The 55,458-nt window shown below is 51.6% G+C and carries 65 protein-coding genes and 1 tRNA gene (2 of these 66 running past the window's edge); 49 read left to right on the forward strand and 17 right to left on the reverse strand.

Annotated features, from left to right (window positions below):
• Positions 1-1,432, forward strand: partial view of a transglycosylase domain-containing protein gene (locus BUB27_RS09755; RefSeq protein ID WP_143183612.1) — the 3' portion only. Its footprint begins 881 nt before the window's first position; only the last 1,432 of its 2,313 coding nucleotides appear in the window; its start codon lies off the left edge, out of view; the stop codon is at positions 1,430-1,432.
• Here BUB27_RS09755 and fdhD read toward each other — a convergent pair.
• Genes fdhD through moaA form a run of 3 tightly spaced genes read right to left on the reverse strand, consistent with a single transcriptional unit; the run spans position 1,429 to position 3,712 of the window.
• Positions 1,429-2,202, reverse strand: a complete 774-nt coding sequence (gene fdhD / locus BUB27_RS09760) for a formate dehydrogenase accessory sulfurtransferase FdhD (protein ID WP_143183613.1) — start codon at positions 2,200-2,202, stop codon at positions 1,429-1,431. The two genes, BUB27_RS09755 and fdhD, sit on opposite strands and share 4 nt — an antisense overlap.
• Positions 2,195-2,689: an MOSC domain-containing protein gene (locus BUB27_RS09765; protein WP_143183614.1), complete on the reverse strand. Its 495-nt coding sequence runs from the start codon at positions 2,687-2,689 to the stop codon at positions 2,195-2,197. Before BUB27_RS09765 ends, fdhD begins: the two co-directional genes overlap by 8 nt.
• A gap of 12 nt (positions 2,690-2,701) precedes the next feature.
• Positions 2,702-3,712, reverse strand: a complete 1,011-nt coding sequence (gene moaA, locus BUB27_RS09770; protein WP_143183615.1) for a GTP 3',8-cyclase MoaA — start codon at positions 3,710-3,712, stop codon at positions 2,702-2,704.
• Positions 3,713-3,771: 59 nt separating this feature from the next.
• On the opposite strand from moaA, the gene BUB27_RS09775 reads away from it, so the two are divergent.
• The 3 genes from BUB27_RS09775 to BUB27_RS09785 are packed head-to-tail and all read left to right on the forward strand — an operon-like array spanning position 3,772 to position 6,314.
• Complete coding sequence (locus tag BUB27_RS09775) at positions 3,772-5,007, forward strand: molybdopterin molybdotransferase MoeA (RefSeq protein ID WP_143183616.1); 1,236 nt, start codon at positions 3,772-3,774, stop codon at positions 5,005-5,007.
• An 18-nt stretch (positions 5,008-5,025) separates the two neighbouring features.
• The gene (gene moaC, locus BUB27_RS09780) at positions 5,026-5,502 is read left to right on the forward strand and encodes a cyclic pyranopterin monophosphate synthase MoaC (RefSeq protein ID WP_143183617.1); all 477 of its coding nucleotides are present in this window, start codon (positions 5,026-5,028) and stop codon (positions 5,500-5,502) included.
• A complete protein-coding gene (locus BUB27_RS09785; RefSeq protein ID WP_143183618.1) occupies positions 5,499-6,314 on the forward strand; it encodes an NTP transferase domain-containing protein in 816 nt (271 codons plus the stop codon). Before moaC ends, BUB27_RS09785 begins: the two co-directional genes overlap by 4 nt.
• Positions 6,315-6,319: 5 nt before the next feature.
• Here the strand turns inward: BUB27_RS09785 and BUB27_RS09790 are convergent, their stop codons facing one another.
• Entirely contained in the window at positions 6,320-7,147 is an 828-nt protein-coding gene (locus BUB27_RS09790) for an HAD family hydrolase (protein ID WP_143183619.1), read from the reverse strand.
• An 84-nt stretch (positions 7,148-7,231) separates the two neighbouring features.
• Positions 7,232-7,858, reverse strand: a complete 627-nt coding sequence (locus BUB27_RS09795) for a hypothetical protein (protein WP_143183620.1) — start codon at positions 7,856-7,858, stop codon at positions 7,232-7,234.
• 613 nt (positions 7,859-8,471) lie between these two features.
• Between BUB27_RS09795 and BUB27_RS09800 the strand changes: the two genes are divergently transcribed.
• From BUB27_RS09800 to BUB27_RS09810, 3 genes are read left to right on the forward strand one after another with little or no spacing between them, the layout of a single operon-like run.
• Positions 8,472-9,014, forward strand: coding sequence for a sigma-70 family RNA polymerase sigma factor (locus BUB27_RS09800; RefSeq protein WP_143183621.1), 543 nt, complete (start codon positions 8,472-8,474; stop codon positions 9,012-9,014).
• Positions 9,011-10,576: a LamG-like jellyroll fold domain-containing protein gene (locus BUB27_RS09805; RefSeq protein ID WP_143183622.1), complete on the forward strand. Its 1,566-nt coding sequence runs from the start codon at positions 9,011-9,013 to the stop codon at positions 10,574-10,576. The genes BUB27_RS09800 and BUB27_RS09805 overlap by 4 nt, the downstream gene beginning before the upstream one ends.
• 47 nt (positions 10,577-10,623) lie before the next feature.
• Positions 10,624-11,205, forward strand: a complete 582-nt coding sequence (locus tag BUB27_RS09810) for a PEP-CTERM sorting domain-containing protein (RefSeq protein ID WP_234991725.1) — start codon at positions 10,624-10,626, stop codon at positions 11,203-11,205.
• Between the two features lie 145 nt (positions 11,206-11,350).
• Here BUB27_RS09810 and BUB27_RS09815 read toward each other — a convergent pair whose 3' ends face one another.
• Positions 11,351-12,619 carry an OmpA family protein gene (locus BUB27_RS09815; protein WP_143183624.1) on the reverse strand — a complete coding sequence of 423 codons (1,269 nt, stop codon included), beginning with the start codon at positions 12,617-12,619 and terminating at the stop codon, positions 11,351-11,353.
• A 233-nt stretch (positions 12,620-12,852) separates the two neighbouring features.
• On the opposite strand from BUB27_RS09815, the gene nagB reads away from it, so the two are divergent.
• Positions 12,853-13,611 carry a glucosamine-6-phosphate deaminase gene (gene nagB / locus BUB27_RS09820; protein ID WP_143183625.1) on the forward strand — a complete coding sequence of 253 codons (759 nt, stop codon included), beginning with the start codon at positions 12,853-12,855 and terminating at the stop codon, positions 13,609-13,611.
• A gap of 233 nt (positions 13,612-13,844) precedes the next feature.
• Positions 13,845-14,612, forward strand: a complete 768-nt coding sequence (locus BUB27_RS09825; RefSeq protein ID WP_143183626.1) for a PEP-CTERM sorting domain-containing protein — start codon at positions 13,845-13,847, stop codon at positions 14,610-14,612.
• A 94-nt stretch (positions 14,613-14,706) separates the two neighbouring features.
• Here the strand turns inward: BUB27_RS09825 and BUB27_RS09830 are convergent, their stop codons facing one another.
• Both BUB27_RS09830 and rsmA read right to left on the reverse strand, forming a co-directional pair.
• Positions 14,707-16,125 (reverse strand): sulfatase, encoded by a 1,419-nt coding sequence (locus BUB27_RS09830; RefSeq protein WP_143183627.1) that lies wholly within the window; start codon positions 16,123-16,125, stop codon positions 14,707-14,709.
• Positions 16,126-16,218: 93 nt separating this feature from the next.
• A complete protein-coding gene (gene rsmA, locus BUB27_RS09835; protein WP_143183628.1) occupies positions 16,219-17,571 on the reverse strand; it encodes a 16S rRNA (adenine(1518)-N(6)/adenine(1519)-N(6))-dimethyltransferase RsmA in 1,353 nt (450 codons plus the stop codon).
• 114 nt (positions 17,572-17,685) lie between these two features.
• Here rsmA and BUB27_RS09840 point away from each other — a divergent pair, with 114 nt between their 5' ends.
• Positions 17,686-18,432, forward strand: a complete 747-nt coding sequence (locus BUB27_RS09840; protein WP_143183629.1) for a dioxygenase family protein — start codon at positions 17,686-17,688, stop codon at positions 18,430-18,432.
• Positions 18,433-18,443: 11 nt separating this feature from the next.
• Here the strand turns inward: BUB27_RS09840 and BUB27_RS09845 are convergent, their stop codons facing one another.
• Together BUB27_RS09845 and BUB27_RS09850 are read right to left on the reverse strand one after the other, a co-directional pair.
• On the reverse strand, positions 18,444-18,920 hold the full coding sequence (locus BUB27_RS09845; RefSeq protein WP_143183630.1) for a peroxiredoxin: 477 nt from the start codon (positions 18,918-18,920) through the stop codon (positions 18,444-18,446).
• 133 nt (positions 18,921-19,053) lie between these two features.
• Complete coding sequence (locus tag BUB27_RS09850; protein ID WP_143183631.1) at positions 19,054-20,592, reverse strand: arylsulfatase; 1,539 nt, start codon at positions 20,590-20,592, stop codon at positions 19,054-19,056.
• Between the two features lie 335 nt (positions 20,593-20,927).
• Between BUB27_RS09850 and BUB27_RS09855 the strand changes: the two genes are divergently transcribed.
• Complete coding sequence (locus BUB27_RS09855) at positions 20,928-21,941, forward strand: alpha/beta hydrolase (protein ID WP_143183632.1); 1,014 nt, start codon at positions 20,928-20,930, stop codon at positions 21,939-21,941.
• A 2-nt stretch (positions 21,942-21,943) separates the two neighbouring features.
• Here BUB27_RS09855 and BUB27_RS09860 read toward each other — a convergent pair whose 3' ends face one another.
• On the reverse strand, positions 21,944-23,080 hold the full coding sequence (locus BUB27_RS09860) for a metallophosphoesterase (RefSeq protein WP_159434898.1): 1,137 nt from the start codon (positions 23,078-23,080) through the stop codon (positions 21,944-21,946).
• 143 nt (positions 23,081-23,223) lie between these two features.
• On the opposite strand from BUB27_RS09860, the gene pgsA reads away from it, so the two are divergent.
• From pgsA to thiD, 9 genes are all read left to right on the forward strand, one after another.
• Positions 23,224-23,805 (forward strand): CDP-diacylglycerol--glycerol-3-phosphate 3-phosphatidyltransferase, encoded by a 582-nt coding sequence (gene pgsA, locus BUB27_RS09865; RefSeq protein WP_143183634.1) that lies wholly within the window; start codon positions 23,224-23,226, stop codon positions 23,803-23,805.
• A 22-nt stretch (positions 23,806-23,827) separates the two neighbouring features.
• Positions 23,828-24,373, forward strand: coding sequence for a hypothetical protein (locus BUB27_RS09870; protein WP_143183635.1), 546 nt, complete (start codon positions 23,828-23,830; stop codon positions 24,371-24,373).
• 133 nt (positions 24,374-24,506) lie between these two features.
• On the forward strand, positions 24,507-25,925 hold the full coding sequence (der, locus tag BUB27_RS09875; RefSeq protein ID WP_143183636.1) for a ribosome biogenesis GTPase Der: 1,419 nt from the start codon (positions 24,507-24,509) through the stop codon (positions 25,923-25,925).
• Between the two features lie 120 nt (positions 25,926-26,045).
• Entirely contained in the window at positions 26,046-26,750 is a 705-nt protein-coding gene (locus tag BUB27_RS09880) for a TlpA family protein disulfide reductase (RefSeq protein ID WP_159434899.1), read from the forward strand.
• Positions 26,751-26,955: 205 nt separating this feature from the next.
• Positions 26,956-27,951 carry an ABC transporter ATP-binding protein gene (locus BUB27_RS09885; RefSeq protein WP_143183638.1) on the forward strand — a complete coding sequence of 332 codons (996 nt, stop codon included), beginning with the start codon at positions 26,956-26,958 and terminating at the stop codon, positions 27,949-27,951.
• Between the two features lie 6 nt (positions 27,952-27,957).
• A complete protein-coding gene (locus BUB27_RS09890) occupies positions 27,958-28,293 on the forward strand; it encodes a DnaJ family domain-containing protein (protein ID WP_143183639.1) in 336 nt (111 codons plus the stop codon).
• Positions 28,294-28,362: 69 nt separating this feature from the next.
• Positions 28,363-29,841, forward strand: a complete 1,479-nt coding sequence (locus BUB27_RS09895) for a sialate O-acetylesterase (protein ID WP_143183640.1) — start codon at positions 28,363-28,365, stop codon at positions 29,839-29,841.
• A 17-nt stretch (positions 29,842-29,858) separates the two neighbouring features.
• Positions 29,859-30,557, forward strand: coding sequence for an alpha/beta fold hydrolase (locus tag BUB27_RS09900; protein WP_143183641.1), 699 nt, complete (start codon positions 29,859-29,861; stop codon positions 30,555-30,557).
• An 18-nt stretch (positions 30,558-30,575) separates the two neighbouring features.
• Positions 30,576-31,385, forward strand: a complete 810-nt coding sequence (gene thiD, locus BUB27_RS09905) for a bifunctional hydroxymethylpyrimidine kinase/phosphomethylpyrimidine kinase (protein ID WP_143183642.1) — start codon at positions 30,576-30,578, stop codon at positions 31,383-31,385.
• A gap of 114 nt (positions 31,386-31,499) precedes the next feature.
• Here the strand turns inward: thiD and BUB27_RS09910 are convergent, their stop codons facing one another.
• Positions 31,500-31,724, reverse strand: coding sequence for a hypothetical protein (locus tag BUB27_RS09910; protein ID WP_143183643.1), 225 nt, complete (start codon positions 31,722-31,724; stop codon positions 31,500-31,502).
• A 1,375-nt stretch (positions 31,725-33,099) separates the two neighbouring features.
• Here BUB27_RS09910 and BUB27_RS09920 point away from each other — a divergent pair.
• The 14 genes from BUB27_RS09920 (at position 33,100) to BUB27_RS09985 (ending at position 40,724) form a co-directional block, all read left to right on the forward strand.
• Positions 33,100-33,669 carry a hypothetical protein gene (locus tag BUB27_RS09920; protein WP_159434900.1) on the forward strand — a complete coding sequence of 190 codons (570 nt, stop codon included), beginning with the start codon at positions 33,100-33,102 and terminating at the stop codon, positions 33,667-33,669.
• 34 nt (positions 33,670-33,703) lie between these two features.
• Complete coding sequence (locus tag BUB27_RS09925) at positions 33,704-34,099, forward strand: pentapeptide repeat-containing protein (protein WP_143183646.1); 396 nt, start codon at positions 33,704-33,706, stop codon at positions 34,097-34,099.
• A 172-nt stretch (positions 34,100-34,271) separates the two neighbouring features.
• A complete protein-coding gene (locus BUB27_RS09930) occupies positions 34,272-34,637 on the forward strand; it encodes a hypothetical protein (protein WP_143183647.1) in 366 nt (121 codons plus the stop codon).
• 58 nt (positions 34,638-34,695) lie between these two features.
• The gene (locus tag BUB27_RS09935) at positions 34,696-35,094 is read left to right on the forward strand and encodes a hypothetical protein (protein ID WP_143183648.1); all 399 of its coding nucleotides are present in this window, start codon (positions 34,696-34,698) and stop codon (positions 35,092-35,094) included.
• Positions 35,095-35,706: 612 nt separating this feature from the next.
• Positions 35,707-36,474 carry a PEP-CTERM sorting domain-containing protein gene (locus tag BUB27_RS09940; protein WP_143183649.1) on the forward strand — a complete coding sequence of 256 codons (768 nt, stop codon included), beginning with the start codon at positions 35,707-35,709 and terminating at the stop codon, positions 36,472-36,474.
• 167 nt (positions 36,475-36,641) lie between these two features.
• Positions 36,642-37,094 carry a YiiD C-terminal domain-containing protein gene (locus BUB27_RS09945; protein WP_143183650.1) on the forward strand — a complete coding sequence of 151 codons (453 nt, stop codon included), beginning with the start codon at positions 36,642-36,644 and terminating at the stop codon, positions 37,092-37,094.
• Between the two features lie 6 nt (positions 37,095-37,100).
• Complete coding sequence (locus BUB27_RS09950) at positions 37,101-37,478, forward strand: hypothetical protein (RefSeq protein ID WP_143183651.1); 378 nt, start codon at positions 37,101-37,103, stop codon at positions 37,476-37,478.
• A 9-nt stretch (positions 37,479-37,487) separates the two neighbouring features.
• Complete coding sequence (locus tag BUB27_RS09955) at positions 37,488-37,676, forward strand: hypothetical protein (RefSeq protein ID WP_143183652.1); 189 nt, start codon at positions 37,488-37,490, stop codon at positions 37,674-37,676.
• A gap of 123 nt (positions 37,677-37,799) precedes the next feature.
• Complete coding sequence (locus tag BUB27_RS09960) at positions 37,800-38,171, forward strand: hypothetical protein (protein WP_143183653.1); 372 nt, start codon at positions 37,800-37,802, stop codon at positions 38,169-38,171.
• Positions 38,172-38,225: 54 nt separating this feature from the next.
• Positions 38,226-38,564: a hypothetical protein gene (locus BUB27_RS09965; protein ID WP_143183654.1), complete on the forward strand. Its 339-nt coding sequence runs from the start codon at positions 38,226-38,228 to the stop codon at positions 38,562-38,564.
• Between the two features lie 49 nt (positions 38,565-38,613).
• The gene (locus BUB27_RS09970) at positions 38,614-39,369 is read left to right on the forward strand and encodes a hypothetical protein (protein ID WP_143183655.1); all 756 of its coding nucleotides are present in this window, start codon (positions 38,614-38,616) and stop codon (positions 39,367-39,369) included.
• 166 nt (positions 39,370-39,535) lie between these two features.
• On the forward strand, positions 39,536-39,841 hold the full coding sequence (locus BUB27_RS09975; RefSeq protein WP_143183656.1) for a hypothetical protein: 306 nt from the start codon (positions 39,536-39,538) through the stop codon (positions 39,839-39,841).
• An 11-nt stretch (positions 39,842-39,852) separates the two neighbouring features.
• Complete coding sequence (locus BUB27_RS09980) at positions 39,853-40,353, forward strand: MlaD family protein (RefSeq protein ID WP_143183657.1); 501 nt, start codon at positions 39,853-39,855, stop codon at positions 40,351-40,353.
• Positions 40,354-40,370: 17 nt separating this feature from the next.
• A complete protein-coding gene (locus tag BUB27_RS09985; protein WP_143183658.1) occupies positions 40,371-40,724 on the forward strand; it encodes a hypothetical protein in 354 nt (117 codons plus the stop codon).
• A gap of 183 nt (positions 40,725-40,907) precedes the next feature.
• On the opposite strand, the gene BUB27_RS09990 is transcribed toward BUB27_RS09985, so the two are convergent.
• Positions 40,908-41,621, reverse strand: coding sequence for a PEP-CTERM sorting domain-containing protein (locus BUB27_RS09990; protein ID WP_143183659.1), 714 nt, complete (start codon positions 41,619-41,621; stop codon positions 40,908-40,910).
• 230 nt (positions 41,622-41,851) lie between these two features.
• Between BUB27_RS09990 and BUB27_RS09995 the strand changes: the two genes are divergently transcribed.
• The 10 genes from BUB27_RS09995 (at position 41,852) to BUB27_RS10040 (ending at position 48,538) form a co-directional block, all read left to right on the forward strand.
• Positions 41,852-42,283 (forward strand): SHOCT domain-containing protein, encoded by a 432-nt coding sequence (locus tag BUB27_RS09995; protein WP_143183660.1) that lies wholly within the window; start codon positions 41,852-41,854, stop codon positions 42,281-42,283.
• A gap of 198 nt (positions 42,284-42,481) precedes the next feature.
• Entirely contained in the window at positions 42,482-42,814 is a 333-nt protein-coding gene (locus tag BUB27_RS10000) for a hypothetical protein (protein WP_143183661.1), read from the forward strand.
• A 112-nt stretch (positions 42,815-42,926) separates the two neighbouring features.
• On the forward strand, positions 42,927-44,096 hold the full coding sequence (locus BUB27_RS10005) for a right-handed parallel beta-helix repeat-containing protein (protein ID WP_143183662.1): 1,170 nt from the start codon (positions 42,927-42,929) through the stop codon (positions 44,094-44,096).
• Positions 44,097-44,309: 213 nt separating this feature from the next.
• Positions 44,310-44,669, forward strand: a complete 360-nt coding sequence (locus BUB27_RS10010; RefSeq protein WP_143183663.1) for a hypothetical protein — start codon at positions 44,310-44,312, stop codon at positions 44,667-44,669.
• A gap of 73 nt (positions 44,670-44,742) precedes the next feature.
• Positions 44,743-45,246, forward strand: a complete 504-nt coding sequence (locus tag BUB27_RS10015; RefSeq protein WP_143183664.1) for a YcxB family protein — start codon at positions 44,743-44,745, stop codon at positions 45,244-45,246.
• Positions 45,247-45,350: 104 nt separating this feature from the next.
• A complete protein-coding gene (locus BUB27_RS10020; protein WP_143183665.1) occupies positions 45,351-45,866 on the forward strand; it encodes a flavodoxin family protein in 516 nt (171 codons plus the stop codon).
• Between the two features lie 52 nt (positions 45,867-45,918).
• The gene (locus BUB27_RS10025; RefSeq protein ID WP_143183666.1) at positions 45,919-46,413 is read left to right on the forward strand and encodes a hypothetical protein; all 495 of its coding nucleotides are present in this window, start codon (positions 45,919-45,921) and stop codon (positions 46,411-46,413) included.
• A 2-nt stretch (positions 46,414-46,415) separates the two neighbouring features.
• A complete protein-coding gene (locus BUB27_RS10030; RefSeq protein WP_143183667.1) occupies positions 46,416-46,736 on the forward strand; it encodes a hypothetical protein in 321 nt (106 codons plus the stop codon).
• A 233-nt stretch (positions 46,737-46,969) separates the two neighbouring features.
• Entirely contained in the window at positions 46,970-48,016 is a 1,047-nt protein-coding gene (locus tag BUB27_RS10035) for a phosphatidylinositol-specific phospholipase C (RefSeq protein WP_143183668.1), read from the forward strand.
• A gap of 144 nt (positions 48,017-48,160) precedes the next feature.
• On the forward strand, positions 48,161-48,538 hold the full coding sequence (locus BUB27_RS10040) for a hypothetical protein (RefSeq protein WP_143183669.1): 378 nt from the start codon (positions 48,161-48,163) through the stop codon (positions 48,536-48,538).
• Between the two features lie 218 nt (positions 48,539-48,756).
• On the opposite strand, the gene BUB27_RS10045 is transcribed toward BUB27_RS10040, so the two are convergent.
• Positions 48,757-48,833 (reverse strand) — tRNA-Pro (locus BUB27_RS10045).
• 78 nt (positions 48,834-48,911) lie between these two features.
• Here BUB27_RS10045 and argC point away from each other — a divergent pair.
• The 4 genes from argC (at position 48,912) to BUB27_RS10065 (ending at position 52,355) form a co-directional block, all read left to right on the forward strand.
• Positions 48,912-49,955, forward strand: a complete 1,044-nt coding sequence (gene argC, locus BUB27_RS10050) for an N-acetyl-gamma-glutamyl-phosphate reductase (protein WP_143183670.1) — start codon at positions 48,912-48,914, stop codon at positions 49,953-49,955.
• Positions 49,956-50,009: 54 nt separating this feature from the next.
• A complete protein-coding gene (gene argJ / locus BUB27_RS10055) occupies positions 50,010-51,269 on the forward strand; it encodes a bifunctional glutamate N-acetyltransferase/amino-acid acetyltransferase ArgJ (RefSeq protein ID WP_143183671.1) in 1,260 nt (419 codons plus the stop codon).
• 82 nt (positions 51,270-51,351) lie between these two features.
• Positions 51,352-51,924 carry a LysM peptidoglycan-binding domain-containing protein gene (locus BUB27_RS10060; RefSeq protein WP_143183672.1) on the forward strand — a complete coding sequence of 191 codons (573 nt, stop codon included), beginning with the start codon at positions 51,352-51,354 and terminating at the stop codon, positions 51,922-51,924.
• Entirely contained in the window at positions 51,924-52,355 is a 432-nt protein-coding gene (locus tag BUB27_RS10065) for a molybdenum cofactor biosynthesis protein MoaE (protein WP_143183673.1), read from the forward strand. Before BUB27_RS10060 ends, BUB27_RS10065 begins: the two co-directional genes overlap by 1 nt.
• 164 nt (positions 52,356-52,519) lie before the next feature.
• On the opposite strand, the gene BUB27_RS10070 is transcribed toward BUB27_RS10065, so the two are convergent.
• Positions 52,520-53,368 (reverse strand): ion transporter, encoded by an 849-nt coding sequence (locus tag BUB27_RS10070; protein WP_143183674.1) that lies wholly within the window; start codon positions 53,366-53,368, stop codon positions 52,520-52,522.
• 153 nt (positions 53,369-53,521) lie between these two features.
• Here BUB27_RS10070 and BUB27_RS10075 point away from each other — a divergent pair, with 153 nt between their 5' ends.
• Positions 53,522-54,298, forward strand: coding sequence for an ion transporter (locus tag BUB27_RS10075; RefSeq protein ID WP_143183675.1), 777 nt, complete (start codon positions 53,522-53,524; stop codon positions 54,296-54,298).
• A 5-nt stretch (positions 54,299-54,303) separates the two neighbouring features.
• Here BUB27_RS10075 and BUB27_RS10080 read toward each other — a convergent pair whose 3' ends face one another.
• A complete protein-coding gene (locus BUB27_RS10080) occupies positions 54,304-55,092 on the reverse strand; it encodes a glycoside hydrolase family 16 protein (protein WP_159434901.1) in 789 nt (262 codons plus the stop codon).
• A gap of 62 nt (positions 55,093-55,154) precedes the next feature.
• Positions 55,155-55,458: the final stretch of an MBL fold metallo-hydrolase gene (locus BUB27_RS10085; protein WP_143183677.1), read on the reverse strand. 1,145 nt of this gene lie beyond the right edge of the window; only the last 304 of its 1,449 coding nucleotides appear in the window; the start codon falls outside the window, past its right edge; its stop codon occupies positions 55,155-55,157.

The following is a 55,458-nucleotide window of genomic DNA, read 5'->3' on the forward strand; positions in this document are numbered from 1 at the left end:
GCATATCCAGACGACGATCAAACTGGAGCATCAAGAAACCGCCCGCCAGTTGCTCCAGCAGGAACTTGGATTACTCAAAGACAAGGAGGTACACCATGGCGCCGCCGTCATTATCCATAATGAGACCGGAGAAATACTAGCGCTGGTAGGCACGAAGGATTTCTCACTCTCGCAGATCAATGCGGCACTCACCCCCAGATCACCGGGTTCAGCACTGAAGCCATTCACCTACCTGCTTGCCTTTGAAAATGCCGGCATGTCTCCCGCCACGATTGTTCCTGATATCCCTACCAGCTATGCTGGGATCCGAGGACCTGAGGAAGTGGTCAACTATGACCGCCAACATCATGGCCCAGTCACCATCTACAAAGCTCTGGGGAACTCGTTGAACGTGCCAGCAGTCAGGGTGCTGAATGATATCGGTGGTCCAGAGCGACTACTCACACTCCTCACTTCGCTAGGTATCACCACACTCGATCAACCCGCAAGCACCTATGGTTTAGGCCTGACCCTAGGCTCTGGTGAAGTGACTCTACTGGAAGCCACCAATGCCTTTGCCACCATTGCCAGACTGGGCCTCTATACGGATACCCATATCACCCCTGCAAATTCAGTAACGCACTACAAACGATTATTCTCTCCTGAATCCGCCTATCTGGTCGCTTCAGTCATGGCAGACAATAACGCTCGCTTGGAAGGGTTCGGCATGCATTCCAATCTACACCTCCCCTTTCCCTGCGCAGTCAAAACGGGCACATCATCCGATTTCAGGGACAACTTCTGCATCGGCTTCACGGCCGATTTCACGGTAGGCGTCTGGGTAGGCAACTTGGACAACCGCCCCATGAAAGGCATCTCTGGGGTGACTGGGGCCGGCCCCGTCTTTAAAAAACTCATGCTGGCTATCCATGAGAAAACTGAACCCAGCTGGCTCACAAAGCCAGCCAGAGTCAGCCCCGTCTCCGTTGATCCAGCCACTGGAAAGAGGCTTTCAAAAGGACACCCTCGCTACCCACTCGCTATCCACACCTTCTCCCACATACAATATCTCCCCCAACAAGCCGGCTTGTCAGACTACTCTGAGAACGGCGACGTCTATCTAGATTCCCGTTACCATGAATGGATGCAGGAACGCCCTGAGGGCCCTTACACAGCATCCCATACTCGAGAAATCCAAGAAGCCTTTCGTGTTCTCTCCCCAGCACGTGATGCGACGTATCTTCTCGATCCGGATCTTCCCGATCATGGCGCTTACCTACCACTCATCTCAAACATCCCCGAAAACACCGTCTGGTTCTCAAACACGCTTCGCATCATTAACCATGAAGGCAAGCTCACCGCCCTTCTTACCGAAGGCATGCATAGCCTCACTGCCACCAACTCAAAGACTGGCGAAACTCAGACTCTCACCTTCCAGGTGGACTCTCTCTAGACAACCTCTCCCGAGTACACGTTGTAACTCGGAGGCCGTAAAAATCCAATAAGGGTCTGTCCACTCTCTTGGGCAAAATCCACAGCCAGGCTGGTAGGCGCCGAAATCGCGCTGATCACCGGAATACCTACAGCGTGAGATTTCTGCATCACTTCAAAGGAGACACGTCCACTCACCTGCAGGATAAGATGGGAAAAATCGATTTCCTCAGCAGCTGCCCAGCCAATCACCTTGTCGATCGCATTGTGCCGGCCCACATCTTCCCTCAAAACCACGAGCTCACCATCCTGAGTAAATAAAGCCGCCGCATGCAAACCACCAGTCTTCTCAAATGTCTCCTGGGTCTCACGCATCTTGTCTGGAAGAGATAACAAAACCTCTTTCCTGACAGCAAAACCACTCTCCAGCCTGGGCAATTCCTGACGGATCGATTCTATGCTCGCCTTTCCACAGATCCCGCAGCTTGAGGCACTGTAGAGATTGCGCTGCTGCTTTTCATAGTCCACTTCGGCATCGTCTTTCAGAAACACCAAGGCATGGTTTTGCTTTTGCTCCAGATCGATTCGACTCACAAGGCTAAGGCTCCTCAGAACGCCTTCGGTTAGTAGAAAGCCCCTCACGAGGTCTTCATCATGCCCGGGCGTACGCATCACCACGGCAATGGGACATCCGTCGACAGTGATCTGCATTGGCTCCTCTACGGCCAGCCTGTCACTGACCAACTTACCAGCTCTCTGCACCTGATACTCAGCCGACCGCTCTTCACTCATTGTCGCCTAACACCCTGAGTTCATATTCTCCGGCAAACAATTCCCCGTCGGTCAGGATTCGTGCGCGCAGACCACCTCTACCTTTCAGAAACTCCTCGGTCCCCTCGGCACAAGCCTCGTCCATCCAGAAGCATGGAGAGCATTCACCAGACCCAGTGAATTCCACCCCATCGATTTCAAAACGTTTGCCAATCAGCTCGTTTAAATCGACGCCACTTACCATCACATTGCGGCGAAACGCTGAAGGATCGAGTTCTCCCTTCACCACTTTCTCTTTGACCTGCTCATAGACCGCCCAATCAAAGAAGGTGATCTGCCCTTTGTAATCCTCCTTGTAGTCGAAGAACCGATCTCCGACCACACCCTTACCGGCCACGACTTCAATCTTCTCTTTTTCTTGGATCTCATGATCCAAAGAGCCTTTGCCGTAGCGTCCGTAGTAATTGTGTCCTGGCGAAATGTAGATGTGCTTGATCTGTATCTTCATGGAATTGTCTGTCTAACCGCCAAGATAGCTCATCTCGGCCTTTTTCGGAATCTCTTTCATGCCAGCCCTTTCTTCAGAATAGCGGTCCACCCTGACTGACCATATGGCAGCCAGCTGCGTGGCCAGAGCCTCATCATCAAATCCACCCCGCACCAGCGCCTTCACATCATGCCCCACTGAGGCAAAAAGGCAGGTAAACAAATGTCCATCAGCAGAGAGACGTGCACGGTTACAATCACGGCAGAACGGTCGAGTTACCGAGCTGATAAACCCGACTTCGAAACCATCGACTCCCGGCAAATGGAACCTCTCGGAGGTTTCACCCAGTTTAGGGTCGCAGACCGCCTGCAGCGGATAGACTTGTTTCAACTGAGCCAACAAATCAGCCGTAGGCATCACTTCATCCAGCTTCCAGCGGTTGGCATTGCCTGTATCCATGTACTCAATAAAACGTACCGGAATTTGACGCTCACGGGCAAAGGCTGCCAGCTTGGGTACTTCCCCCTCATTGACACCTTTCTTCACTACCGCGTTTATCTTCACCCCAAGCCCCACAGCGAGCGCAGCATCGATTCCCTCGACCACACGCTCCACCTTGGCCCCTACGCCATTCATGGCTCCGAAAATATCCTGATCCATCGCATCGAGAGAGACGGTCACTCTCTGCAATCCAGCCTTCTTCATCTCCTCCGCCTTGGCTGCCAGCAAGACACCATTGGTCGTCATGGCGAGATCTTCCACGCCTTCAATCTCCGCAAGCTTCCTCACCAACACATGAAGGTCTCTCCTAAGCAGCGGTTCACCGCCAGTCAGACGCAACTTTCTCACGCCCATACTTACAAAGACCTTGGCCAGCCGCTCGACTTCCCCAAAGCGAAGAATCTCATCCTTCGGCAGAAACTCGTACCCGGCTCCAAAGACCTCAGCCGGCATGCAATAGCGACAGCGGAAATTACAACGGTCCGTCACGGAGATCCTCAAATCCCGTAATTGCCGTCCCAGCTTGTCCTGTACTTCCTGCACTTCATGTCAATTAACCACCCCATCCCCAACAAGCAAACCCATATCTAGACACCAACTGCATGCCTGCTTTGGCACTTGAAACTTCCCCTCTCTGGCAGGAAGCTAAAGGAGTGCTGCCACTGATCTCCATGGAGGAGGCTGAAAGCCTCATACTTAGCTCGCTCGAACACCTTCCAGCCGAACACATTAACGCGGATCAGGCGTATCAGCGCGTGTTGCGGCACCCCATTTTCGCTGACCGCCCGGCTCCCCCCTTCGACCGTGTCATGATGGACGGCATCGCCATCCATTCATCATCCACATCGAAAAGTTTCATCATCTCCGGCACCCAGGCTGCGGGCGCTCCAGCCCTCCACCTGATCCAGCCCGATCATTGCCTTGAAGTCATGACAGGAGCCCCGCTGCCGAGTGGCACCGATACCGTCATCCCCGTGGAGCAAATCGAAGTCTCAGGACAACAAGCCACACTTCTACCAACCACCACTTTCGAACCAGGCCAGTTCATCCACCGCACAGGAAGCGACTGCGCAGCAGACGCCACAGCCCTGCCTGAAGGCATCAAGCTTAGCCCAATGGAACTCGCCATCGCAGCCAGCGTAGGAGCCATGGAAATGAGTGTCTCCAAACTTCCCAGCATCCATCTCCTTACCACGGGTGACGAAGTCATCGATCCGACAGAAACTCCCACAGACTTCCAGATCCGCCGCTCACACCCCTCGGCGCTCATCCCTCTCATCGAGGGCAATAAGCTAGGCAAGGTCAAACATGTGCACTTGGCGGACGACCCGGATGCCATCGACCAGGCTCTCGCACCCTCTCTGGAACAAGCAGATGTACTTATCCTAACAGGAGGCATCTCCATGGGAAAATTTGACTGGGTCGCACCACTTCTGAGAAAGCATCTGGGCGAACCGCATTTCCATGGCGTGGCTCAGCGTCCGGGCAAACCCTTTGCCTATTGGAAAAGCCACGGTTCACCATCAGTCTTTGCTCTACCTGGCAATCCGGTCTCCGTAACAGCCACAGCCACCCGATATCTGCTGCCCGCCCTCATGACCATGCTAGGCATGAAGCCCACTGCACGGCGTGCACCTTTGGCCGGCGATTTTCTCTGGTCTGCACCGCTCACGGGTATCCTTCCCTACACCATGCAGGATGGTTGCATCACACTGCACCCGCCACGAAACTCAGGCGACTACCTGACTCTCGCCGGAAAGCAGGGCTTTGCTGTCGTCTCCGAGCCGAAAAAGCAATATACTGCAGGAACGCTGCTCGACATCTATCCCTTTTTCTAACTTCATCCTCTCCCTCTCATGCTTTCCCATATTGACCCAGAAAACAACCAGCCAGGCATGGTAGATGTCTCCAGCAAGGCAATCACCCAACGCGAAGCTACTGCCGAATCTATTGTCATTCTTGGTGAGGAGATCATGGCTGAACTCGTGGGCGATGACATCCAGACGAAGAAAGGTCCGGTCTTCCAGACCGCCATCATCGCCGGCACCATGGCGGTGAAAAAAACTTCGGACCTCATCCCGCTCTGCCATCCGCTTCCTCTGGAGAAATGCAAGTTCTCGATCGCGCCGCTCCCAGAGCAGCAGGCAGTACGCATCACCTGTACTTGCCTAGTTTCCGGCAAGACAGGCGTGGAAATGGAAGCTCTCACAGGAGCTTCCGTGGCAGCCCTCACCATCTACGACATGTGCAAAGCCATGTCCCACGACATCACCATCAACCAAACCAGGCTCGTCAAAAAGACTGGCGGAAAATCAGATTACGCAGCCCAATGAAAATCGAAACTTCCATCCTTCTGGTCGGTGGCAAGTCCACCCGCATGGGACAGGACAAGGCCTTCCTGACATACCGTAACAACACGCCGGAATACCTCAGGCTTTACGAGATCCTGCACAAGCTCTCCGACCACGTATACCTGTCTCACCCCGGAACTATAGACTACGGTCTCCCATTCATCGCTGATCCAGCCAACGGCCCTTTAGCGGCAATCAATGCAGCTGCAGAGGAAAACGAGGAATCACCATTACTCGTTGTCGCCTGTGACCTTCCACTCTTGGAATGGGAAACTCTGGAGCATCTCATTCGCGAACGTGATCCAAGTGCCGACGCCACAGCCTACCGCAGCAGCATTGACGGACGCCCAGAACCACTCTGCGCCATCTACGAACCTTCCATTTTTCCAAAAATCAAAGCGGCCATTGAGGACAAACACTTCTGCCCTCGCAATCTGCTAGAGGAGTGCAATACCAAGCTTGTGGATCTCATCCGACCACACGCCTTGATGAATGCCAACTCCCCGGCAGACACCTTGGAGATCCGCAGCTTTCTCGAGGACGCTCGCACTTCGAAATCCATTGAGCTTCGCTACTTCGCCCAGCTCAAGGAAATCACTGGCACCGATTCTGAACCCTACCAAACCGAATCAGTCACTCCTTCCGGACTCTACGAAGAGCTGAAAGCCAAGTACCATTTCCCACACAAGCAAAAGCAGCTCATGCTTGCCATTAACGGAGACTTTGCCGACTGGGCGACACCTCTTCAAGAAGGCGACGAAGTCGTCTTCATTCCTCCCGTGGCTGGCGGCTAAGGTTGTTAACTTAAGAAATGCTCAAGAGCCTCGATAGTCCCGAGGCTCCCAATTCCCTCGGCTACATAGCCGCCTTGCTCGCGCACGTGCTCTTTCACCACCTCGTCTGCATTGCCCACGCAGGCAATCATTCCAGCTACATCCGGGTGCAATTTATCGAGGTCATTATGCCCGTCCCCGATCACGAAGACATGCTGCTTGTCCACACCAGCCAGTCGAGCCACCTCCTGTAGAGCTGTCCCCTTGTGATAGTCCACATGACTGAAACGCAGATAGATCGTATTACGCAAGTATCCTAACATCTCATACTTGCCTCGGTGCTTCTCAATATAGTCTACGATCCTCTGCATTTCCTCAATGGTCGTAGAGATCACCCCAGTGTCACCGTTCTCCTCCTCGATCCATTCGGCATCAGTCTCGTAATCAACGAACTCTTCCACCTCCTTCAGGAACTTCTTAGTCTGCCGGTAAAACCTCTTGTGATCTTTGGCACTTTTCTTTTTCCAAGCCTCCACGGGAACCCAGCGACCAAATTGCCCCGGCGTAAAAATCTCCCGCTCCCGTGCCACCAGAAAGTCTGGATAAAACGGAAACTTACCAAAACCAAAGCCATCGATCATCTGCGGCAGTGAGCGGCCCGTATTGATTCCCCAGATCCAGCCCTCCTCACGCAGCTGCTGGACCTTTTCAAAAAAGGCCGGACTCAGCGGCGGATTCTCTGTCGGCACATGCAGCGTCCCGTCAAAATCAAACGAAAGAACTCCTCGAACTTCTTGGGGGTATTCCAAAGCTTCCACAGCCCTAATTGAGACCAGATCTTCGACGGATGCCACATCTTTCTATGTTCGACATAAAAGACACCTAGCCAGGACGGCATGGCAAAGGGGTTCATTTTCAGAAATTTCTGGGTACTACCTTTAATTCCCTAACGCAAGACCCTGTAAGTAGCAGGATTCATCACCTGATATACTTAGCAAAAAGTTATAAAAGTCCTCAGAGCAATACGATTTTGAACCATCAAAACTGAAATCTACAGTCGAACAAACCTCGACACAATAAAGATTCCAATCGTTTGTTCTATCAACTTCAGGAAAATAGTTTTCATACAAATAGTCATATGGGTCTCCAGTCGGAGGATATACTCTAGGCTCAGAGGTATTCGGCCAAGATTCCCATGGTATTTTTTTTTGCACAATTTTTGTTATCTGTGAAAAAATTATGCTGGGGTAATTTTCTCGAATTTTTTGATATAGCTCTTTATTTACGATCAAACTGCCTCTAGACACCAAAATTTTAGGAGTATCTGAACGTGCAACAATTAAAAATCTAGAGTTCGAGTCTCTATTCAATAAACCATGAATCAGGACTGTTCCATAATCTCCCCAAGTACTGTAGCGCCCAAGTGATGACCATAGTATACGATCAATCTTTTTCACCTCATCAGATTCAGATCTTAAATATTCATTTTTTTTGTAAGAGCATCCACTGACTAAAATAGTGAAAGACGTAACTATAGCTAATATGGTCAATAATGATATCTTCATGCTTCTCATCGCGGGAGTATGGTAATAAGCGGTGTCCTCCGTAGTAAGATTCGGCTGCCAACGCCATCGAAGGTATGTTGCGGACGTCGGCGTTGTTCGTGTAGTGATTACCGGAAACAACCTGACCTATGGCTCATGGACAAATTCTAGTTCACCGGTGTAGCACCACACCCACCAGTATCTAACACACCTCAACCACCCCGTCTACCCTCGGTTCCTAATTGGGTATGGTGTATTGGTTCCTCAGATCCAACCATCCTCACGCAGCTGCTGGACCTTTTCAAGAACGGCCAGACTCAGAGGCGGATGCCACATTTTCTAAGTTCACTTAAAGAAGTGCTCCCGGGTGGGACTCGAACCCACAAAACAACCGTAGCTGCCATACGCACGTAACCCCTGCGTCTTCAGTCTGCTCATACAGACCCGGCTGACCATTCGCCTTCCGGGAGTCTTTTTCATTACATCATTCATAAACTAATGGGAATGAATAAGCTCTATACACGCTTCCTCTTTTCGCTTCTCCAGCTCACTACATCCTGCTAAAAAAGATATTTTCTCACGATTTGTCGTCACGTTTGCCGTCCTTAACTGATTTGAAAGATAGAAACCGCGCATGAGTAGCCCCGAAAACCAGATTACCTCAGACTTTATCAGGCTGATCACTGATCATCAGAATGCTCTGAGGGGGCTGATTGTAGCCATGCTACCTGGCTCCCAAGATATCAATGACATTCTCCAAGACACCAATGTCATCCTCTGGGAAAAGCGACAGAGCTACAAAGCAGGCTCAGACTTCAAAGCATGGGCCTATGCCATCGCTAGGATCAAAGTGATGCAGCACTGGGACCAGCGCAAGAGACTCGGCAAAATCCTGCTCAACGAAGAAATCGTCAATGCCGCAGCAGAAATGCGTAGCACTGAGCCCAGCGGTGCAGATGAGATCAAACTCAACGCGCTCAGAAAATGCCTCTCTGCTCTCACCGCTCAAGAACAAGACCTTATCAATGCGCGCTACACGAGTCACGGCGGACTCACGAATTACGCGGAACGCACTCAAAAGTCCGCTGAATCGCTCAGAGCCATTCTCTATCGCACCCGCAAGAAGCTCCGCAAGTGCATCGATAAACGCCTGGACATGAGAGGAGGCCTGGCATGACAACAGAGTGCTTAGTCAATCTGATACAGGATCTCACTGAGGGCATCATTACGCCAGCAGATCTTCAGAGGCTTGAAGCTGAGCTGATGCAGAATCCGGAGGCCATGCAGGTTTATCTGGCTTGGATGGACTTGGATAACTTGCTGCAAATAGAAACTTCGGTCCGTAAACACGCTAGGACTCAAGTCATCCCGATGGAGCGCATCATTCACCGTCAGCGAAGAAAGATGCTCCGTACAGCGTCCCTTGCTGCCGCAGCACTCGTCATCATCGGCCTCGCCATCCTTGCTCTCTTTCATATCCCAGAGAACCCTGATAGCTCGCTGACTTTTAGAACCTCACCAGGTACTCACTTCACGCTCACACACGACGCCTCTGACGAAACTACTCCTGCAGGCATGGTCATGAAAGAAGGATCCCGCCTCAGCCTCAGTCAAGGCACCGTAGAGCTCACCTTCGAATCAGGAGTTAGTTCCATCGTCATGGCTCCGGCGGAAATGACACTACAGTCTGGTAACAAGCTGAAGCTGAACCATGGCTCCGCTTGGTTCCATGTCCCTGAGGGAGCTGAAGGCTTTCAGGTCTCAACTCAAGATCTCGAAATCATCGATCTTGGAACCGAGTTCGGTGTCCATGCTGATCCAGACAATTACGATGAAGTCCACGTGCTCAAAGGCAAAGTCAAAGTCACAACCAAGCGCGTACGCAAAGAATCCGCCATCTTAAGCCTTGGAGAGTCTCGACGTATCGACAGCATAGGACGCCTCAAGGAGATTCCCCCTGCTCCTGAGACATTCCTCACCTCTCTTCCCGATACTCTTCCCTACATCCACTGGAGTTTCGACAAGGTGGAAAACGATGCCTTCCAAGCACAGGGCAACCACCCTGACTTGGAATTGTCCTCCGCGCGCCCCAAACAGGCTGATCTTCAGCCGCTCATTTCAAAAGGCCGTTTTGGTTCAGCCGTGCACTTCACGGGCGTTAAAGGGCAACAGCTACAAACTCAGCTACCCGGTATTGCAGGAGCCGAACCCCGTTCTGTAGCGTGCTGGATACGTACAGATTATGCGCCGGATAAAGGCACCGACATCGCTAGCCTCATCGGTTGGGGCTACTGCCAAAGCGACAGTAAAGACACGCCTGAAAATACCATCTGGACCCTGAAGATCGGACTTGGCGGATATCCGCTCATCGTCGGAGGTCCACATTATGTCGGCACTACGAATCTAGCTGATGGTCAGTGGCACCACCTTGCTTGTGTGATGCATCCACCTGAAACCAAAGACGGCCCCACACGACACACTCTCTACATCGACGGTAAAATCGAGTCTACCAGTACCACCTTCAACACTGAGCGAACTAGGACACTAACAGACCATCCTCTATCTACACGCGTACGAATTGGCGCCAGCATACACCGCCCCGATACCCCCCCGATCGTGTTCAGAGGGGATATTGATGAGGTTTATCTGTTCTACGGAGCTCTCGATGAAGCGACTATTTTAAATCTCTATCAAAGCAACCGCCCTCTTGTTGCACCAAATCCCCTTTCCACCAAGTGACAACTAGTGTGCCACTTGTGATGAAAAACACCAAAAACGCATATACAATGAAACTAACACAAACACTACTCGCATTAACTGCCACACTCAGTGCTGCTAACGCGGCCATCGTATTCACAGATTCTTTTGATTACACCGTTGATAATGCCTTCCTCGCTGAAGGTGGCTGGACTACAGTCATTGATACAGGCAGTGGCTTAGGAGCAAATTCTTCAACTGGTGTCATGTGGGGCAACCCAGGTGCTACTGGTGAGTCAGCACTGGAATACAATTACACCACCACACTGGCGGCAGGTGATGTTATTAGTATGGACGCCACAATCGTTCGCAACACATCTGGTTATATCTATGGCAAGGAAATCATTCTCTGGGATGGTGCTGATTCCGGAACCCGCGTATCCAAAGTGGACGACTCTCAAGCTGGTAACATCGTCACTACAACAAGCTACACGGTGACTCAGGACGACATCAATGCCGGCTTGACCCAAGTCATCTTCAAGTACAGCCACGATGGCAACTGGGGTGAGACCGCTGACGTCACTTTTGACATCGTCTCAGTCCCAGAACCGACCAGCACAGCTTTACTCGGACTCGGAGGTCTAGCTCTCATTTTGCGCCGACGCAGATAAACCTCTAGGAATAGTGTGCATCTTCTGGTGCTCTTAGCGGGAGGGCTTCGTCCTTCCCGCTACTTTTTTATAAGTCACCTGCTTACCACGAGTCGCGGATAGATGATCTTCCTATCCAAACATTGACTCGCACATAGAGCGGCCACTATTCAACCGGCACAGCACGTGGTGTCTCAGGCTCGATGACAGCGCGACCAGGCTCCACTGGAATAGCCTTGCCCGGATCAGGCTCCGCGGGAATAGCTTTGGCTGGTGGCTTGATATTAGGTGGCCCATTGGGCTTTACCAGAATGGCCTTGGGAGGGTTCTCTTTAGGTGCTTCCTCCTCTACTTTCGGTTTGGGTTCCTGCTCTACCGCCTTCTTGACTACTTGGGATTCTCCATCTTGCGGAAGCCCTCTGCGCATCTTGATCTCAACACGGCGATTCAGAGCCTGGGCATTCTCATCCCCTTCAGAGACTAATGGCTGATTCTCACCATAGCCTATCACGATCAAGCGCTCAGGCTCGATACGCATGGCGGTCACCAGCCAGTCTTTCACCGCTTGAGCACGCTTGACGGAAAGTTCATAGTTAAAGTCGTCACCACCTATCAGATCCGTGTGTCCACCAATCCAACAGTTCAGCTTAGGATTCTTATCAATCAGCAGCGCCACTTTTAGCAGACTGTTGCGGGCACTCTCACGTAGGGTAGCTTTGTTGTAATCAAACAAAAGGTCTGAGCCGATCATACCGGTGGCATTCTCCAAGGCGTTTCCGCTCATGTTTGCCATTGTGCTGAGTGGAGTAAATTTATCCAAAGCACCCTTGTCAGCTAGACCGTTGGCGCCTTTCTTCTCCATTTCTTCGTTAAACTTGTCCGGATCATAGATGTCCGCGGACATCTCACCTGGATCGACCACGACCTGACCAACAGCAGCAGGCTGGATAATGTCATCCATTCTGCCAAGATCGCTCATGCTCTCATCAAACTTGGGTCCAGCTATAGGATCCAGACTTTCAGCTAGGTCCGAGCCCTTCATAGCCGGAATTTCCATCTTCACGGTCAAATCAGGCTCCTGAATCGCCGGACTCATATCGATCTCGGTATTCTCCGGAAGGGCCTCCAAGGCCTCGATCTCCTCCAAAAGCTCCCCCGTCACCTCAGGTGTTTCCACGGTCTCCATCTTCGCTTCGGGTATCATCTTCGAGTCGTCAACATTGACTACCCTAACTGGCTCGGTCTGGATTTCCAGCATCTCACCAATGCTGTCCATCACGATCGTCATATTCTTCAGGCCGAAAAACAGGAGAACATGAAGAAGAATCGCCAAGACAATAGCCACACCTACCCATCTCCCGAAGTTTTCTGACTTCGGCAGACTGAATGAAGATCCATGCTTCACATTCCTCCAACTGTATCCGTGGTTTGCCATAGAGCTGTTAACCTAAAAGCGTCACAGGGAGCCGTGTCCGTCTCGCTCTGCTGATGCCTACAAGCTACACCATCCTTTACCCCGATAAAGCCCGAATTCTATCACAAATGCTATTTCTTTCGCACTTAGCTCCCTTGATGGTTAAAAATAGACACCAATGGGCGCAAATTGATGCCATACATGGCTAGATTCACACTTGCGGATGGAAGCTGATCCACTATCACCAAGCCATCATGAAAAAGATTCCTGTAGAAGTTTTCCCAAGCAAAGCAGAAGCTACTAGAAAGCTTGCCGCTGAAACAGCAGAACTCATCCGCTCCAATGACGCCGCTGGCAAGAAAACCGTTCTTGGTCTAGCCACAGGCTCTACCCCGATTGCCTTCTACCAGGAACTGATTCGTCTTCACAAAGAAGAAGGCCTTTCTTTCGCTAACGTGATTTCCTTCAACCTGGATGAATACGCAGGTCTACCTAAGGAGCACAAGGAGTCCTACTGGTACTTCATGCACCAGAACCTTTTCGACCACATCGATATCAAGCCTGAGAACATCAATCTCCCATCAGGTACTGTAGCCGAAGCCGACATTCCAGCTCACTGTGCTGAGTACGAACAAAAGATCAAAGATGCAGGTGGCATCGATCTTCAGATTCTCGGCATTGGCCGCACCGGTCACATCGGCTTCAACGAGCCAGGTTCTCCAAAAAACTCACTCACTCGTGCCATCGAGCTGGATCCAATCACTCGTGAAGATGCAGCTCCTGCATTTGACGGTCTTGAGAATGTTCCTACAGCCGCCATCACCATGGGCTGCGGAACTATCCTCGCTGCTCGCCGAATCGTCCTCATGGCATGGGGTAAGAACAAAGCTCCTATCGTCAACGAAGCCGTGACAGGCCCGGTCAACGACATTGTCTCTGCCTCCTACTTGCAGGAGCACGACAACGCCGTCTTCTACATCGACGAAGAGGCCTCCACAGAGCTTCCTGCTTAAACTCTGTAGCTACAAGATTCTTCTAAAGGCCACGTTGCTCAAGGCAGCGTGGCTTTTTTGCATGCCCGCCACGCACACTGGTTTCATTTACCAACCTTAAATTACAAGGCTACGAACGAATTGTCCCCCATCCACATCCTATAATCAGGTATCCTCCTCATGACTGGCAGATTATCAAAACCAGTTCAATTCATTTCCCAAGACAACACTGCAAGGCTTATTTTCAGGATGTTATGAAAAAACACAACATCCTCCTACCGGCTCTATTCCTTGCTGCCACACCAGCATTTGGAGCCATTACACTTACCAAAGCCGTAGAAGACTTTGATTACATCTACACCATGGATGTAGCTCCTAACAATCAGGATCTCGACAGCAATGGTACAGACGACTGGTGGGACACCGGAGTACCTACAGTCTCCGGCGGCTACGCCACGAACACAGCTGCCGACCAGATTTTCCGTGGTGACTTCACTGACTCTATCTGGAGAAGTGTTGTCTCCGACAATACTGGCACAGTCGCTTGGACCATGGAAATCACCGTTGGTAAAGTTGGCGGCACACAAGGCACCAATGGGTGGTTCGGTATCGCTACAGATGTAGAAGGTCCATCCAGCGCCATCTACATCAAAGATGACCGCATCAGTATCGAACAAGGTGCAGTTGACTTGGACTTCCTCGTCGGTACTGACTTCACCACAGGTTACCACACCGTTCGTATCGCTCACGATGCTGAGGCTGGTGGCTACTACTACTGGGTCAACGGTACTCTACTCAACGACGACACTTCCACTCCGATCGCTCCTGGAAACGGAAGCTTTTCAGGTAGCCAGTCCACCTTCATTGGTGACTATGGTGGAGCAATTAGCGGAGATTACTCCATCGATTCCCTCAGTCTGACCAGTGGCGCCTACGCTGCAGTTGCTGTTCCAGAGCCAAGCACCTCACTACTTGGTGTCATTGGTGTCGGAGCTTTGCTACTGCGCCGCCGCAGAGCCTAATTTCCATCAACTCATCACACTGTTTACATGGATAAGCCACGTTGCCTATAGCAACGTGGCTTTTTCATTACTTAAGATAGTAGCCGGGTAAAAGCTACTGATGAGCACTTGGAGCATGATCTGCTGGTTGCTTGGCAGCCTCACTTTTCTCATAAGCTTTGGCTTGGATCTTAGCCCAGTTATCGCCCTCCCAATAGAGAGGATGTGGTACTTCCAGTACCCAGTCACCGAGTTTCCTTTTCAGCGAATCAGCTTCCTCCAAACGTGCTTTGAAAAGATCATTTTGCTCACCAGGATCTTTGGATAGATCAAATACCCAAGGCAAAGCATTGGCCCGATCAATAATCTTCAGATCCCCTGAGCGCATCATATTCACTCCATGGAATCGCCAGTACAGGTCACGAGGCGCTGGCTCTTTTACCTTGCCTGAGAGCACACCCGCCAGGTCCAGACCGTCTAAGCCATCTTTCTCACTCACACTACCTCCAGCTGCATGGATGAATGTCGGCATCCAATCCAAGGCCGACACAGGGCTATCAACGATTGTTCCTGGAGTAATCACCCCCGGCCAACTGACAAGGAATGGTGTACGTACACCACCTTCAAGTAGAGTCCCCTTAGCAGCCCTCAGTGGAGCATTGCAGGATGAATTACTGCTCGCTCCACCATTGTCACTCATGAACACAACCAGCGTATTCTGATCTACGCCGTTCTCTTTTAAAGACTCTAACAATCGCCCCACACCACGATCAAGCCCATGCACCATAGCACAATAGGTACGGCGTTTTTTATTCTCTATGTGTTCGTAGAGAGCTAGATCTTCCTTGGTTGCCTGCATTGGCGTATGCGGGGCATTATAGCTCATAAAAAGGAAGAATGGCTCGTCCTTGCATTGCTCAATGATCTTGATGCCTGCATCCGTCAAATCATCAGTCAGGTAAGTCACTTCCGGTACTTCACCAAGAGTGGACTGAATCTCTCTAGCCCCACCATTGCCCTTATTTTGCGCGAAATAGTCTCTGCCACCACTCAAGAATCCATGAAATATGTCAAAGCCACGCTGGGCTGGCTGGAACTGCTCTTTTTCCCCCAAATGCCATTTGCCTACCACTGCCGTGGTATAGCCCAAGGCCTTCAAGCGGTCAGCCATAGTCTTTTCCTTCACATTCAAACCATGAAACTCAGGATCCATACCATCCAAGTTCGGACCGAGGTTCATGTCGTTACCGATCATAGCTGGCGACTTCCCAGTCATCAGACCGCAGCGGGAAGGTGCACACACAGGTGCTGCGGTATACCCTTGGGTACAAAGAGCCCCTCCGGCAGCGATGCTATCAATATGCGGTGTCTTGATCTGGGTGCTCCCTGTACAGGAGAGATCGCCTGACCCTAGATCGTCGGCGAGAATAATCAGGAAGTTCGGCTTCTTCGACTCAGCAGTGGCACTGCCCAGATTCAAAGAGATCACAGCCGCCATCGTTGGCAGCGAGAATAAGATGGTTATTAGCTTCATAAAATGGTCACCCTAAGATGACCATTTCGATAGAGTATTACTCAGAGAACTTTATGAAGCTCCGTAACAAGAGGCTACTCCTGTTCTGTCCCCTTACTCTTGGGCTTCTTTCATCTTGCTCTGGAATATTTCCCAGCACTCCAAGAATCCAGGCGCGAAGTCTTCAGGACGAGCAGCTATCCATTCCTCTACTTGCTCCATGCTGAACCACTGGGCTGCATCCACTTCACTACATGGGAAGCGCAAGGCTCCATCATAGCGAGCAAGGTAAAGGCCGATAAATTCCCAACCAGTATTTGCACTGGCCGGCACTTTGGCAAACTGCTGGACCTCGGCCCCCGTGATGCCCATTTCTTCCTCCAGCTCGCGGATCACGCAGGACTCGTAGTCCTCCCCGGCATCCAGATGACCAGCGGCGCTGCTATCCCATACGCCGGGAAAATTATCTTTCAAGCGGGAGCGCTTCTGCAAAAGCAGTTCCTTCTTCTTGTTGAAGACGAGTACGTGCACTGCACGGTGCAACAAATTCTCCGCATGTACCACGGCGCGCTGCTCTTGGCGAATCACCTCATCATTCTCATCCACCACATCGAACATCTCATCGTCCTTCTGAGGAATATCCTTAAGCGGGTGATCATCATACTCACGTGTGATCTCCACCCAGTCTTCTAGGGAGATTTCCTCAGCTCTCGCTGTTTCCAACAGGCCAAGCTTCTCGCCCACTTCCTTCCACTCGCGGTTCTTTGGCAGCTGCCCTTTGATCTGCTTACGGCGCTGGGCAAAGCCACGACGAATCAGTTCATCGAAGAGGCGCGCATCATAGACGGGCAGGTCGCCTTCCGGCTTCAGCTCACAAGTCATCACAGTCGAATCTATCAAAGGCATCGGATGGAATGCCTCTGGCGGGACTGTTTTCACTGGCTTGCTCACCCACTCACTCTGCATGCGTAGAGTCAGAACCCCATAGGCTTTGGTACGCGGCTTAGCCACGATGCGGTCAATAAATTCCTTCTGCAGCATCAGTACCGCCTTCACCACAGGAGTAGGACACTTCATGAAGTTACGCATGATCGCACCTCCTGCGGAATACGGCAGGTTTCCTAAAAACTTGATCGGAGCATCCTTGAAAAGTTGGCGGACGTCGAACTTAGCCCCATCCGCGTGGTTCACTTCCACATCATCACGGTCGGCAAAGCGTTCGCGTAAATACTCGGCCAAGCGGGCATCAAACTCCACCAGAATCACCTTCTTCACTCTTCCCACCAGATGCTCAGTCAGCGCACCAGTACCAGGGCCTACCTCCACGACGGTATCATGCGGTTGTGGATCAAGTTGCTCCACAATCCAGCGGGCCACATTTTGATCACACAAAAAGTTCTGCCCCAGTTTTTTAGAAGGAATCACTCCCTTCTGCTGTAAAACCGATTTAATATCGCCGCCTGTCATGGCTTCATCAAGTACACCAGACCCCAGAAATGCAAATCCCAAAAAAGACTTCCTTGCAACTATTTGAAGCAAGTAGAGTTTAAGTTATTACCATAACACCTATTCCTTTAGCTCATGTCCAACTCAGATCCATTCATTGATCCTACTACTATTTCTCGACGCCGCTTCCTCCAGCACATGGGAATCGCTGGTGCGGCCACTTTCTTCGGACTCTACAACACGGCCAGCTTTGCTGAAATGCTCGCCGCCACTCCCCGCCTCACCGAAGGCCCTTTCTACCCGAACAAACTCCCGCTGGATACGGACAACGATCTACTTGTCATCAATGACTCCATTACTCCTGCCCTAGGAGAGGTCACCCACCTCAGCGGACGTATCCTTACGCAGGCTGGCACTCCTGTCCGTAATGCCCTGATCGAGATCTGGCAGGTGGACAACAGCGGCTGCTATATCCACACTGGCGATACCAACAACCGCGCAAAGCAGGACAAAAACTTCCAAGGCTACGGCCGCTTCATCACAGACAGCTCCGGCGCCTACTATTTCCGCACCATCAAGCCTGTCTCCTACCCGGGTCGCACCCCACACATTCACGTGGGTGTCAGCGTCAATGGCAAGCGCGTGCTCACCACCCAAATCCTCGTCAAAGGTGAGGCTCAGAACGAGCGCGACGGCGTCTTCAGAAGCATTCGCGACGCTCAACTCAGGGACACTTTAGTGGCTGAATTTAAACCACTCAAAGACTCCAAGATAGGCGAACTCACCGCTGAGTTCAATATCACCCTTGGGGTCACGGTCCCCGACAAAGTCGAAAAGATCAAAGGCGGCATCGGCCCCTCCGAGTGGGGCAAACGCCGCTAAAACCCTAGCTATTAAGCATCCAAAACAGCCAGCAGATCGTCCAAGTGCGCTGCTGGCTTTACTTTTTCCAGCACGGCTTCGATTTTACCATCAATACCGATCACGAAGGTACTGCGCTCCGTGCCCATGTATTTCTTACCATACATCTGCTTCTCCACCCACACGCCGTAAGCTTCCACGATTGCCTTCTCCTCATCACTGATCAGCGCGTAAGGAAGGCTCTGCTTATCGATAAACTTCACGTGGCTCTTGATCGGATCGATGCTGACGCCAAAGATGCGGGCCTTGCCCTTGAGCTTGTTCCAGTCGTCTCGCATGGAGCATCCCTGTGTCGTGCAGCCCGGCGTATTATCCTTCGGGTAAAAGACGAGCACTACACGCTCACCTTTCAGCTCAGAAAGCTTCACAGAGCTCTCCTCTTCCCCATACTCACCACCAATCACTGGTGCTTCAAAATCCGGCGCAACTTGTCCAACTTCAGGTTTCATGGGGAAAGCAGTAAACCAGATCTGCTAGGTGTAAAGGGAAAGTGATGACACTCGCCTACATCTATTGAGATAAAAAAGAAGGGAGCAGTTAGCCCCCTCCTGGTAAGTCATTAGTCGAGTATTTAGTGATCTCCTATTGCTTGCCACTCATCAGCTGATCCATGATGGCACTGAAGTCGAACGAGGCTGCTTTCTGCACTGGTGGATACTCTGAAAGCGATTTTATGTGCTCGCCCAGCAAATGCTGGACGGGCTCATTGAGCCATTGCTTAGCCTGCACGATATCCGAGCGGTCAGTCACGCCATCAAAACTTTCGAACGGATCCATGCGAAGGTTATACATGACCGGAAACTTCTGCTTCTTGTAGTTATCATAATAGTTCTCACTGGTCTCAAAATTAAGTTTCCACTGCTTGTAGCGTATCGCTTTGATGCTGGACTCATAGTAGTAGAGGTAATGGTCTCGTGCACTTTTGTCAGTCTTGCCCATCCAATAGTCTAAGTTGTTCACCCCATCGATAGGCTGCTTGTGCTCCTCAAGCACCTTCTTGGCAATATCTGGTTCTCCAGCAGCAGCAGCTAATGTGGTGTAGATGTCCATATGGGACTGGATCCCACTGAGTACCTTGCCTGCTGGGATCTTGCCGGGCCAGCGCACAATCATAGGGACTCGCACGCCTCCTTCATAGGTCGTCATCTTTTCACCTCTGAATGGTGTAGTACCACCATGTAAACGAGCACTGTGCTCTGGTCCATTGTCCGTGGAATAGATCACGATGGTATTTTCAAGCGCTCCCATTTTTTCGAGTGTCGCTAGAAATTCACCGATCTGGCGGTCGTGCTCAATCAGACCACTTCCGTAAAAGTCATGTTCCGTAGTGTGTTCTGCTGCCAAGTAGCGGCTCTTATCACTCAAGCGCGTATACATATGCATGCGGCATGGATTGAACCACACAAAGTAAGGCTTATCAGCTTCCTGAGCTTTCTTGATAAAATTGACACTAGCATCTATAAATTCTTGGTCAGCTGTAGTCATGCGTTCACGAGACAACTGTCCAGTATCTTCGATCTTCTGTTTACCAACCTTTCCGAATCTTGGATCCACCGTCTCATCATCCACATCTGTCGCCCAGGTATGAAGAACGCCTCTGGTACCATATTTTTTGAAGTACTCTGGATCCTTGGGGTAATCCACCTGTTCGAACTCTTCTTGAGTATTCAGGTGGTAGAGATTGCCAAAGAATTCATCAAAACCGTGCATCGTAGGAAGATGCTCATTGCGGTCACCTAAGTGGTTCTTGCCAAATTGCCCAGTAGCATAGCCGAGACCTTTAAGAACCTCTGCTAGAGTATGCGACTGTGGTTTAAGACCAAGTTCTCCACCTGGGCGACCTACTGTCGTCATACCACTTCGAATAGGATATTGCCCTGTAATCAGTGCTGCACGCCCAGCAGTACATGATGGCTGTGCATAGTGGTCGGTGAACATGATTCCCTCACGCGCCAAGCGGTCAATATTCGGGGTTCTATAGCCCATGGTACCTAATCCATAGACACTCACGTTTTGCCAGCCCACATCATCGGGGAATAATATGAGAATGTTAGGCTTCTCAGCAGCATGAGACACCAATGTCATTAAGCCACATAGGATGGAGGTTATTTTTAACTTCATTTTTTCATTGGGATTTTGGTTTCAGTTCCTCAGAGAGTGAGGAAGACGACAAGTCGAATGCAAAGCTCAGCTATATTCCAGAAAATCAATCACACACGACACTCACTAACACACATAACTAACTTTATCTGTGCAGTCAACATCATCCGAAAGCCCACACAGAAAACCACCCACTTCGTAGCGACTTGGATCTAACTCTAAGTCTTTCTCCCCCCCTGAACCACATCTACGCCGTTCGCTCGGTGATGCGGAGTGCCTAGTGCTGAAAAAAACCGGAAATACTCATCTCGACTACAGCAGGATAGATCACACCAGTCTTAGACGTAAGCAAGGGTGTGTCGTTTCTCCATTCTCTAAAAAAGAAAAAGCTATGGAAGCTGCTTGGGCTAAGCGCAGCTCTCATCTCATTCAGTTTAGCCCTGCTCGTCTGGTATCTAGCAGGTGAAGTCGTATGCCCGAAACGGAGAGTGATCCAGGATTACCATCACGTGTACTTGGAGCACCGCGAGCAACACTCAATCACGATCACTCAAACTACTGTGCTGGACGGAGAGGCTCCTGTGCTCATCGTAGAACCAAAGAAGTATGAAACCACTCTCTCGAAGCGTGCAAGCATCCTCCGGAATCAACTTCAGGAAATGGATGTCGCTCTGCCATACTTCGGACGGACCAAAGCCAATCTCGTGCTGCTACACGGTCGCAAAGGCCGCAAGGAAGACATGCTCCCCATTGCTGAGAGATTCTGCGCCGTAGGTTTCCGCTGTATTCTGCCAGACATGCCAGCTCACGGTGAGTCTCCGAGGAAGTTCACCAATTATGGCACCACAGATTTCGAGCGAGACTTCCCCTCGGCCGTCCTGCGCGAAGTATGCGTGCAACAGGGATACCCAGAAGATCTCCCCGCCGCTCTCTGGGGCATGTCCATGGGCGGCTCTTATGCCATCCACAATACATCTCATGACAACGCCCCTTGGAAATGCCTGATCATCGTCTGCTCCTTCGATTCACTGGACAGAGTCATCCTCGATAACTCCCAGGACTACACAGGCCCTTTCGCATCTCCTCTATCCGCTTTGGTCAATAGGTGCTGTCAATGGAGGGCTGGATTAAACCCAGCCAGTGTCCGTCCAGTGGATTTCGCAGCAAACATTCACATTCCCACCCTCGTACTCCACGGCACCGCCGACAAGATGGTCGCTTATGATCGTGGCAAGTCTCTCCACGCAGCCCTTGGATCAGAGAACAAACAGTGGATCGACGTCACCGACGCCGACCACCAAAATATCCTCATCACTCCTCAGCCTATTTATGCACCAATGGCCAAATTCTTGTTAGAAAATACCTTATGAGCTCAGACACTCACCACAAAGTCGTGGTCATCTCCAGTGTTCCACATGTCTTTACCAAGCTTCTGCCTCAGTGGAGAGAAGGTGCGGACACTAAGTTCTTTTCCGTTCGGCTCGAAGGTTAGGATTCTAAGCCAGCCATCACCGCCATTTCCCCTTTCGTCGCTGCCTCCCCCCAAGCCTTGAGCATTGAATACCATCTGATGCACTTTATGACCTCCGTCTGCAGCATCTTTCCGGTAGCCCACATGACGCCCCATGATATGGCCATTCAGCACCAACTTAAGTTGCGGAGACACCTTGACCAATTTCTCCCAGAGTTCGGTACCGTCATTGGTCGTCTGTCCGTTTTTCCCCGTTGGGTAGGTGTGCGGATTTCCAGATTGGTGGCCTTTCGTGCCATCACGTAGATTATCTCCATTTAAGTAAGCATGCGTGAGAAGGATCCCAAAATGATCCTGGTACTCCTGCTTGGCTAGGACACTTTTCGCCCACTCCACCACCTCATCTCGCGCACCCCACTCCAAGGACAGCACTAGCATCTTCCTCCCATCGGGAGCATCAAAGGTATACAGAGCATTCTCCAGTGTCACCGCACCAAAGCTATTGGGAAATCCTTCACGCCAGATTCCCCCACCTTTGCCATCGCACACCAAGGGATTATCAGTCAGGCCGAAGTGATTGTTGAACTGCGTCTCGCGCGTCTCCGCGTTGCGTATCCCATAGTCGTGGTTTCCTGTAGTAAGAATTGTCGGCACGTGTCCATACAGAGTCGACATACTCCTCTGGGCAGACCGCCACTGGGATGCGGAGTTCTGCTCGCCCCAGCCACGCCCACCTCCCTCTTTGATATCATTCTGCTCCACAAAATCTCCCTCATGCAACACCGCCTTGATATTCCAAGCCCCAATGTGATCCCTGATCCACTCCGTCATCAAATCGAAGTGCTGCTGATTCTTGGCAAACTTCGCGTAGTTCTGAGTATCTGGAAGAACCACCATACTCCAGCCCTTGCCCTCAATTCCTCTATCCGGATCCAACACGGAAGGTTTTTTCAATCCCTTGATTCCAGCAAAGCCCTCGACTTGACTGGCAAACAAACTTCCTACGATTCCCTTGGTAAAATGTCGGCGTGTGAGCATATTAAGTGTTCTACAGGAAAGAATAGCATAGTCTATCATAAGCCAGACCTCGAATGGATTCTGCCAGGACCTTTTCGACTCTGAAAGGGACTGGTCATCCCATCCATTTCAGCCTAACATAGTCTCCAGACTATTCCGCCCGTGTGAACGCCGCCAACGCCATAACGCTACTCCGCCTCATCCTGATTCCTATTTTTGGGATGTTTGCAGTCATGTATGGACGATCCATCGTAGCAGGCGCTCCCGAAGAGATGTATCGATACGCGGCCCTCATCAGCTTTACCGTAGCCGCTCTCAGTGACGGCATCGATGGCTATATTGCCCGCAAGTATCATATGGAATCCCGGCTGGGATCCATCCTGGACCCCTTGGCCGACAAACTTCTTATGCTCACGGGCTTAGTGACCCTATCTATCGTCCCTTGGGGGGAGAATGACTGGATATTGCCCTTTTGGTACATCTACATGGTGCTCGCGAGGGACGTATCTATAGGAATTGGCTGCGCTATGATTATTTCATTGGGTCAGAAACTTGAGGTTCATCCACACTGGACGGGAAAGGCCACGACTGTGGCTCAATTATTTACAATCGGCTGGCTTATGCTAAAAGTTATTCCCTTTTCGCCAATTTACCCTACACTGCTGGCAGCTATTCTCACACTATGGTCCTCATGGGCCTATGTGCTCAATGCAATCAGGCAGCTAAACCCAAAACCAGCAGCCTAAAAAACAACCTGAACCGAATCCTATGAAACTACTCTCAGTAATACTACTCACAGCCTTGACTACTCCCATGGTCGGCTATGCCGAAGAGCCAGTATTCACCACCCAGGATCTATACAACCACCTGGGTATTAGAGGATTCAAATGGAATCACGATGTCGACAGCCCCTTCAACAAGGCTACTGTCAACCTCATCCAATACACTCGCAACGAGTACGGCAATTTTGAGAAAACACTCATTTCCAGTCAGACTATCACAAATTCGGCTTTCTGGGGCGCAGGCTCTCACTCAGTCACCGCCATGTTTGATAAATCCAAATGCAGCCTCTCCTTCCTCACTCTCAACATGTCCTGCGCCGAGTCCGAAGACATGATCTGGGCCGATGAAGAAGTCAGCTACTGCGAGGAATATCCTATGTATCTCGACGGCGAATACATTTTCATGATCAAGTGGAGAGACAACAGCGTCTCTACCAACAAAGACGACATGAATTCCTATCTTTGTATGACGATCGATACCTCTCTTGTCAGCGCTCCCAGCCAGCTGACTCAGCCTGCAGAGTTCCACTAAATCTCCTTGTACCCCTTTACCGCGGCATCCTGCCGGGCACTCGTGCAATGGCTACCCCATTGTGGAATTGCTGTTGCATCCCCCTTGATGGTGAGGTAGTGCGGGGGAAACGATCAACTTTCTAAACACCAGCATGCCAACCATCGCCATCGTAGGGCGCCCCAACGTAGGAAAATCCGCCCTCTTCAATAGACTAGCTCAGCGTCGCATCGCGATCGTTCACGATCAGCCTGGTGTTACCCGTGACCGTATTGCCGCACCGTGTGTGGCCACAGAACACCCGTGTACCATCATTGATACCGGTGGTATTGGTGCCACACTGGATGACGGTTTTGCAGACCAAGTCACCATCGAGGCGGACATCGCCATGGAAACTGCGGACGCGATCCTCTTTGTAGTCGACGCCCGTGACGGCCTCACCCCGATCGATGAAGCCCTGGCACAGAAACTTCGCCGTGCGAAACCTCCCGTTCACCTGGTCCTCAACAAGGCTGACCACACCGAGCAAGAGCTCATGGTTGGCGACTTCGCTAAACTCGGATTTGGTGCCGGGCTTCCTGTCTCCGCCGCACACGGCCGCGGTATCAGTGAACTGACCGAACTTATCGACTCAATCGTGGGCCCACTCCTTGAGCGCGAAGCCGAAGAGAAAAAAGAAGCTGAGGAGATTATCACCCGTGATGGCCTCAAGATTGCGATCGTTGGAAAACCAAACGCTGGAAAATCCTCTCTGATCAATGCCATTCTCAAGGATGAGCGCACCATCGTCTCCGAGATCGCTGGCACCACACGTGATGCCATTGATATCCCCTATGAATATGCTGGCGAGCGCCACACCCTGATTGACACCGCAGGTCTACGCCCCCGCCAGAAAATGGACACCTCAGTGGAAGTCTTCTCAGCTCAGCGTACGGAAAAATCCATCCGCCGTGCTGATATCTGCCTTCTCGTAGTCGACCTCGCAGCTGGTATCTCCGCTATGGACCGCAAGATCGCCCAGCTCATCAAAGAGGAGCGCAAGCCCTGCCTCATCATTCTGAACAAGTGGGATTTGTACCACCCTGGCGGCAACCGTAAAGACAGACTCGAAGAAGCAGAGGAGCAGATTCGCACCGATCTATTCTTCCTCGCCTACGCTCCCTTTGCAGCTGTCTCCGCCAAAGAAGGTCAGCACATTTCCCAGATTTTCAGCCAGATTTCTAAAATCCGTGAGGCTGCACGCAACCCGGTCACCACAGGAAGACTGAACAAGCTGCTGCAGGACGCCTTCACCATCAAACCTCCCGGTCAGCATAAAAAATACAAAAAACGTGTGAAACTTCTCTACGCAACTGCCGTAGTGAATGACAAATACACGGCAATTCCGGTCCCACAGTTTATCCTCTTCGTGAACGATAAGCGACTGATGCACGAGCATTACGAGCAGTATCTCGCGAATAGAATCAGAGAAAAACATCACATTCCGGGAATTCCTGTGGTATTTTCCATACGTTCCAGAAACAAATCCAAAACTGGCTCACGAACCCTTGGCGATTTGACCGAGGAACAATAACCACTCCATCTGAGAATTTAGCAGGCTCAAATCCGTTCAGGATTTGGGCCTATTTTATTACTTTATGAAGTTATGTCCTGTAGCTCTAATTTTTTCTGCCGGTGTTTCGTTAGAAATGAGATGAACTCACGCATACTTCGCTCTCTAATATCTATCCTGTCCTGCTTTTGCCTCGTTACAGCCTCTACGCTCACTGCAGCCCCTCACACGCTCTCTGAATGGAGTTTTGGCGAAGTAGTTCATGGGGAAACATTCACCAAAGAAAGCCTCAAAGGTAAAGTAGTCGTAGTCGATTACTGGGGTACACATTGCCCGCCGTGCCTGGCCTTGATTCCTCACTTGGTCAAACTGGATGACAAATACCGGGACAAGGGTCTTAAGATCATTGCTCCTGAATCCCAAGGTTCGAGCAAAGACGCCATCACTAGATTGATGAAGAAGCATCAGGCCCAGTACACAGTTACGGCAGGATGCAGTGGACCACTCCAGCTGAGGGGTCTTCCTCACGCTGTCGTATTTAACGCCCAGGGACAAATCGTTTTTAGCGGCCATCCTGCCGATTCAGCTTTTGATCGATCAATTAAAAACGCGCTCAAAGAGAGTCGCTCAGCGAATTATTCTAGGGACGCCATCTCCTCAAACCAGCCACTGATCGGCCATCGTACTTGGACCAACCAAGATGGCCAGAAGATCAAAGCTACTTTACTTGCAGTTGAAAATGGTAAAGCCAAATTCCGCCTCACCAATGGTAGTGTCACTCTCTATGACATTACTAAGCTCAGCCTGTTTGATAAAGAATTAATCCAAGACGCTTTAAAGGATTAAGCACACAAATCCCCCAATTCCTAAATCGCATTCTCTGACCAAGAGCTGGCTGTAAAGCCAGCTCTTCTTGCCGCACTCCCACCCCAGATCAACAAAAGTGCGCATTTTTAGAAAAGAAGCATGGCAAAATGATCTACCATTCCTATCCTCTTGCTGGAAGCCATGGCGATAGCTTCACCGATTCACTACATACAAGAACCCAACCATGCTCAAAGTCAGTAATCTTTCCACACGATTTCATACCAGAAACGGCATCGTTCATGCCGTCGAGGACGTATCCTTCTCCGTCGAAAAAGGTCAGACTCTCGGTATTGTTGGTGAATCCGGATCAGGCAAGTCAGTGACCTGCTATTCCCTGCTCGGACTGATACCTCAGCCTCCCGGAAAAATTCACTCTGGTTCGGCTATTTTCGATGGCAAGACTGACCTCCTGAAAGCCTCCGAAAAAGAACTTCGTAAGATCCGAGGCAAGAGAATCTCCATGATTTTCCAGGATCCTATGACCTCGCTCAATCCTTTCCTGAAGATTTCCACCCAGCTCACCGAGCCGTTGGAAATTCACGAGGGCATCAAAGGGAAAGCAGCCCTCCACCGTGCGATCGATGCACTCGCAGAGGTCGGCATCCCTGATCCGGAGAAACGCATCCAGTCCTACCCACACGAATTCTCAGGCGGCATGCGTCAGCGCGTGATGATCGCCATGGCCCTCATTACTCGCCCAGAGCTGTTGATCTGTGATGAACCGACTACCGCTCTGGATGTAACCGTTCAGAAACAAGTACTGGACCTCATCAAGGAACGCCAGCGTGAGCTAGGTACAGCCGTCATCATGATTACCCACGATTTGGGCGTCGTTTACCAAGTCTGTGACCACGTTAATGTGATGTACGCTGGTCGCCTCGTCGAGAGTGCCAGCGCCGCCACTTTGTTCTCCAACCCGATGCACGCCTATACACGTGCCCTTCTCAAATCGATTCCCGCCACGCACTCTAAAGGAGAGACTCTCTACACCATTCCCGGCTTACCACCATCACTGACCAACCCGCCAAAGGGATGCGCCTTTCAGGCCCGCAACACCCTGGGTGACGCATCACTCTGTGTCACGGATCACCACCCGGCTCTCGTGGAAAAAGCTCCGGGCCATCTCGTCCAGGATTGCCCTGGTTGTTTGGCCAAGGGCTCTCCCGCTCTCGCGGAATAAGCTCGTATGAATCTGGAGCAAATAGCCGAAGAGAAAATCGAAGAGGCCATTGCGAATGGTCTCTTTGACAATTTGGCTGGTAGAGGCAAAGCCTTAGATCTCGACGACTACTTTGCCACTCCAGAGCACCTCCGCTCCACCCACGCCATGCTGAAGACCCATGGCTATGTCCCCCCTGAAGTTGAGCTGATGAAAGAAATCCATGAGCTTGAGCAGGAACTTTGCTCCGCCGATGAACCCCGCTCAAAAGTCATTGAGCGACAGCTCATGCATAAGCGCACGGATTTAGCGATGGCGATGGACCGCATTCGCCACCAGATGAGGCACAGCGCCTCACCATGACATCTTCCCCGCTATCTGATAACAAATCACTTCCCCGTTCGTATTAGGACGTGATACTATCAGATCATCATGTCCAAATCCTACGCATTGTACACTCTAGCCAGCATCGGTCTGGCCCTCAGTTCCCAAGCAGCATTGAAGCTGCCTCATATTTTCTCAGACCACGCCGTACTGCAGCGTGATTTGCCAGTCACGATCTGGGGCTGGGAGGATCCCGGCGCCAAGGTAAACATCTCCTTTGCCGGCCAGTCAAAAGCCGGCACCACTGACAAGGACGGTAAATGGAGCATTGTCTTAGATCCACTCAAGACTAACAAACAAGGCTCCGAACTTACCATCACGAGCTCCACTGGAGACAAACAGATTCTCAAAGATATTCTGGTGGGAGAAGTCTGGCTCGCAGGCGGCCAGTCAAACATGCAATGGACTATCAAGCAGGCGCGCAAGGAAGACCAAGCTGTAGCCCAAGAAAAGACCCGCCCTCTCATCCGCATCGCGACTATCCCAAAGATTGCCAAGTACGAACCGCAGGATGACGTGAAAACCAAGTGGGAAATCAGCACCCCGGAAGTAGCCATGCGCTCCACCGCTGTGGGTTGGTTTTTTGCCAAAAATCTCGTCGATGAATTGGATATCCCAGTCGGCATTATTTCCTCAAACTGGGGCGGCTCCAAAATAGAAACCTGGATCACTGATGACGGCTATCAAGCGACTCCTTACCTTCAGGAGCTCTATAAGCAGCGCCAGACTAGGATTCCAGGCACGCCCGCCTATGAAGCCCTTTTGAAAGCCAGTAAGGATTCTGGGAAAAAAGCCCCACCAGCCATGAAGCCCGGAAATCATACCACTGGTCTCTACCAAGCGATGATCCACCCACTGCTTCCCTATGGGCTGAGAGGATTTATCTGGTATCAAGGTGAGTCTAACAGAGGTGAGAGCTACACTTACATGGACAAAAAGAAAGGTCTTATAGATGGCTGGAGAAAAGCTTTTCAGCGCCCGGACGCCCCATTCTACTTCGTACAGCTCGCTCCTTTCATCTACGGAAAGAACAAGCCGACTGACCTGGCCATGACCCGCCAGGCTCAGTTGGAAACCCTCAAGCTGCCTAACACAGGCATGGCCGTCACCATGGATGTAGGTAACCTGAAGAATATCCACCCCACTAATAAATCCGCCGTCGGTCACCGGCTCGCACTATGGGCTTTGGCCAAGGACTACGGTAAGAAGGACCTCGTTTATTCCGGCCCTCTCTTCAAGTCAGCCAAAGCCGATGGCAACAAGGTCATCGTCAACTTCGAGCATGCGGATGGGTTAAGAACCACTGACGGTAGCACTCCAAAATTTCTGGAGATCGCAGGCTCTGACAACCAATGGCACCCAGCTACAGGCACAATCAAGGGTTCTCACCTAATCGTCACCAGCAAAGAAGTTTCCAACCCGACTCAAGTCCGCTATGCTTGGAGTCATGATGCCCTCCCAAACCTGATCAATGGATCCGGTCTTCCAGCATCTCCATTCCACAGTAATTTCCCCCCAAGGAAATAAGAACCCTGCACATCATTATGACTTCGACTCTCACACTCATGCCGGGCCTTCACGGCACGGACGAAATGTTCTCCGATCTGGTTGATCAGCTGGACGGCCCGGTTGAGTGTGTGAATTACCCGCGTAAGATTAGTCAGGACTACAACACCCTCTATGCCTGGCTGGAGGAAAACCTCGACTGGAATATACCGAGAATCCTGATTGCTGAGTCTTTCTCTGGACCTTTAGCCCTCAGACTCACCAAGAAACACCAAGACCAGGTAGAAGGGCTGATCCTTGCAGCTAGCTTCTGTGCATCACCCATCCATGCAGGTCTGGCGCTCCTCCCACTGCGCCCGCTCTTCATGCTGAGTCCTCCATCACCGGCCTTAAAACATTTCCTGATTGGTCAGACACCAGCACCAGAACTCTTGGCCACCCTCAAGCAAGTAGCCAAGGAGCTTCCATCACGTATCATGAGCCAGAGGGTAAGAGCGGTACTTACTCTCGAGGAACGGGACTGCCCTCCACTACCGAATACACCGATTCTTTTACTGCAAGCCCAGCATGATAATTTGATTCCCTGGGAAGTTCAGACTATGTTAGAGCAGCGATACCCGCACGCCACTACCCACTGGATGGAGACGCCTCATCTACTCCTCCAGTCAGCACCAGAGGCTGCGGCAAAATACATCAAGAAATTCCTCTCGGCTCATGCCTCGCTAGTTACGACCTGAGAAAAGTTAGCAAACAAGATGAACATGACACCTGTAGCTCTCACCATAGCTGGATCCGACTGCTCCTCTGGAGCTGGTATTCAAGCTGATCTAAAAACCTTTTCCTACCTCGGTGTCCACGGACTCACTGCAGTCACATGCGTCGTCTCTGAGACTCCTCATACAGTCAGTGATATACACGCAGTTCCTCCAGCCATTCTCCAGGACCAAGTCCGCCTACTTCTGAAGACGTATCCCGTAGCCGCCATCAAAACAGGCATGCTCTATTCCAAGTCTCACATCGTAGCCATCACCGAGCTCTTGGAGAATAGCACCATCCCCCTCATCGTGGATCCCGTCATGGTTGCTACCTCAGGTTCCTCCCTACTCAAGGATGATGCCGTGAGAGCCTATATGGAGCGCCTATTCCCCTTGGCTACTCTAATCACCCCTAACATGCCGGAGGCTTCCGTGCTTTTGGAGCGAGAAATTACCCAAAGTGCTGAAATGGAAGACGCAGCCAGAGAATTGGCGGAGAAATTCTCCACCTCGGTACTACTTAAAGGCGGACATCTGCCCGAGAGCGAAGATCGCCTGGACATCCTTTGCCATGAGGGACAGATTCACCGCTTCACCTCAAGCACGGTCGACCTCCATTCCACCCATGGCACCGGGTGCACCCTCTCTGCAGCCATTGCTGCCCTCATCGCCCGTGGCAGTGACCTACCCACAGCCGTTTCCGAGGCCAAGCAGTGGCTTCACGGAGCGATCCTCAATTCCTTGCGCTGGCCAGACCAAGGCCAAGGCGAGACACTCTGCCTGAATCATCTCAGAACTGAGAGTCTCTGAAACGCTGATCGCTCTCCCCCCTCGATCCTGTTTCCGGACAAAAAAAGACCGCAGGCTGCCCTGCGGTCGTTTGATCAATCTTACGGTGCTGCTCAGTAAGCACCGGTAGGAGGCTTAAGCAGCGATATCGTAGTGCTTAGCGATATCGTTGAAAATCTTGTCACGGCGAATGCGAGCCTGCTCTACATCGCGAGTTTTGAGTGAGAAGCGAAGACGCTCTGCTGTGGCATCAGCCTTGTGTACAGTAAGGTGGCACCACCATACGCCACGATTGTTCCACAGATGGTGGTTAGGGTTATCATTATTCACTCTGAGAGCGAGCTTAGTTTTCTTAACCATAGTCGTAAAGTGTTGTGTTTGCGGTTTACTGAGAATTTGTATCCTCAGTGGGGGAAAACGCCACGAACCTACCGATTCTTTCACTATACACAAGCAATTTAGCAAAAATAAGGTCAAATAGTATAGTTTTTGCAGAATTCTGCATACCCATGCTTAAAAAAAACACACAAAGCGACACCTAACTCCCCCAAATCATATATATTACAATGGTTTACAAGGCTACACCCTCGATTTCGCTATGTGACACACTTGTCATATCGAGCTTGAAAATCATGCAAAAACCCACAAATCCACACTAAAATACTCATATTAAAAATACCATTCCGCACGGCTAAACCCTTGAATTTCCAAGCTTTTCCCGTTCTCTGTCATTTGCCCAAAACAGCAAACATCCGAGCGTAAACTGCACAATACGGCACAACTTCTAACTGTCGTGTTTTATAAAGCAATTTCATTTTCTGTATTACAGATCAATATTAAGTTAGGAAATAACACGGATACTTTAGATTTTGAGATGTGAAATTGACAAAAAAACCACAATTTTACCTCTTGAGCCCTCATCAAACGACAAGAATTAGAATTCAATAAGACAAAGTCACGACTACCTCAGACATTCCATACCTATGTAGAACCCCTTTCACCCATGACACTGAGTTACGAATCCACACTGGAAGATTTATTCCAACCAGCCGCGCGCTATCACATTCAAAGCCGTACATACCAAAAGAACCTTATCCATTATACCATTACTTCGATCATTGTGTGTGCGCTGGTCTTTCATATCGCTATGCGTTTGAGCGAGAATGAGTACATCTGGTACCTGGCGCCTATCGGAGGTCTACTAGGGGCATTGATTGGCGTAATCACCAATAAGTCCAATGTCCGTACTAGCATCCGCAAAAATCTCAAAAATGAGATTGGTCATCGACTCCCTTGTACAACGACGTATCAGACTACGGACGATTCACTTAGTGTGGAATACTTAGGCATATGTCTTAGTTTCCAATTAGCGGAACTCACATTGATTCGTGAGGATAAAGGCTATTTGGAGCTTTGGTTCGGCGATTTAGCTTTGTGCACAATTCCTCTGAGAGCCTTTGAAAGCCCTGCTCAACAAGTAAGATTTATCGAGGACCTGCAATTTAGTCCGGCTCCTTGATTATTCAGACGCGTCCACTCTTCTCGATTAAATGTCATCATAGGCTACCCCATATAAACTAACAGATACTAACACACATACTTAGATTGACACAATAAATGTCTCGACAACAGATAGCAAACTCATGCACAAAGATAGGTTAACTATACTACCCATGCTTTAACAATCAGAGGCTTGGGTTCAAAAATCCAATATAAGTACACTATGGGAACATCAATGTCATGGCTCTGCACAAGCGCAGAGCATATCGAAAAGCTCAGAGAGACCCTGCATGCAGAAGTCGTGCAAAATCCATCAGGATCCAGCCTCAGAGTCACCACCACACCTGACGACAAACTCTTTATCTTTGAATCCCGCGAAATGGACTGGACCTTCCATCGCCCAGAGATAAGAGCCCTCCTCTCTACCGGGTGTGAAATCATGTTCTGCACTCTCGAAGACCATGTCATGGCCTCAGAATGCGCACTTTGGCGCAATGGTGAGGAAGTCTGGCACGTCCAGCACAACAACGAACTCAGTGTCTATCACCTCGATGCACGCGGAGACATCCCACCCCGCTACCTGGCAATCAAGCAGGACCATATGGATACCCAGTGCGCTGAGGGCGGTGAACGTGGACAGACCGACCACATGCTGACCGTTCCGATCCAGCTCGCCGCAGAACTTACTGGTTTCGATAGCAGCCCCCAGCTTCCGGAGGGAAGACATCTCTCTTGGCAATGCCATAGTCCGAAATCCCCCTCCCTCATTCCACGGATCGTGCACAAAATCTCCAGTATGATCTAGTCGAGGCAGATCATTGGGTTTATCTCATCTATGTATGCAGCACTCAATCCACACGGGAGAAACCTTCAAGAAGCTCACCAAGGCAAAGCAACTTGGCAAGGACCTCGAGAACTCCATTTGGGTAGACTGTGAATTCTCTCACTGTGCTCTCGATGGCCTACAAATCTACGGTGCCATTTTCACCCGTTGCCATTTCGAGAAGGTCTCCCTCTACTGGTGCAGTGCCTTCCAGGCCACCTTCATCGACTGCAAGTTCCTTCGCTGCGACCTCCGGGGAGACTTCATTGAAGCTCGCTTCATCCGCTGCGGCTTCGACCAATGTGAGACTGGCGACAATAACCTAGGCGGGAAAACGGAATGGACTAATGCCGTCACCGTCGGATGCGTCACCTCCACCCCTCTCCCTATCATTCTACGAGAGGATGAATAAAGTAGCGCCGCTCTAGCATGTTAGTTATTCCGTCTGGCTCACGCTTACATACACGGACCTGCACTTCGTACAGGGAGTATCATTAAATGGTCTGCCATTACAAACGCACCAACTCTTTGTAATGTTGTTCGATGCTACGAAACAGAATACTCGAGCCCATCCATCTTCTGACATGCCAGCCGTCTTCCACATCTCCCGCTTGCTCTTGCTCGCCATTATTGGCGGTATTCTGAGCAGCACCTGTACACTCACTTCTTGTAATAACCGCAGCCAGGAGGAACCCGTCCGCCTGCAGGTAAGTAGGACTGGGAACAACACCCGGATACGTATCACTGGCCAGCGCAGTTTTTCACTCATCGTCACCGACACGACCACTGGCCACGAGATCTATCGTTCCAAGGAAAGCACCAGCACCCATAGCTTCGAGATCCCCTACCATGCTTCGCAAGACGAACATATCGGCCTGGATACCGAAATGCTTCTCATCATGAATAAGACCTATCGCGTGAAAAATCTCGAGTTCCAGACGAGCCAGTAGAGCTAACATCAGGAAAAGACTTCAACTCATCACAGAGTGTACTAAGCTTGGCTTAGTCATGAATCGATTGCTTTTCTTACTCAGTCTTCCACTTCTCCTCACCAGCTGCGGTGGCATCACCCATTACGTCCACAAAGACGCTGAAATCCGCAGTGGCCAGATGACTCCCGTCACCCTCAAGGTTGGAGAGGAAAAGCTCATGCTCAAGCACACACAGGGTATCGCCATCGTCGGCGGCTACAAGGAAGGCATCAGTGTGGAGGATAGCAGCATCTCCCAAGTCCGCTACGGAGACGGCAGCGAGGCTGATTCCTATGCGCCCAAAGCCTATCTCATTGGCAAGAAGCCAGGCATCACCCGAGCAGTCTATACCAACCGCCTCGCGCCCTCTGCTTTCTCCCGAGATGATCTCGATGGCAACCACTCTCCAGCCATATTTAAAGTCATCGTAGAATAAGCTCAGATGAAGTCCCTGGTTGGGAAGAATGTGACGGTATTCTACAACCAAGAGGATGTGAATGAGTCCTACCTGACGAACCCACAAACCACGTCTGGATCTATCTCGGCTTTTCTCTCGCTTTATCCATCGTCGGCACGGCTTTTGCCTACTGGATCATACTCTATATGGACTGATCTCTAGGAGAATCATTAAGGTCCCCCATCCACTCGTATCCTGGCTTTGAGCTTCGTAGCTACGATTCGTTTCGCATTTCCGAATTTGTCACGAATCGACCGACCATCACCTACTTAAGAAGCAGGGAATACTACGACGAAGGGAACTTCCCCAGCTCTTGTCGACTTAATAGACACACAACCCATATAGATACATAACTCCACTTAACACATTAAGCACAAGTTATCATTCCCCAAAACAGGAATGATAACGTAAGTCACTATACTTAAGAGAATCACAACAAGCAGCCCTTGTTTCAAAAAGCAGACAAGCGTTTAATACATAACGCTTAAGACCTCAGCAAGCTCTCCATTGTGTGTGTCGTTTCGATGAGGTCAAAGCCATGGAAGTCCAATAAATCGCTCCCATGAACAACCAACTAACGAAAGGAAAAGTATGACCCCCACCTTAATCAAGGGGCTTCTGGCCCTTACTGCTACTCTCGCTACAGCCAACGCTACCCTAGTTGACTTGAGAGGTGATGTCGACGCCTCGGGCTTCATAAATGATGCTCTGTTTGCCGTCGATAACTCTCAACCAGCAGGTACAGGCATATTCGGCAGAGAAGATGGCGGTGTGTTCTTACGTATTAGAATGACTGGTCAAGAGGAAGGCTATAACACCAACACCAATGGTGTGATGGACAACATCGATGGCACATGGACCCACGATGTCTTGTTCTCCAGCCTGAATACCGTGAACATTAATGACGTACTCTACGTACCATTCCTACTGGACGTAAATGAGAACGTACCCCAAGGGGAAATCACTCTGGAGGCGCTGCAACTCTTCAGCTCCACCACTGGCGGTCTCTCCCACCAATCACTGGCCGATCTGGCTGGTGACAGTGCCACCACCCTCCTGTATGACCTGGATGGGGCTGGTGATAGCTCTGTACTCCTGGACTACAACCTCCAAGGCACCGGTAGTGGACGCTCTGATATGGGCATGTTCATCCCCTTGGATTTGTTCGATGGAGTCGAGGATGATGACTTCATCATTCTCTATAGTGAATTTACAGGATCCGATGCAGGCTTCGAAGAATGGACCCTAGGCTCCGGCGATGGCGGCCCACCACCACCAGATGACGAAATCCCTGAGCCATCATCCTCCGCATTGCTCCTGATATCCCTGGCGGCCCTCTTATCGCGCCGTCGCAGATAGACTAGAACGCTAAATAATTGCGGGTATAAACCTAACCCACCCTGCCTCCCCTCATAGCGAGAGGCAGGGTGTCTTTTTGCCGACTAACAGCAAGTCACGGAGACGATCCCTGAATTCTTCCTCGCACACTCACCCCATCTATCCTCTAGTAGGCTCTGTAAGCACTCATGACCGCCCAAGAACTACAAGACTACCTTTACCAGCGCATTCCTCAGGCCAGCGCCATGCAGGCCTGCATCGAAGAGGTTGGCGAAAACTCTCTCACCCTCAGCGCGCCGCTGGAGCCAAACATCAACCACCGTGACTCTGTCTTCGGTGGCAGCGCCTCCTCCATCGCCATCCTCTCGGCCTGGGCCTATCTCCATGCCCGACTCAAGTCCCTCGGTATCTCCACTACCCTCGTCATCCAGCGCAATACCATGAGCTACGATGCCCCCATCCTAGGCCGTTTCTCCGCCACCGCAACCCTCCCAGAAACCGCCGACTGGGACAAATTCCTCCACACGCTCCGCCGCCGCGGCAAAGCCCGCCTCCAAGTCCAAACCCACCTCCACTACGATGGCAAACCCGCCGGCGAAATGCTGGGCAGCTTTGTGGCTGTGGGCTGTCAGGAAAGTTAATGCACCATGCCTCATCGCCATCCACACCCTGACCTCAGCCTCCAAGAGAATCTGGACGCCAGTAGAGCCTTCTTGAAGCACTCGTCCCTAAGTGGAGCGAGGACAAAGAAGTACTTTACCCTCGGAGGCATCATTGCATGGAGTCCTTTATTTCTCCCTCTGATCGGCCTATCCTCTTTTCTTCCAGAGCATTACTATCGCTATTCAACAATCACCGCATTCGTGATCTGTGTTTGCGCAATCGTTAGACATTCAAAGCTCCCAGCTAGCCTCATCCACTGCGAGAACTGCAATACTGCTTGGCAGAAGGAAAATCACGAAGATGTAGATTACTACGTATGCCATCCTTGCCAGACCTACTTCAAAGGCGGAGATTTTAGTTAGAATTACCCTATGAAATCCATTACCTCCACAATCTACATGAAACCCGAGGCTGAAGGTGGCAGACATTTCGGCCTCAGGCAGGATTACTGTCCGCACCTCATCCCTGCTGGTACAGACGAATGGATTCCTGTAAGAGTGACAGGTATCGAAGGAGCAGAGGAAGCATCGCTGGGCACCACTAGCACAGTCACTTTTTAGCTCATGTACGACACCCTCGACTACTCAGCCCTCACTGCCGGACACAAATTTATCATTCGCGAAGACACATAAGTGGTCGGAGAAGACCGCGTCATCCAAACTATCGATTAACCCTATATGAGCATGAGTATTCCAGAAGGTTGGACAGATGACATGAATATTGAATTACCACACGGCCATACACAAAGCCAAGTGGCTGAGTTCATCATGAGTCAGCTAGATCAGCGTATAGGCTACGATACAGCTATCCAACAACTGATCTCAGAGTTTGGCATAGATGACGAAGATGCTTATCTTGCATACGATAGGACGCAGGGAGGTATCATCCGAGCTCTTACCTGTCAGCCAGCCAACAAACCCAATAAAAGAAAAGACCCTATAGCACACCATTCATTTAACGTGGTGTGGGAAGAACTACCTAAGAAGCACCTTTTCTCCCAGGAGAAGAAGGCAGCCGGTAAATGGCATCGTTGGTACCTTGAGAGAAAATCTTAAATATGCAGCCTAACAAAAAAACCACGCCCATCCACGCGCACCCGCCACATTGAAGTGGCTATCTGCAGTCTGCTAGGCATCTTAGGTGCCGTTCATTGCGAGCTCTACCATCACTGTGCCTGTGGTCACTTGAAGCATGGAGCGGCCCGCGAACTCCTACCTTGGATTGCGGATGGTTTGGGCTTCGGAGGACTGGCTGGAGCCTTTGTCATTTCTCTAGGTGGTGGATTCCATTTCTCTCGAATCACCACGCTGCTATGCGCACAGCTTCTCCTCATGATGTTCTATTACCGCAATCCTATGAGTGCGCTCGTAGCCATTATCCTGATCCCCTTCTTCATCTGCCATCTCGTCGGGATTTTCAAGCTGCCTCGCCCCCTAAATGCTAAATAAACAGCATCAAAGCTTGCTAGTGGGTACGGTATCGCCATAGTCTGGCGCTGTGAAATGTCGTTACCTGCTGTCTGCCGCCCTTTGCCTAATTCTAAGCTCCTGCCAGAAAGAACCGAGCCAAGATCTAGAAACCGTCAAAGCCTCACTCTCTCAGGCCCAGCAGGAACTTATCAGCCTACGCAATGCCGACACATCCAAGAGTCAAAAAATCATCGCCCTGCAGAATCACATTATCAATCTACAGCAACAGCGAGCCTCCCTGCACATTGCCAATGTCAGAACAACAGATGCGATTACTCAACAGCTCAACCAGCATATTCCCTCTGCTGATCAGGCTAGCATCGAGCAGACAACTCACAGAGAATCCCTCATCTACTTACTCAATACGCTCAACTCAAGTGATCACTTCACAGAGACTCCAGAAGAGGGACTCTCCAAGTACGTCAAAGTCCTGAAATCCGAACTGGAGATCCACGCCCTCTATGACAGCCCATTAGACTATTATCGTGAACTAAAAATAGAGGACACCAACATACGCTGGGACGAAGCCGCCAGTCAGGAAGAATACCTTCTCAAGTCCAGTCTCGCATGTGAGCTCATCAGCCTTCACTACCGCTGCTACCTTTCCAGCCATCAAGGCTACTACTTTACTCCCGAAGAGCTCCCACTCCTTCAACTTGGCCTGACCAACTTTCCGGGCCTAAATGCCCTGCGCGGTGAAGCTGGCTATTACAGTGCTGACATCGCCAAATATCTGCTAGAGTATCGCTTTCAACGCCCAGAACCTGACCCTGAGAGAGAATAAGTAATCTCGGTACGGGCAAACACTCCAAGACTTAGACATCGAACCTACCTGCGCCCCAGGAGTGGACAGCAAAATGATCCTCGCCAGCCATTCCGGAAAAGATACAATCCTGCCTCAAGACATCTGCTCTTAGCTCACTCGTTTTCCTTTTCACCTCAATCTCCGAATGAAGATCTACTCCGACTTTCCCTTTAAGAAGCCTGAAAAGCCGCTTCACATCGCCAAAGTATCCCTGAGGCTAGCGCAAGACAATGAGGAGCCCATCCACTGGCTTCATCCTCCCGCATCATACGGCAAAGCCTACAACCCATCTACCGAGGCAGTTGCTCTCTCCACGCTCGCTGAGATGAGCGACGCCCAACTGACCCTGACCATCCAGGAGCTCGCCTACCAAGCCCCCTACAGCCAGGAGACCATGGGACAAGTACTGGTAGAATCCATGCGGGAAGCTGCCACAAAACTGAAACTCTAGACTCACCGTTTATGAAAATCGCCGCCGCACTTCTCGCTGGACTCTTGCTTGGCTACTTCCTTCCCGTTCTCTTTAAAGAGCAGCCTGAGCTCAGCCACTACACCATCCTACTAGACAATGCCGGCCAACTCAGTGAAGGGAGTGAAGTCACGTACCTGGGAGTCACGATTGGCACCGTTACCGAGGTCTTGCTTCAAGAGAAGCAGCCCGCAGTAAAAATCCAACTGGAGGAAAATGCCCCTTTGATCAATGAGGCCGATGCCTTCCACCTGGTTACAGCCAGCCTGTTAGGCGACCGCCAGCTCACGATCACCCCAGGTAAACCAGCAGGTAAGCACTTACCACATGGTAGCACGATCACCGCCCAAGAACCCAGTGTCGATCTTTCCCCTTTCCTGAAAGACCCATCCAGCTACATCGACCTCTTCACCGCCCTCTCCAAGCTTCCAGAAGGTCAGCGCAAAGAAGCGATCCAGCAATGCCAGGAGATTCTGAAAAATCAACAACAGTAGAGCTGCTCAAATATTCAATGTCCCTGCTAGAAAATCCATTCGTCCATCACGGCATTGCCGTCCTCATACCTTCATTACTCGCACTTCTCCTCGCTCCAGTATGGCGTAAATCCCAGCACGTACCTATCTTCTTCTGCATCTTCACATGGATTCTAGGCTTCATTATAATCCATATTCTTGGAGCCATAAGAACTAGCCAAATGCTCAGCGAGCACCTCAAAAATCCACTGAGTGAAGAAGAATTCCTCGCCATTCCAGACGGCCCCAACATTACCGCAGGTTGGATCCTGCTTGGCTGGATGGCTCCCTTGCTAGCCGCGATTACCATCAAAGTCATCCGCCTCAAGGCTCAGCACAAAGCGAAGCAATAGTCCCATTAGGAGCACATATTGATATCGATTCCTACCGCTACTAGTCGAGTTAGAGCCAGCCAATCCATTTACCTCTACAGACAATCCGCTGAATCAGTGGCCCATATTGATATGCTCCCCATAAATAACAAAAACGCTCCTGAACAAGCAGGAGCGTTTCGGTTGAAACCGGCGAGGATAAGATTACTTCCTACGGCGTAGTAGAAGAGCCATCCCACCTATTCCGAGCAAAGCCATGGAAGAAGGCTCTGGCACGACGGTTCCAGTCACAGGCCCGCCACCAGTAAAGCTGAATAGCGTATCCATATTGCCCACAGTCACCTCAGTGCCATTGGCCGTGATGGTGCCAGCTGCGCCAGTGTCTGTCACCTGCTCGTCGAACTCCGCACGAGTAGTCAGTGTGAGTTCTGCACCAACAGAGAGGTTCAATGCCGTGGTATCTACTTGAGAATTGATCGGGTCGCCCCCACCTCGGAATTGTAGGCTACTCGTACCATCCACATTAAAGTCCACTCCGATGGAAGCAAACTGTAGATTCATACTTGAGTTGATCAGATTGATCGTTGACTGGGCGCCACTAGCCACACCGGATATACCATCCGTATTTCCCGCACTGCTGTAGTCTGAATTGGTAAGAGTCAGACTAAAGCCATCACCTATCAGGAGAGCACCAAATCCAGCGCCACTCGCTGAAGTCACTGTGGCATTAGAAATGACCAGATCATCCAGAACTTCCGTGTTCGCATCGATAGCCGACAGCGAGCTGGAACCAAAATCCCAGTTGGCATCATTGAAAACATCGGTATCTCCTCCCGAACCGGTCCACGTGACCACGCATTGGCCACTGGAAATCAAGCCTAGCATTGCCAGACCACAAATCATCGAGGTTTTATACATTTTATTGATGGGGTTTCTTTAAAATAAGACAAAGCGTAATATGCCCCATACTAACTACTTACGTCAACCATTCTCCTCCCCAACAAAAACAATACACTGGTACATTTTCCACACCACTCATCTCCCTCAAGGTTTCTGCTACTATACACAAAAGACCATTTTATAATTCCAAGAAACGCCCCACACCTGTTAGCTAAGGCCAAGCAAACAGAAATTGCTGCCCCATCACCATGCATAGTATCAAACCCGGCCGAGGCCCATCCATCGCAGGAGGCGTCTTCTGCATCTTCTTCACCGCTGTCAGCCTTGGCATGTTCATCCTCTTCGCCACGGTCATTCCTGATTCCGCTCCTCAGCCCATACGGATCATCTTCCCGCTCTTTCCGCTTGGCTTTGTCTGTCTGGGCGTATTCCTGACCGTCTACAACTTCAAGAATGCGACCAGCAAAAACCGTTACTCGGCTTTCGATATCACTACGGGAGAAGAGGAGCCTGATCCGCTGAACGAGTTCTTTAACAAGACCAAGCCTCAGGCTACTCAGGATGAGCCAGAGGAATCTCTGGAGACTCGACTCGAAAAGCTACAGGAGCTAAAAAACAAAGAACTCCTCAGTGACGAGGAATACAGCAGTCAGCGCACACGCATCCTCAACTCACTTTAAATCAAGCCTCTTAATCTTCTATTAAGGTAGTTCTGCTATAGTCTACTCATCCCCCCAGAAATACCCCCTTATTGTATGTGAAAAAACATCAAGCGGTCCGTCACTGACGGTCCGCTTTTTTTGTGACCTGCAGCAATCATCCATATCAACGCAAGATAAAAGGCCATCGCAACGTATTCATTACCTTAACTACTCTTCATGTTACTACTGCCACGTCTCAGCTGTAAGCGCCGCTTTTGGCTACTCGCAGCTATCGCCCTCCCCATACTTTCTTTCCTCTGGGGACCTACCCTGTTTCATCTCGTCCACCGCATGGGTACCAGCAATTCCGAAAAACAAACAATGCGAGAGCGCTACCAGCACCTCTCTCAGATCAAGCACCACGAGAAAGACCCAACCGAACATCAGGAACAGCGCGATATCTATCTTTGGTTCCACATCAGGGGCTGGAATATCGATGAGGGCTGGCACGAAAACTTTGCCACTGAACGTCTCCGCCAATGGAGCGAACTCTGCGAGTACTGGGAATAACATGCTGAGACCACAGTTCGTAAAGGCGTGCACCCAATTCGCAAAACAGAGCAGCTTGATCGACTGATCCACGTAAGCATGATAGACCGTCCTCTAGTCTGTGAAAAAACTGATGTCTATCCTCCGCCCATATCGCACCAGAGCTCTGCTGATCCTGATCAGCATTGCCACACTTGCCTCTGCGCAGGCAGAAACCATCACCTGGAATGTCCAGCTGAAATACGGCATCACCGCAGCCGGCATCAAGAAAGCCATAGCAGACGCCAAAGCGCATTTCACAAAAGCACCGAGTGACCAGGTCATCCTGGAGTTCGACAAAGGCACCTACTATCTGGAAGACAGATCCGAGCAAGAAGGCATCATCAACCTCAGTCATGTCAAACCAGGCCTCGAGGGCAGACTCATTTTCAAAGGCCAGGGCATGGATAAAACGACTCTCGTCTTCAGCGATGACAAGCATGCCATCGTAGGCCGCCAGACCTACCGGGTCACCATGATGGGTATGCACATGACGCGTAAGAACTACACCGTCAGCCAAGGGCACGTGGTCTCCCTCTCCCCCGGGAAAATCATCCTCGATATCCAGCCCGGCTTCCCAACTCCACTGGATATATTCAATCCCGACAGCTCCCAAGGCCGTTACCTCCGCCGCTACCAGGATAGCAAGACTGATCCCCAGATCATCCAGCCGGACAATGAGCAAATCCCCTGGCAAAGCGCCAGACACATCGAGGGACAACGCTGGCAACTGACTCTGAAAAGAAAATCACAGACCGCCAACTACCCGCTTGGCTCCCTCATCGGGATCAAGTCAAAGCATGGCGGCCAGACCTACTGGTTCATGGGCGGGTCCGACTTCATCTTCGACTCCGTCAAATGGACCCACAAGACGCGCGGTGTCTTTCGCGGTAGCTTCGGTAATATCCAGATCCTGAATTGCGTGACCGACCGCGCCCCTGCCATCCTGGGCCAGGTCCCCTGTCTCGCCTCCCCCGGTGGCGGTCCTCAGATCGGTCAGCCCTGGGACAAGCCCATCACTGGAAACATCGTGCGCAACTGTCGCTTCATCGGCTCCGGCGATGACGCCGTCGCCTTCTTCCATGCCGAGGGCTCCGTCACAGACTGCTACATTCAGGACGCCTTCGCCCGTGGCATTCTCCTTTCCAATAGCCCCAAGGTCGTTGCCGAGAACAACGAGCTCGTCCGCTGCCCCATCCAGCGCAGCAAAGATCACCGCCTCCCGGGCGCACCACCGCTCGACCAGCAAAAAACGAAGCGATAGGCTCTCCCCAAAACTCAAAACACAACTCGAAAAAAGCCGCACCCACACAAGGTACGGCTTTCTTTTTCCCCTCGTCGCAAAATCCCCGGAAAATATCATAGACGAGCCCACCCTTCTTATCGCAAGCTGATCGCTACTATGAGGTGAATTATCGACTCACCATCGATCCCACTCATCTCAAAAACCTCTACCTCAAGCCCAAAACACCCATCCATGTCCTGCCACTGCACCGACCTTCCGGAAACCCTCTACCTGCAGCAAGCCCCTCACGGCTGGCACCACCGCCTGCTGCAGAAGACCTGCGGCCAGCACGCCAGCCTCTTCCAGTGTGCAGATTGCGAGCAGTACTGGGCTATCGACTTTCCGCGCAGAGAGGAGCCACAAGTCGTCACCCGTATCAGCGACCCTGATCAGTGGCAGCCAGCGGGCGATGCCTCCCGCAAGCAGCTCCTCACCCACTCCCGCGGCGGCACCACAGAGACACCCTGCATCTGGGCCGGCTGCGGCGCCCCCACCGTGCATCAGACCATCTACTGCATCGACCACCTCTACGAGACGGGAGCCAGGATCTAACATAACCACATCCTCCCTGAGCTAAATCGCGTGCAACTTGCTAGATGTGTGTTAAAAACACACCACAAACAGCATGGCAGCCGAATACACCTTTTCAGGAGAGCTCAAGTTCGAGGAATACCTCGAGTGTCACAAGATCCTTGCTTCCAGGCGCCGCATTGCCCTGCGCACTGTACTCACCCTTAGCGGCCTGGGGATGATCCTGAGCACCCTACTCTCAGCGAGCCAGAAGGAAGACAAGATCATCCTCATCTATGGAGTCCTCTTCATCCTCTACGCACTGGTAATCTCCCCGCTCCAGTTCCGTTGGCGGGTTCGCCGGCTCTGGAGCCAACACCCGTCCTCCAGAAACCCCTTCCAAGTCACTCTCAAGCCCGATGGCCTCCAGACTATCGATGACAAAGACCAGCCCATCCACTGCGACTGGTCAAACTTCATCTACTACCGTGAGAGTCCCAATTGCTTTCTCCTCTATCTCTCCCCGCTCAGCCCCCTCATCCTCCCCAAACGCCTCTCCCCGGAGCAAGATCTCCCAGCGATCAAGGAATTGTTAGACGTAAGGCTCGGTAAAAAATAAGTAACACCGCATTTTGATCAAGCTCATGTGCGCCATCTACGACACCATAGGGACAAAATGCCTTCAATCCTCTGATAGATAGAATCAAACTAAGCACACAAACGATGTCCACCCTAGCCATACTCGGAAGCTCCAGTCCTGACGGCAACACCTGCGCCCTCGCCAGAGCCGTGACAAGTACCTGCAGCGGCAAGTTGCTCGATCTCTCAGACTACGATATCACTCCCTGGGATTATCAGGCAAGAAATGGCGGGGACGACTTCATTCATCTAGCACATGAAATGGCTGCGGCTACAGACATCATCTTCTGCACTCCTGTCTACTGGTACGCCATGAGCGCTCAGCTGAAGACATTTATTGACCGCTTCTCAGACCTCATCACACGCAACAAAGAGATCGGCCGCTCCCTTGCCGGTAAGCGTACCTGGCTCATTGCTACAGGATCAGACGAAACCCTGCCCGAAGGATTCGAAATTCCTTTCGCTCTCACTAGCCAATACTTCCAGATGCACTACTCCGGAGCCCTCTATGGGCAAACCAACGACGATGGACTCCTCCCCATCGCTTTAGAAGAAGCCAAAACCTTCGCCGGCAAAATTCTTGGCACACCATCCATCTAACCCACTTCTCGATACATCCCCCATCTTGGCGACGTAGCTAATGGAAGAAACCATGAAGTACGTTTGGCTACTAATCACGGCCCTCCTGCTCGCGAGCTGCGGAGAGAAGTCGTCTACACAAACAGTCTCTACCCTAGAACCCCAGCCTACGCCCTTAGAGTGGCATGAGGCCCAGAACAGTATCGCAGCCTACCGCGAGCTCCAGCCGGATCGCCCCATCCTCGCGGCCTTTACCTCCAAATGGGAAATTCCCTTCGCTATCGACGCCCTGCAAACTGCAGAAACAGAGCAAGTCCTCGCCAGGCATCATTGCCTCTGCCTGATCTACCCTACGGAAACACGTGAAAGCATCGGCACCTCGGAATGCCAACGGCTCGGCAACCACCTGCCGCTCGTCGTACTGAGCTTGCCCGGTCAGCCTGATCGACTCTTCAAGCCTGAGTACAACAAGCAGGCCGCCCAGGAATTCGTCACGGAGATCACCACCATATTGGAAGAATACGCGCAGAGCAAAGCTCAGCCCACAGCCACCACTGACCATGAATAGGAATGGCTTGCGGCGGCAGTAACATCGCCGTCACCCGCCAAGCTCATCACATCCTCTTCATCGAAGCCTTTGCCGAGCACTTCAGTGAATCCCGCGAGTGGATCTGCCACTTCACCAAAGGTAAATTCACCTCCTCCACCTACCGCACTTACAAAGTCATCCGCACTGAATCTGAAGACCCTGAGCAGGGGTCTCTCTTTGACATCGAACTCAAGCGCGATAGCACCAGCACCTTCCACCTCCCAGACCACAAGCTGGACAAATTACCTGACGAGCTTCGCGAAGACCTTTTGGAAATCCTCAAAATCGCCGGGAGTAAATAGTCCTCTCAGCACGGATAAAAGCAACCCATCTGTGTAGCTCAATCACGACCATTTGTCACTCTGTATCAACCGGTCACACAAAATATTTCACCTATGGACTGATCAAAATAAAGAGCGCAACGCAGTATCGTATATCTCACTGACTCCCTGTACATTACACCCCCTTCTCCTCTTGGAAACCTATCTAACAGAGAGAAGAAGCGCCCTTTAAAAATCCAACTAGAAGGAACCAAATGCTACAGGAAATTACCGAGAAACAAGGAGACAGCCACGCTGTAGAATACCAGCCCTCCGCTAAACTCACCGAGGAGCTCACCCACTCCCACAGCGGCTACTCTCACGACAAGGAAGCCAAAACCTCCAACCCCAAGTGGATGGAAAAAATCCCGGACTCCACCAAAGTCAGCCAGCTGTCGATGCCCGGCACCCATGATACCATGGCCTTCTACGGAGGGGATGCCGTCCAGTGCCAGACCATGAGCCTGGAGAACCAGCTTGAGTCCGGCGTACGTGTGCTGGATATCCGCTGCCGCCACATCGCAGATGTCTTTGCCATCCACCATGGAGCCTTCTTCCAGAAAACCTTCTTCGGAGACGTTCTGAATATCGCCATCGACTTCCTCCAGAAAAACCCCAGCGAGACCGTCATGATGCGCGTGAAGGAAGAGTACAAGCCGGAGAATAACACCCGCACCTTCGAGGAAACCTTCCGAGACGGCTACTGGAACAGCTACAAGAAATACTGCTGGCAGCCCAGCGGTACGGATAACAACCCATCTCTCGGAGAGCTTCGTGGCAAGATCGTCATCCTGCAGAACTTCTCCGCCGCCGAGACCTACGGCATCGAGTACGATTCCTTCTCTATCCAGGACGAGTACAACCTCGGCACCAACTGGGATCTGTACAGCAAATGGGAAGAGGTCAAAAAGCAACTGGCCAAAGCCAATAGCGGCAGCTCAGGCGTGAAGTACATGAACTACCTCAGCGGCTCCGGCGGCTCATTCCCCTACTTCGTCGCCAGCGGCCACTCCAGCCCCGGCACCAATGCCCCCAGACTGGCCACCGGCAGAACCACACCCGGCTGGAAAAATAGCTGGCCGGACTTCCCGAGGGTCAATTGCTTCCTCGGCATCTGCACCATCGCCTTCGAAGGCACCAACATCCTGACCACCAACTGGATCGACAGCGCCTATAACAACCACGTTGGCATCGTCATGTCTGACTTCCCCGGACCCGGGCTTATCAACAACATCATCAGGCTCAACGATAAGCTCGACTAACAATTACCCCCTAAACAGCAATGGAGGGGGCTTCAGGGTCCCCTCCATTCCCTTTTGTGTAAAAAGTCTCAAACTGGCTACAAAGAATGAGCCAGATTACCATGGCCGCGCGTTTCCACACTCCATAGTATCACCTCAGAAACTATGGATTTTTCAGCGATCGTTATCATTGTAATCATCGGACTTGGCCTTGCTATTCGCCTGATGGCTGGAGCATGCGACAAGGAGCGTATAGCCAACCATATCCGCAGCATGGATGGCGAGCTTGTCGACAAACGTTGGGATCCTTTTGGCCCGGGCTGGTACGGAGAAAAGAACGCCAGAATTTATGAGATCGACTATAAAGACCGCGACGGCCACCTTCACCGAGCCCATGTCAAAACCTCCATGCTCAGCGGCGTATATCTCACTAACGACCACATCATCAAGCGCGTCTCCTCCCCTTCTCTAGCAGAAGAAAAAGCCGACCTCCTGAAACGTCTTGCGGAGATCGAACGCTTGGAGGGAAATCCGGCGGATTAAGCTCAGGTAAATGTCACAAGTCACCAGTTCCCGCTTCAAAAGCCATCTTCTGTGTCCTTCCGTGAATTCCGTGGTGCCCCCGTTTCATCAAGCAGGCCCATTCGAGCAATTCGTGAGATTCGTGGTCAAAAACGGATCCCCTCCAGCCAAGTTCCAGCCAATAAAAACGCCCGTAACTCATTCGAGACCGGGCGTTTTAGAAAATTTGGGATTCCTAATGGTCGGGACGACAGGATTTGAACCTGCGACCTCTTCACCCCCAGTGAAACGCGCTACCAAGCTGCGCTACGCCCCGAACTAGGAATCTGACGGCACCTTATTCCTCAGTTCATGGTTGGCAAGTCATAAATTTCCTGCAATTTCATGTCCCACAATGAAAGCAATCAAGACAGCGGTCGTAGGCGCCAGCGGATACACAGGAGCAGAGCTACTTAGACTTCTCCTCATGCATCCTGCTGCCGAGCTGGTGTGTGTCACTTCACGCCAGTACGAAGGTGAACCACTTGAAAAGGTGTTTCCCCGCTTCCGAGGCGTGCAGGGATCCCAACTGGAATTCACCGCCCCGAGTGCTGACACGATTGCTGCTGCAGGCGCAGAAGTCGCCTTTCTTGCCCTCCCTCACGGAGTAGCGGCCGAGTACGCCATCGCCCTGCTAGAAAAGGGTATCCGCGTGATCGATCTCAGCGCCGACTTCAGACTCAACTCTGCTGAGGTCTACGAAGAATTCTATGGTCACCCGCACCCGGCACCCGAGCTACTCGACGAAGCCGTCTATGGTCTTCCAGAACTCAAGGGCCGTAGCGAGGCGATCAAGTCTGCCAAGCTCGTCGCCAGCCCTGGTTGCTACCCGACCAGCATCATCACTCCACTTGTTCCCCTGCTGGAGAAAGGTCTCATCGATCCTGCCAGCATCGTCACCTGCTCCATGAGTGGTGTCAGCGGCGCGGGTAAGACCGGCAACGTCCTCTTCTCCTACTGTGAGGCTAACGAATCCGTACGCGCCTATGGCGTACCGAAGCACCGTCACCTCTCCGAAATCGAGCAAGAGCTCTCCATCGCCGCAGGTCAGGCAGTCCAGATCTCTTTCACTCCGCACCTCGTCCCGGCCCACAATGGTATCTGCACCACCACTAGCGCTACCCTAACAGGTGATGCTGACGCTATCGGTGCAGCACTGGAAGAAGCCTATGGAGGCTCTGACTTTGTTAGACTACTCGGCAAAGGCCAGCCAGCGGACACGAAGAACGTTACCCGTACCAACTTCCTGGATATCGGCTGGGACTACGATCCCCGCACGGGCCGCGTCCTGCTGCTCAGCGCCGAGGACAATCTTGGAAAGGGTGCCGCCAGCCAGGCCGTACAATCCATGAACCTGATGTTCGAACTTTCTGCGACTGAAGGTTTGCAGAACATTTAATTATAACGCATAGTGGGTTCTCCCCTTCGCAACTCTCCGTCAATTAGCACAGCAATGTCCTCACCATTTAGAAAAATCAAAGGAGGAGTCGGCGCGCCTAAAGGTTTCCTAACAAGCGCAGTCTCCGCTGGCATCAAGAATCCTGAAGCCACCCGCCTGGACATGGCACTCATCTACAGCCAGCACCCCTGCGTGGCTGCCGCCACCTTCACCACCAACCGTGTCAAGGCTGCCCCTGTACGCGTAAGTCAGGCACATATGCGTGACCGTGACGTGCAGGCTATCCTCGCCAACAGTGGTAACGCAAACGCATGCACCGGTGTCAAAGGTGTGCAGGATGCACGCTACTGTGCCAAAACCATCGCCAAAGGTCTTGGCCTTCGCCAGGGTCAGGTAGCCGTCTGCTCCACCGGAGTCATCGGACTCCCTATGCCAATGGTACGCGTAGAGCCTAAGCTTCCCGAGCTCGTAGAGAAACTGGCACGTAAGCAAGGTACCGAAGTTTCCCAGGCAATCATGACCAGTGATACCACCAACAAGGAGATCGCCCTCTCCATGGATATCGATGGCCACAAGGTACGCATTGGCGCCTGCGCCAAAGGTGCCGGCATGATCTGCCCTAGCATGGCCACCATGCTCTGCTTCATCACTACGGATGCGAACATCGGCAAAGAGAACCTGAACAAATCCGTGCAGGAAGCCGTGGAGAACTCCTTCAACCGCATCACCATCGATGGAGACATGAGCACCAACGACACTGTCGTCGTGCTCGCCAACGGTCAGTCTGGCATGCCACGCATCAAGCGTAACTCAAAGGCCTGCCGCCTCTTCCGTGAAGCTCTCAATGTCGTCATGCTCGAAATGGCCAAGTCATTGGTACGGGACGGCGAACGCGTCACCAAGTTCGTTACCGTGGAAGTCAAAGGTGCCCGCACTTACAATGATGCCAAGAAGGTAGCCGAAGCCGTGGCCAACTCATCTCTGGTGAAATCCTCTTGGAATGGCAACGACCCTAACTGGGGCCGCATCATTCACGCGGTGGGTTATTCCCGCGCCTCCATCCGTGAGGAACTAATTGATATCCATATCGGCGGCAAACCTGCCTGCCTGGGCGGGCTGGAGTCAGACACATCCATGGAGGACCTCCGCAAGGTCGTCTCCGAAGACCAGTTCACCATCACCATCGATCTTCATCTAGGTAGTGCCGAGTACTGCGTCTACTCCAGTGACCTCTCACCAGAGTATATCGACTTCAACCGTTCGGAATACGCCTACTGGAAACAGGCCCGTAAAGACGGCCTGACCCAACAATAATTTCATCTCACCGAAAGAGAATCAGCTTAAGTCACGTAGTTAGTTTTGATATTTAAATGATTCATGGCATAGTCCCTGCGCGATGATCCCAAATGCCCGCCCCATAACCTTCTGGAAACGCAAACGCCTCTGTACTCTGCTGGCGGGCATCACCTTCCCCTTAGTCATCGCGAGCTGCAGCCAGAGCAGACCAGATGTCATCGACGTCGTCGTGACTAATCCTCATGCCTATCAGGAAAATTTTGGCCCGTTCGATGAGAATGGAAACTACGTGGAGTCCTGGGCGGACAATCCGCCAAAGCGCCGCTACATCTCCAAGGAGCAGCATCAGCGCGAACAGGCGGAAAGGTCTGGCAAGAAGCAGCCTCAAGTAGCCCAGCGACCGTCTCAGCAGAGACCTACACAGGTAGCAACCCACACTCCACCGCCAAAGACTCAGACCTACAGCAAGCCAAAGACAGTTTCCAAGCCGAAGCCGAAACCTGTCGTGGTGAAGCCTAAAAAGCCATCTCCACGAGTCCACTCCGTCAGAAAGGGAGACACTCTCTACGCGCTCTCCCGCAAGTATGGAACCAGCGTCAAAGCTATCCAGCGCGCCAATGGTATATCCGGCAGCAATATCCGCATCGGACAGCGCCTCACCATTCCTAGATAATGTTCTCCATTGTCGACACCGCTATCGATCACGCCTCTCTGCGTGAACTTACCCGCGCCTCAGAAGCAGGCGGTTTCGTTTCCTTTGAAGGCTGGGTACGCAACCATCATGATGGCAAATCCGTCCAGTCCCTGGAATATACAGCCTATCAGGAACTCGCAGAAAAAGAAGGCAAGCGCATCCTGCTGGAAGCCGTTGAAAAATTCTCCGTCACCTCAGCCGTCTGCCATCACCGCATCGGCCACCTTGCCATCGGGGATCTGGCCGTCGTTGTCGCCGTCTCCTCCCACCATCGCGATGCCGCCTTCCAGGCCTGCCGCTACATCATTGATGAAGTGAAGACCCGCGTCCCCATCTGGAAAAAGGAGCACTACACAGACTCCACCACCGCCTGGCCATCCTGCCAAGGCTGTGCAGACCACAAGCACTAGGTAGATCACGCTGAAGAGTCACACCTCTCTCGTTCCAGAAGCTTCATCTAGCCCGTATTCGTGAAATTTGTGCCATTCGTGATCAAAGAAAACAACTAGATTCAACTTCCTATACACGCTTGCGTCCTAAGAACTGGACATTGAAAAACTGGAAACTCCCATTCTCAATCATGATCCAGCCTATCGCCACAGCGGCGGCAATAGACGGCATCAGCCAAGTGGCCATGAGCTCCACAGGAAGGACAAGCGTCTGTCGTGTGATCGGATTCGTTGTCTTTCCCTCTCATCAGCTCGGTGGTCACGATTCCGGTAGGCACTGCAATCACGGCATAACCAGTTAGAATCATGATCGTGGTTACGAAAATTCCCAGATTCGTCTGCACCACCACATCTCCGTAACCCACCGTCGTGATGGAAACGATCGCGTAGTAGATGCTCATCGGGATGCTCGTAAAGCTTGTCCCTTCCACATTACCTTCAATGTAGTACATCACCGTACCCGCAATCACGGCAAACATCAGGATCGCAAAGAAGAAGACGGTGATCTTGGCCCGGGATCTCACCAGTCCCTGCATGATCACATGTGCCCCTCTGACGTGATGTGCCATTTTCAGCACCCTGAACATCCTCAGAAGCCTCAGCACCCTCACGACAGCAAAGCCGGAGGTGCCAGCCAGGAACAGCGTGATATAGGTGGGCAAGCAGGACAGCAGATCCACTACCCCGAAGAAACTGGTCGCATAGCGAAGTGGCTTGCGGGAGCACCACAGGCGCAAGAGATACTCGGCTGAAAACATGATCGTGAAAAACCACTCCACAAAAAGCAGCTCGGAGCTGTACTTGTCTTTAAACTCCGCCACCGTTTCCAGCATCACCGCTAGCACACTCATGCCGATGAAGCAGAGCAGAACTATATCAAAGAGCTTCCCCGCCGGCGTCTCCGCCTCGAAGATAATCTCCCACACTCTCTGCTTCAGAGTCTTTGCTTGCTTCGTCTGTTCATCCTCCGCCATTAGCGCCGATTCTCTATCAAGTCCCCCATCCTGTCAATCTACCAAGGCGTTACAAAGTCCTGCTTTATTTCCACGCGATACCGCGGCGGTGAAGCCTGCGGGCTTTACTTGCCGGGACCAACTGATAGTTCGAGTACAAGCAAATCACGAGCTATGAGTATTACCCCAGCCCATTTTAAATCTCCCCATATTGGCCTTCAAAAGAGCATCGTCTGGAACCTTTTCATGGGCTACCTGTCCATCATCTCAGTGCTCATCCTCATGGCCACTTATTTCAGATCATTGGATTCCGAGGTGAAAGAGCTTCTCAGAATTGTCGATTATGGACTCTGTGCGCTGTTCTTTATCGATTTTATGGCCCGCCTGATCACAGCGAGAAACCGCCTGGCTTACCTCAAGTGGGGCTGGATTGACCTACTCTCCAGCATACCGGCGGTTCACACTCTGCGCTGGGGCAGAGTTTTCCGCATCGTTCGGGTTTTTCGAATCATCAGGGGCATCAAGTCCGCTCGTCAGCTTTCGCAATCGATCTTCAAAAACAGAGCCAAAGGAGCCCTCTTCAGTCTGGCATGCACTAGTGTCTTCATCATGATTTTTGGAGCGATCCTGGTCTTGGAATTTGAGAAACAAGGCAACGCAAACATCTCCTCCGCTCATGATGCCTTGTGGTGGTCGTTTGTCAGCATGACCACGGTCGGCTACGGAGATTTTTATCCTGTAACCGAGTTGGGAAGAGTCGTTGCCTGTGTACTCATGATTTCCGGAATCGGCCTCTTTAGTACCCTTACCGGCTATCTGGCCTCACTCTATGATGAATCATCTGAACAGAAAGATAAGGCCAGGGATGAGCAAACTCTCCGGGAAATAAGCTTACTCCGGAAGGAAATCGCCGAGCTTAAAGAAGCTCTCAAGTACGGCTCGCTCAAGTAACCGCCCTATTCAGCCTTCTTATAGACCCGCACCCAGTCCACATCCATCCAGGCCGGATAGTCCTTCGGATCGGCTTCCCCTACCCACTTGCCCTCGATCTGCATAGATAGAATGAAGTAGAATGGTCCGTGGAAAGGATACTGCTCCGCTCCCTTGTCCGCCTGCTTGGCATAGCTGTGCGTTGGCTTCCCATTCACTGTGAAAACGATCTTTTCTTTGTCCCATTCTACGCCGTAGGTATTCCAGTCGTCGCGGGAAATCTTGGCCGTGCCACTCTTCGGCGGTTTGTTCGAGCCCCCTTTGTGTACGGTGTAGTAGGAATGCACCGTCTGGTAGACCTGGTCCTCAAAATTGAGATGCTCCATAATATCGATCTCACCCATACCTTCCTTGCCCCACTTGGCATTGCTCTTCAGCATCCACAACGCAGGCCAAGCCCCCTTGGCGGACTTGAAGCGCGCTCGGATCTGCACTTTGCCGTACTCAAAATCAAACTTCCCATTGCTGCTCAGGCCACCTGTTAGGTAAGGCTGCTCTCCCTTCTTGGTATTCTTCACTCCCCACAGACGCAGCACGCCGCTCTGAACCCGCACCGCCTTCGGGTGATCCGTCATCATATTGCTCCAGTCCGCCGTCCCCTTCGTCACGCGCGACCACACCTTCTCATTCAGAGGTCCGTTAAACTCCTCCTGCCAGTGCAGCTTCCAGCCCTCAGGTACAGTCACCTTTTCAGCCGCCGAGGCAAACGAGCCCCCAATCATGAGAGTAGACAAGAGTAGTGTGTAGAAGCGCATACCCCTTCTACGCCCCAAGCACCCCATTCTTAGCACTACTGACACAAGAGAGAGAAAATCTCCTACACCTCGCAGCTCTCGCCGCAGCTCTGCTTCCAGTCAGAGAACATGCCGTCTGCATAGATCATCTCGTAGCCCAAGCGCTCCAGGTAAGGCACCGCCAGTGAGGCGCGCACGCCACTGCCACAGTGAACCACGAGCGGCCCTTTGGCTGGATCCGGCAGTTCATCCAGGTGTGCTGCAATGCGTGTGTAGGAAACATTCTGAGCCCCCTCCATATGGGAGTCCTCATACTCTCCGGCAGAGCGTACATCCAGGATCGTGGCCCCAGCATGCTTGTCCCTCGCCTCCTCGGCTTCGGTGATC

The organism is Rubritalea squalenifaciens DSM 18772 (assembly GCF_900141815.1).
In the GTDB taxonomy this organism is placed as follows: Bacteria; Verrucomicrobiota; Verrucomicrobiia; order Verrucomicrobiales; family Akkermansiaceae; genus Rubritalea; species Rubritalea squalenifaciens.

Bases quoted from the DNA above. Each gene is read 5' to 3' on its own strand.
- BUB27_RS09990 (WP_143183659.1), bottom strand. From the start codon at position 41,621: ATGTATAAAACCTCGATGATTTGTGGTCTGGCAATGCTAGGCTTGATT.
- argC (WP_143183670.1), top strand. From the start codon at position 48,912: ATGAAAGCAATCAAGACAGCGGTCGTAGGCGCCAGCGGATACACAGGA.
- rsmA (WP_143183628.1), bottom strand. From the start codon at position 17,571: ATGACAGGCGGCGATATTAAATCGGTTTTACAGCAGAAGGGAGTGATT.
- BUB27_RS09985 (WP_143183658.1), top strand. From the start codon at position 40,371: ATGTCCCTGCTAGAAAATCCATTCGTCCATCACGGCATTGCCGTCCTC.
- BUB27_RS09805 (WP_143183622.1), top strand. From the start codon at position 9,011: ATGACAACAGAGTGCTTAGTCAATCTGATACAGGATCTCACTGAGGGC.
- BUB27_RS09950 (WP_143183651.1), top strand. From the start codon at position 37,101: ATGCCTCATCGCCATCCACACCCTGACCTCAGCCTCCAAGAGAATCTG.
- BUB27_RS09910 (WP_143183643.1), bottom strand. From the start codon at position 31,724: ATGGTTAAGAAAACTAAGCTCGCTCTCAGAGTGAATAATGATAACCCT.
- BUB27_RS09815 (WP_143183624.1), bottom strand. From the start codon at position 12,619: ATGGCAAACCACGGATACAGTTGGAGGAATGTGAAGCATGGATCTTCA.
- BUB27_RS10000 (WP_143183661.1), top strand. From the start codon at position 42,482: ATGTTACTACTGCCACGTCTCAGCTGTAAGCGCCGCTTTTGGCTACTC.
- BUB27_RS09765 (WP_143183614.1), bottom strand. From the start codon at position 2,689: ATGAAGATACAGATCAAGCACATCTACATTTCGCCAGGACACAATTAC.
- BUB27_RS09860 (WP_159434898.1), bottom strand. From the start codon at position 23,080: ATGCTCACACGCCGACATTTTACCAAGGGAATCGTAGGAAGTTTGTTT.
- BUB27_RS09930 (WP_143183647.1), top strand. From the start codon at position 34,272: ATGCCAGCCGTCTTCCACATCTCCCGCTTGCTCTTGCTCGCCATTATT.
- fdhD (WP_143183613.1), bottom strand. From the start codon at position 2,202: ATGAGTGAAGAGCGGTCGGCTGAGTATCAGGTGCAGAGAGCTGGTAAG.
- nagB (WP_143183625.1), top strand. From the start codon at position 12,853: ATGAAAAAGATTCCTGTAGAAGTTTTCCCAAGCAAAGCAGAAGCTACT.
- BUB27_RS10060 (WP_143183672.1), top strand. From the start codon at position 51,352: ATGATCCCAAATGCCCGCCCCATAACCTTCTGGAAACGCAAACGCCTC.
- BUB27_RS09810 (WP_234991725.1), top strand. From the start codon at position 10,624: ATGAAACTAACACAAACACTACTCGCATTAACTGCCACACTCAGTGCT.
- BUB27_RS09845 (WP_143183630.1), bottom strand. From the start codon at position 18,920: ATGAAACCTGAAGTTGGACAAGTTGCGCCGGATTTTGAAGCACCAGTG.
- BUB27_RS09995 (WP_143183660.1), top strand. From the start codon at position 41,852: ATGCATAGTATCAAACCCGGCCGAGGCCCATCCATCGCAGGAGGCGTC.
- BUB27_RS10020 (WP_143183665.1), top strand. From the start codon at position 45,351: ATGTCCACCCTAGCCATACTCGGAAGCTCCAGTCCTGACGGCAACACC.
- BUB27_RS09880 (WP_159434899.1), top strand. From the start codon at position 26,046: ATGAACTCACGCATACTTCGCTCTCTAATATCTATCCTGTCCTGCTTT.
- BUB27_RS09955 (WP_143183652.1), top strand. From the start codon at position 37,488: ATGAAATCCATTACCTCCACAATCTACATGAAACCCGAGGCTGAAGGT.
- moaC (WP_143183617.1), top strand. From the start codon at position 5,026: ATGCTTTCCCATATTGACCCAGAAAACAACCAGCCAGGCATGGTAGAT.
- BUB27_RS10065 (WP_143183673.1), top strand. From the start codon at position 51,924: ATGTTCTCCATTGTCGACACCGCTATCGATCACGCCTCTCTGCGTGAA.
- BUB27_RS09775 (WP_143183616.1), top strand. From the start codon at position 3,772: ATGCCTGCTTTGGCACTTGAAACTTCCCCTCTCTGGCAGGAAGCTAAA.
- BUB27_RS09935 (WP_143183648.1), top strand. From the start codon at position 34,696: ATGAATCGATTGCTTTTCTTACTCAGTCTTCCACTTCTCCTCACCAGC.
- BUB27_RS09975 (WP_143183656.1), top strand. From the start codon at position 39,536: ATGAAGATCTACTCCGACTTTCCCTTTAAGAAGCCTGAAAAGCCGCTT.
- BUB27_RS10015 (WP_143183664.1), top strand. From the start codon at position 44,743: ATGGCAGCCGAATACACCTTTTCAGGAGAGCTCAAGTTCGAGGAATAC.
- BUB27_RS09895 (WP_143183640.1), top strand. From the start codon at position 28,363: ATGTCCAAATCCTACGCATTGTACACTCTAGCCAGCATCGGTCTGGCC.
- BUB27_RS10040 (WP_143183669.1), top strand. From the start codon at position 48,161: ATGGATTTTTCAGCGATCGTTATCATTGTAATCATCGGACTTGGCCTT.
- BUB27_RS10035 (WP_143183668.1), top strand. From the start codon at position 46,970: ATGCTACAGGAAATTACCGAGAAACAAGGAGACAGCCACGCTGTAGAA.
- BUB27_RS09940 (WP_143183649.1), top strand. From the start codon at position 35,707: ATGACCCCCACCTTAATCAAGGGGCTTCTGGCCCTTACTGCTACTCTC.
- BUB27_RS09920 (WP_159434900.1), top strand. From the start codon at position 33,100: ATGTCATGGCTCTGCACAAGCGCAGAGCATATCGAAAAGCTCAGAGAG.
- BUB27_RS10005 (WP_143183662.1), top strand. From the start codon at position 42,927: ATGTCTATCCTCCGCCCATATCGCACCAGAGCTCTGCTGATCCTGATC.
- BUB27_RS09870 (WP_143183635.1), top strand. From the start codon at position 23,828: ATGAAACTACTCTCAGTAATACTACTCACAGCCTTGACTACTCCCATG.
- BUB27_RS09900 (WP_143183641.1), top strand. From the start codon at position 29,859: ATGACTTCGACTCTCACACTCATGCCGGGCCTTCACGGCACGGACGAA.
- BUB27_RS10030 (WP_143183667.1), top strand. From the start codon at position 46,416: ATGGCTTGCGGCGGCAGTAACATCGCCGTCACCCGCCAAGCTCATCAC.
- BUB27_RS09840 (WP_143183629.1), top strand. From the start codon at position 17,686: ATGTCCAACTCAGATCCATTCATTGATCCTACTACTATTTCTCGACGC.
- BUB27_RS10070 (WP_143183674.1), bottom strand. From the start codon at position 53,368: ATGGCGGAGGATGAACAGACGAAGCAAGCAAAGACTCTGAAGCAGAGA.
- BUB27_RS09890 (WP_143183639.1), top strand. From the start codon at position 27,958: ATGAATCTGGAGCAAATAGCCGAAGAGAAAATCGAAGAGGCCATTGCG.
- BUB27_RS09800 (WP_143183621.1), top strand. From the start codon at position 8,472: ATGAGTAGCCCCGAAAACCAGATTACCTCAGACTTTATCAGGCTGATC.
- BUB27_RS09980 (WP_143183657.1), top strand. From the start codon at position 39,853: ATGAAAATCGCCGCCGCACTTCTCGCTGGACTCTTGCTTGGCTACTTC.
- der (WP_143183636.1), top strand. From the start codon at position 24,507: ATGCCAACCATCGCCATCGTAGGGCGCCCCAACGTAGGAAAATCCGCC.
- BUB27_RS09945 (WP_143183650.1), top strand. From the start codon at position 36,642: ATGACCGCCCAAGAACTACAAGACTACCTTTACCAGCGCATTCCTCAG.
- BUB27_RS09885 (WP_143183638.1), top strand. From the start codon at position 26,956: ATGCTCAAAGTCAGTAATCTTTCCACACGATTTCATACCAGAAACGGC.
- BUB27_RS09925 (WP_143183646.1), top strand. From the start codon at position 33,704: ATGCAGCACTCAATCCACACGGGAGAAACCTTCAAGAAGCTCACCAAG.
- BUB27_RS10080 (WP_159434901.1), bottom strand. From the start codon at position 55,092: ATGCGCTTCTACACACTACTCTTGTCTACTCTCATGATTGGGGGCTCG.
- BUB27_RS09850 (WP_143183631.1), bottom strand. From the start codon at position 20,592: ATGAAGTTAAAAATAACCTCCATCCTATGTGGCTTAATGACATTGGTG.
- BUB27_RS09785 (WP_143183618.1), top strand. From the start codon at position 5,499: ATGAAAATCGAAACTTCCATCCTTCTGGTCGGTGGCAAGTCCACCCGC.
- BUB27_RS09830 (WP_143183627.1), bottom strand. From the start codon at position 16,125: ATGAAGCTAATAACCATCTTATTCTCGCTGCCAACGATGGCGGCTGTG.
- argJ (WP_143183671.1), top strand. From the start codon at position 50,010: ATGTCCTCACCATTTAGAAAAATCAAAGGAGGAGTCGGCGCGCCTAAA.
- BUB27_RS10075 (WP_143183675.1), top strand. From the start codon at position 53,522: ATGAGTATTACCCCAGCCCATTTTAAATCTCCCCATATTGGCCTTCAA.
- thiD (WP_143183642.1), top strand. From the start codon at position 30,576: ATGAACATGACACCTGTAGCTCTCACCATAGCTGGATCCGACTGCTCC.
- BUB27_RS09825 (WP_143183626.1), top strand. From the start codon at position 13,845: ATGAAAAAACACAACATCCTCCTACCGGCTCTATTCCTTGCTGCCACA.
- BUB27_RS10010 (WP_143183663.1), top strand. From the start codon at position 44,310: ATGTCCTGCCACTGCACCGACCTTCCGGAAACCCTCTACCTGCAGCAA.
- BUB27_RS09795 (WP_143183620.1), bottom strand. From the start codon at position 7,858: ATGAAGATATCATTATTGACCATATTAGCTATAGTTACGTCTTTCACT.
- BUB27_RS09960 (WP_143183653.1), top strand. From the start codon at position 37,800: ATGAGTATTCCAGAAGGTTGGACAGATGACATGAATATTGAATTACCA.
- BUB27_RS10025 (WP_143183666.1), top strand. From the start codon at position 45,919: ATGAAGTACGTTTGGCTACTAATCACGGCCCTCCTGCTCGCGAGCTGC.